At 64.1% G+C, this 57,528-nt stretch carries 49 protein-coding genes and 1 pseudogene (2 of these 50 running past the window's edge); 17 read left to right on the top strand and 33 right to left on the bottom strand.

Annotated features, from left to right (window positions below):
- The 5 genes from urtE to urtA all read right to left on the bottom strand — a co-directional run.
- Positions 1-315: the 5' end (the start) of an urea ABC transporter ATP-binding subunit UrtE gene (gene urtE / locus LB553_RS07455; protein ID WP_041000655.1), read on the bottom strand. 381 nt of this gene lie to the left of the window's left edge; the window shows 315 of its 696 coding nt (coding positions 1-315); the start codon lies at positions 313-315; its stop codon lies beyond the left edge, outside the window.
- Positions 316-385: 70 nt separating this feature from the next.
- On the bottom strand, positions 386-1,132 hold the full coding sequence (gene urtD, locus LB553_RS07460) for an urea ABC transporter ATP-binding protein UrtD (protein WP_224511988.1): 747 nt from the start codon (positions 1,130-1,132) through the stop codon (positions 386-388).
- A 6-nt stretch (positions 1,133-1,138) separates the two neighbouring features.
- Positions 1,139-2,365 (bottom strand): urea ABC transporter permease subunit UrtC, encoded by a 1,227-nt coding sequence (gene urtC / locus LB553_RS07465; protein ID WP_224511990.1) that lies wholly within the window; start codon positions 2,363-2,365, stop codon positions 1,139-1,141.
- The gene (gene urtB / locus LB553_RS07470; RefSeq protein ID WP_224511992.1) at positions 2,362-3,978 is read right to left on the bottom strand and encodes an urea ABC transporter permease subunit UrtB; all 1,617 of its coding nucleotides are present in this window, start codon (positions 3,976-3,978) and stop codon (positions 2,362-2,364) included. Before urtB ends, urtC begins: the two co-directional genes overlap by 4 nt.
- Before the next feature lie 142 nt (positions 3,979-4,120).
- Positions 4,121-5,431 carry an urea ABC transporter substrate-binding protein gene (urtA, locus tag LB553_RS07475; protein ID WP_224511994.1) on the bottom strand — a complete coding sequence of 437 codons (1,311 nt, stop codon included), beginning with the start codon at positions 5,429-5,431 and terminating at the stop codon, positions 4,121-4,123.
- A gap of 307 nt (positions 5,432-5,738) precedes the next feature.
- On the opposite strand from urtA, the gene LB553_RS07480 reads away from it, so the two are divergent.
- A complete protein-coding gene (locus LB553_RS07480) occupies positions 5,739-6,128 on the top strand; it encodes a hypothetical protein (protein WP_224511996.1) in 390 nt (129 codons plus the stop codon).
- Between the two features lie 60 nt (positions 6,129-6,188).
- On the opposite strand, the gene LB553_RS07485 is transcribed toward LB553_RS07480, so the two are convergent.
- The 3 genes from LB553_RS07485 to LB553_RS07495 all read right to left on the bottom strand — a co-directional run bounded on the left by LB553_RS07485 (position 6,189) and on the right by LB553_RS07495 (position 8,828).
- On the bottom strand, positions 6,189-7,760 hold the full coding sequence (locus tag LB553_RS07485) for a GMC family oxidoreductase (protein ID WP_224511998.1): 1,572 nt from the start codon (positions 7,758-7,760) through the stop codon (positions 6,189-6,191).
- Positions 7,761-7,808: 48 nt separating this feature from the next.
- Positions 7,809-8,357 carry a gluconate 2-dehydrogenase subunit 3 family protein gene (locus LB553_RS07490; protein WP_224512000.1) on the bottom strand — a complete coding sequence of 183 codons (549 nt, stop codon included), beginning with the start codon at positions 8,355-8,357 and terminating at the stop codon, positions 7,809-7,811.
- Positions 8,358-8,432: 75 nt separating this feature from the next.
- A complete protein-coding gene (locus LB553_RS07495) occupies positions 8,433-8,828 on the bottom strand; it encodes a VOC family protein (protein WP_224512001.1) in 396 nt (131 codons plus the stop codon).
- 239 nt (positions 8,829-9,067) lie between these two features.
- On the opposite strand from LB553_RS07495, the gene LB553_RS07500 reads away from it, so the two are divergent.
- Positions 9,068-9,373, top strand: coding sequence for a ribbon-helix-helix domain-containing protein (locus LB553_RS07500; protein ID WP_095765274.1), 306 nt, complete (start codon positions 9,068-9,070; stop codon positions 9,371-9,373).
- Here LB553_RS07500 and LB553_RS07505 read toward each other — a convergent pair.
- Together LB553_RS07505 and cckA are read right to left on the bottom strand one after the other, a co-directional pair.
- On the bottom strand, positions 9,370-10,080 hold the full coding sequence (locus tag LB553_RS07505) for a purine-nucleoside phosphorylase (protein ID WP_224512003.1): 711 nt from the start codon (positions 10,078-10,080) through the stop codon (positions 9,370-9,372). The two genes, LB553_RS07500 and LB553_RS07505, sit on opposite strands and share 4 nt — an antisense overlap.
- 105 nt (positions 10,081-10,185) lie before the next feature.
- Positions 10,186-12,771 carry a cell cycle histidine kinase CckA gene (gene cckA / locus LB553_RS07510; protein WP_224512005.1) on the bottom strand — a complete coding sequence of 862 codons (2,586 nt, stop codon included), beginning with the start codon at positions 12,769-12,771 and terminating at the stop codon, positions 10,186-10,188.
- Positions 12,772-12,979: 208 nt separating this feature from the next.
- Here cckA and LB553_RS07515 point away from each other — a divergent pair, with 208 nt between their 5' ends.
- Positions 12,980-13,705: a flagellar biosynthetic protein FliO gene (locus tag LB553_RS07515; RefSeq protein ID WP_224512007.1), complete on the top strand. Its 726-nt coding sequence runs from the start codon at positions 12,980-12,982 to the stop codon at positions 13,703-13,705.
- A 102-nt stretch (positions 13,706-13,807) separates the two neighbouring features.
- Here LB553_RS07515 and dksA read toward each other — a convergent pair whose 3' ends face one another.
- Entirely contained in the window at positions 13,808-14,224 is a 417-nt protein-coding gene (dksA, locus tag LB553_RS07520) for an RNA polymerase-binding protein DksA (protein WP_224512009.1), read from the bottom strand.
- A gap of 248 nt (positions 14,225-14,472) precedes the next feature.
- Here dksA and LB553_RS07525 point away from each other — a divergent pair, with 248 nt between their 5' ends.
- The 4 genes from LB553_RS07525 (at position 14,473) to LB553_RS07540 (ending at position 18,244) form a co-directional block, all read left to right on the top strand.
- Positions 14,473-14,976, top strand: coding sequence for a SixA phosphatase family protein (locus tag LB553_RS07525; protein WP_224512012.1), 504 nt, complete (start codon positions 14,473-14,475; stop codon positions 14,974-14,976).
- Between the two features lie 62 nt (positions 14,977-15,038).
- The gene (locus LB553_RS07530) at positions 15,039-16,511 is read left to right on the top strand and encodes a YcjX family protein (RefSeq protein ID WP_224512014.1); all 1,473 of its coding nucleotides are present in this window, start codon (positions 15,039-15,041) and stop codon (positions 16,509-16,511) included.
- Positions 16,508-17,590: a YcjF family protein gene (locus LB553_RS07535; RefSeq protein WP_224512015.1), complete on the top strand. Its 1,083-nt coding sequence runs from the start codon at positions 16,508-16,510 to the stop codon at positions 17,588-17,590. Before LB553_RS07530 ends, LB553_RS07535 begins: the two co-directional genes overlap by 4 nt.
- Before the next feature lie 99 nt (positions 17,591-17,689).
- Positions 17,690-18,244: a hypothetical protein gene (locus LB553_RS07540; protein WP_224512017.1), complete on the top strand. Its 555-nt coding sequence runs from the start codon at positions 17,690-17,692 to the stop codon at positions 18,242-18,244.
- 49 nt (positions 18,245-18,293) lie between these two features.
- On the opposite strand, the gene LB553_RS07545 is transcribed toward LB553_RS07540, so the two are convergent.
- From LB553_RS07545 to LB553_RS07575, 7 genes are all read right to left on the bottom strand, one after another.
- The gene (locus LB553_RS07545; protein WP_224512019.1) at positions 18,294-19,283 is read right to left on the bottom strand and encodes an ABC transporter ATP-binding protein; all 990 of its coding nucleotides are present in this window, start codon (positions 19,281-19,283) and stop codon (positions 18,294-18,296) included.
- Positions 19,284-19,291: 8 nt separating this feature from the next.
- Complete coding sequence (locus tag LB553_RS07550) at positions 19,292-20,251, bottom strand: ABC transporter ATP-binding protein (protein ID WP_224512021.1); 960 nt, start codon at positions 20,249-20,251, stop codon at positions 19,292-19,294.
- Entirely contained in the window at positions 20,248-21,219 is a 972-nt protein-coding gene (locus LB553_RS07555) for an ABC transporter permease (protein WP_224512023.1), read from the bottom strand. Before LB553_RS07555 ends, LB553_RS07550 begins: the two co-directional genes overlap by 4 nt.
- Positions 21,219-22,214 carry an ABC transporter permease gene (locus LB553_RS07560; RefSeq protein WP_263483963.1) on the bottom strand — a complete coding sequence of 332 codons (996 nt, stop codon included), beginning with the start codon at positions 22,212-22,214 and terminating at the stop codon, positions 21,219-21,221. The genes LB553_RS07555 and LB553_RS07560 overlap by 1 nt, the downstream gene beginning before the upstream one ends.
- Positions 22,215-22,275: 61 nt before the next feature.
- The gene (locus LB553_RS07565) at positions 22,276-23,937 is read right to left on the bottom strand and encodes an ABC transporter substrate-binding protein (RefSeq protein ID WP_224512027.1); all 1,662 of its coding nucleotides are present in this window, start codon (positions 23,935-23,937) and stop codon (positions 22,276-22,278) included.
- A 16-nt stretch (positions 23,938-23,953) separates the two neighbouring features.
- Entirely contained in the window at positions 23,954-24,859 is a 906-nt protein-coding gene (locus tag LB553_RS07570) for a proline iminopeptidase-family hydrolase (protein ID WP_224512279.1), read from the bottom strand.
- A gap of 38 nt (positions 24,860-24,897) precedes the next feature.
- On the bottom strand, positions 24,898-26,412 hold the full coding sequence (locus LB553_RS07575) for a leucyl aminopeptidase (RefSeq protein ID WP_224512029.1): 1,515 nt from the start codon (positions 26,410-26,412) through the stop codon (positions 24,898-24,900).
- Between the two features lie 259 nt (positions 26,413-26,671).
- On the opposite strand from LB553_RS07575, the gene LB553_RS07580 reads away from it, so the two are divergent.
- Positions 26,672-27,568 carry a LysR substrate-binding domain-containing protein gene (locus LB553_RS07580; protein ID WP_224512031.1) on the top strand — a complete coding sequence of 299 codons (897 nt, stop codon included), beginning with the start codon at positions 26,672-26,674 and terminating at the stop codon, positions 27,566-27,568.
- Positions 27,569-27,657: 89 nt separating this feature from the next.
- On the opposite strand, the gene LB553_RS07585 is transcribed toward LB553_RS07580, so the two are convergent.
- The 3 genes from LB553_RS07585 to LB553_RS07595 all read right to left on the bottom strand — a co-directional run bounded on the left by LB553_RS07585 (position 27,658) and on the right by LB553_RS07595 (position 30,552).
- On the bottom strand, positions 27,658-27,924 hold the full coding sequence (locus tag LB553_RS07585) for a hypothetical protein (protein ID WP_040982305.1): 267 nt from the start codon (positions 27,922-27,924) through the stop codon (positions 27,658-27,660).
- A 375-nt stretch (positions 27,925-28,299) separates the two neighbouring features.
- Positions 28,300-29,508, bottom strand: coding sequence for an MFS transporter (locus LB553_RS07590; protein ID WP_224512034.1), 1,209 nt, complete (start codon positions 29,506-29,508; stop codon positions 28,300-28,302).
- A gap of 60 nt (positions 29,509-29,568) precedes the next feature.
- Positions 29,569-30,552, bottom strand: coding sequence for an AraC family transcriptional regulator (locus tag LB553_RS07595; RefSeq protein ID WP_224512035.1), 984 nt, complete (start codon positions 30,550-30,552; stop codon positions 29,569-29,571).
- 139 nt (positions 30,553-30,691) lie between these two features.
- Between LB553_RS07595 and LB553_RS07600 the strand changes: the two genes are divergently transcribed.
- The gene (locus tag LB553_RS07600; protein WP_224512037.1) at positions 30,692-32,527 is read left to right on the top strand and encodes a monovalent cation:proton antiporter-2 (CPA2) family protein; all 1,836 of its coding nucleotides are present in this window, start codon (positions 30,692-30,694) and stop codon (positions 32,525-32,527) included.
- 9 nt (positions 32,528-32,536) lie between these two features.
- A pseudogene (locus LB553_RS07605) lies at positions 32,537-33,085 on the top strand (DUF924 family protein).
- Positions 33,086-33,155: 70 nt separating this feature from the next.
- Here the strand turns inward: LB553_RS07605 and folK are convergent.
- From folK to folP, 3 genes are read right to left on the bottom strand one after another with little or no spacing between them, the layout of a single operon-like run.
- Positions 33,156-33,668: a 2-amino-4-hydroxy-6-hydroxymethyldihydropteridine diphosphokinase gene (gene folK / locus LB553_RS07610; RefSeq protein ID WP_224512039.1), complete on the bottom strand. Its 513-nt coding sequence runs from the start codon at positions 33,666-33,668 to the stop codon at positions 33,156-33,158.
- On the bottom strand, positions 33,652-34,011 hold the full coding sequence (gene folB, locus LB553_RS07615; protein WP_224512041.1) for a dihydroneopterin aldolase: 360 nt from the start codon (positions 34,009-34,011) through the stop codon (positions 33,652-33,654). Before folB ends, folK begins: the two co-directional genes overlap by 17 nt.
- A 2-nt stretch (positions 34,012-34,013) precedes the next feature.
- On the bottom strand, positions 34,014-34,868 hold the full coding sequence (gene folP / locus LB553_RS07620; RefSeq protein ID WP_224512043.1) for a dihydropteroate synthase: 855 nt from the start codon (positions 34,866-34,868) through the stop codon (positions 34,014-34,016).
- A gap of 84 nt (positions 34,869-34,952) precedes the next feature.
- Here folP and LB553_RS07625 point away from each other — a divergent pair, with 84 nt between their 5' ends.
- Both LB553_RS07625 and LB553_RS07630 read left to right on the top strand, forming a co-directional pair.
- Positions 34,953-35,573 carry a DUF922 domain-containing Zn-dependent protease gene (locus LB553_RS07625; protein ID WP_224512045.1) on the top strand — a complete coding sequence of 207 codons (621 nt, stop codon included), beginning with the start codon at positions 34,953-34,955 and terminating at the stop codon, positions 35,571-35,573.
- A gap of 206 nt (positions 35,574-35,779) precedes the next feature.
- Positions 35,780-37,258 carry an MDR family MFS transporter gene (locus LB553_RS07630; protein ID WP_224512046.1) on the top strand — a complete coding sequence of 493 codons (1,479 nt, stop codon included), beginning with the start codon at positions 35,780-35,782 and terminating at the stop codon, positions 37,256-37,258.
- Positions 37,259-37,472: 214 nt separating this feature from the next.
- Here LB553_RS07630 and LB553_RS07635 read toward each other — a convergent pair whose 3' ends face one another.
- The 3 genes from LB553_RS07635 to LB553_RS07645 all read right to left on the bottom strand — a co-directional run bounded on the left by LB553_RS07635 (position 37,473) and on the right by LB553_RS07645 (position 39,583).
- Entirely contained in the window at positions 37,473-38,504 is a 1,032-nt protein-coding gene (locus LB553_RS07635; RefSeq protein ID WP_224512280.1) for an NAD(P)/FAD-dependent oxidoreductase, read from the bottom strand.
- A 292-nt stretch (positions 38,505-38,796) separates the two neighbouring features.
- Positions 38,797-39,117: a 2Fe-2S iron-sulfur cluster-binding protein gene (locus LB553_RS07640; RefSeq protein ID WP_041000712.1), complete on the bottom strand. Its 321-nt coding sequence runs from the start codon at positions 39,115-39,117 to the stop codon at positions 38,797-38,799.
- Positions 39,118-39,214: 97 nt separating this feature from the next.
- A complete protein-coding gene (locus LB553_RS07645) occupies positions 39,215-39,583 on the bottom strand; it encodes an Hpt domain-containing protein (RefSeq protein ID WP_224512047.1) in 369 nt (122 codons plus the stop codon).
- A gap of 300 nt (positions 39,584-39,883) precedes the next feature.
- On the opposite strand from LB553_RS07645, the gene LB553_RS07650 reads away from it, so the two are divergent.
- On the top strand, positions 39,884-46,090 hold the full coding sequence (locus tag LB553_RS07650; protein ID WP_224512048.1) for a kinesin: 6,207 nt from the start codon (positions 39,884-39,886) through the stop codon (positions 46,088-46,090).
- 87 nt (positions 46,091-46,177) lie between these two features.
- Here LB553_RS07650 and LB553_RS07655 read toward each other — a convergent pair whose 3' ends face one another.
- From LB553_RS07655 to LB553_RS07670, 4 genes are all read right to left on the bottom strand, one after another.
- Complete coding sequence (locus tag LB553_RS07655; RefSeq protein ID WP_224512049.1) at positions 46,178-46,789, bottom strand: ABC-type transport auxiliary lipoprotein family protein; 612 nt, start codon at positions 46,787-46,789, stop codon at positions 46,178-46,180.
- Between the two features lie 79 nt (positions 46,790-46,868).
- Positions 46,869-48,242 carry an MCE family protein gene (locus LB553_RS07660; RefSeq protein WP_224512050.1) on the bottom strand — a complete coding sequence of 458 codons (1,374 nt, stop codon included), beginning with the start codon at positions 48,240-48,242 and terminating at the stop codon, positions 46,869-46,871.
- 14 nt (positions 48,243-48,256) lie between these two features.
- Positions 48,257-49,069 carry an ABC transporter ATP-binding protein gene (locus tag LB553_RS07665; RefSeq protein WP_224512051.1) on the bottom strand — a complete coding sequence of 271 codons (813 nt, stop codon included), beginning with the start codon at positions 49,067-49,069 and terminating at the stop codon, positions 48,257-48,259.
- Between the two features lies 1 nt (position 49,070).
- Positions 49,071-50,258 (bottom strand): ABC transporter permease, encoded by a 1,188-nt coding sequence (locus tag LB553_RS07670; protein ID WP_224512052.1) that lies wholly within the window; start codon positions 50,256-50,258, stop codon positions 49,071-49,073.
- 77 nt (positions 50,259-50,335) lie between these two features.
- On the opposite strand from LB553_RS07670, the gene dgcA reads away from it, so the two are divergent.
- On the top strand, positions 50,336-51,319 hold the full coding sequence (gene dgcA, locus LB553_RS07675; protein ID WP_224512053.1) for an N-acetyl-D-Glu racemase DgcA: 984 nt from the start codon (positions 50,336-50,338) through the stop codon (positions 51,317-51,319).
- Here the strand turns inward: dgcA and LB553_RS07680 are convergent.
- Together LB553_RS07680 and LB553_RS07685 are read right to left on the bottom strand one after the other, a co-directional pair.
- Positions 51,290-52,504, bottom strand: a complete 1,215-nt coding sequence (locus tag LB553_RS07680) for an MFS transporter (RefSeq protein ID WP_224512055.1) — start codon at positions 52,502-52,504, stop codon at positions 51,290-51,292. The genes dgcA and LB553_RS07680 overlap by 30 nt on opposite strands.
- A 189-nt stretch (positions 52,505-52,693) precedes the next feature.
- Positions 52,694-53,524 (bottom strand): UDP-2,3-diacylglucosamine diphosphatase, encoded by an 831-nt coding sequence (locus LB553_RS07685; RefSeq protein WP_224512056.1) that lies wholly within the window; start codon positions 53,522-53,524, stop codon positions 52,694-52,696.
- Positions 53,525-53,646: 122 nt separating this feature from the next.
- Here LB553_RS07685 and LB553_RS07690 point away from each other — a divergent pair, with 122 nt between their 5' ends.
- From LB553_RS07690 to LB553_RS07700, 3 genes are all read left to right on the top strand, one after another.
- Complete coding sequence (locus tag LB553_RS07690) at positions 53,647-54,426, top strand: SDR family oxidoreductase (protein ID WP_224512058.1); 780 nt, start codon at positions 53,647-53,649, stop codon at positions 54,424-54,426.
- Positions 54,427-54,586: 160 nt separating this feature from the next.
- A complete protein-coding gene (locus tag LB553_RS07695) occupies positions 54,587-56,911 on the top strand; it encodes an NADP-dependent malic enzyme (protein WP_224512060.1) in 2,325 nt (774 codons plus the stop codon).
- Positions 56,912-57,011: 100 nt separating this feature from the next.
- A protein-coding gene (locus LB553_RS07700; RefSeq protein ID WP_412033308.1) for a DUF2865 domain-containing protein crosses the window boundary here: on the top strand, positions 57,012-57,528 show its start. It continues 704 nt past the right edge of the window; 517 of the gene's 1,221 nt are visible here — the first part of the coding sequence; the start codon lies at positions 57,012-57,014; the stop codon falls past the right edge of the window.

The raw sequence follows: 57,528 nt of genomic DNA on the forward strand, positions 1-57,528 counted from the left end.
CCTCAACGGCGCGAAGCCGGACTCCAGGTTTTCGCGCACCGTGAGCAGCGGAAAGACTTCCCTGCCCTGCGGCACGAATGCGATGCCCGACCGGGCGCGGTCATACGCCGCGCTCCGGTCGAGCGCCTTCCCCTCGAAGGCAACGCTTCCGCTCGTCAGCCGGTGATGGCCGACAATCGATCTCATCAAACTGGTTTTGCCGACGCCGTTTCGGCCGAGCACGCAAGTGATCTTGCCGGCACCCGCCTTCAGCGAAACGCCGCGCAGCGCCTGGGCGGCGCCGTAATGCAGCGTGGCATTGGAGACTTCGAGCATGGTCAGCCCCTTCTCCAGCGCTTCAGGAAAGCGAAATCGAAACGGCAAAATGGAACCCGCCAGACCATGCTCACCGCCCCAGATAGACTTCGACGACACGCTCGTCCGCCGAGACGAAATCGAGCGTGCCTTCCGACAGCACCGAGCCCTCGTGCAGGCAGGTGACCTTGACGCCGAGCTCGCGCACGAAATGCATGTCGTGCTCGACGACCACCACCGAATGGTCGCGGGCGATATCCTTGAGCAGACGCGCGGTCTCCTCGGTTTCCGCATCGGTCATGCCGGCGACCGGCTCGTCGACGAGCAAAAGCTTTGGGTCCTGCGCCAAGAGCATGCCGATCTCCAGCCATTGCTTCTGGCCGTGGCTGAGATTGGCGGCGAGCTCGCCGCGCTTGTCGCCGAGACGGATGATGCCGAGGATGTCGTCGATGCGCCGCATCTCGGCCGCCGAGCGGCGATGGAAAAGAGCCGGGAAGATCGAGCGCGGCCCTTTCAGCGCCAGCATGAGATTGTCCTCGACGCTGTGGCTCTCGAAGACGGTCGGCTTCTGGAATTTGCGGCCGATGCCCATCATGGCGATTTCGGCCTCGTCATGCCGGGTGAGATCGACCTCACCGTCGAAGAACACTTCGCCCTCGTCCGGTCGCGTCTTGCCGGTGACGATATCCATCATCGTCGTCTTGCCGGCGCCATTCGGCCCGATAATGGCGCGCATCTCGCCCTTGTCGAGCACCAGCGACAGGTTGTTGATGGCGCGAAAGCCATCGAAGGAGACCGAGACGCCGTCGAGATAAAGGATGGTGTTCGACTTGCTCATGATCGCTCATTCCGCCGGCTGCGGTTCGGCGCCGGAAGCCGACCAGGCGCCCGGCGTTCTCGCCGCCGACCGCACGATCTTCGGCTCCGGCGGCTCCTCGATATCGGCACCGGCTTCCGCCGCAAGCGAAGCTGAGCGCAGCGCCTTCGCCTTGCCGCGCCAACCGTCCCACACGCCGACGATGCCCTTGGGCAACAGCAGGGTGACGGCGACGAACAGGCCGCCCAGCGCGAACAGCCAGAATTCCGGCAGCACGCCGGTGAACCAGGATTTGCCGGCGTTGACGAGCAGCGCACCGAGGATCGGGCCGACAATGGTGCCGCGCCCGCCGACGGCGGTCCAGATCACCACCTCGATCGAGTTGGCCGGGTCGAATTCGCCGGGATTGATGATGCCGACCTGCGGCACGTAAAGCGCTCCGGCGATGCCGGCCATGATAGCCGAGACCGTGAAGGCGAACAGCTTGACGTTCTCGGCCCGCCAGCCGAGGAAGCGGGTACGGCTTTCAGCGTCGCGCACCGCCATCAGGAGCTTGCCGTATTTGGAGCGCACGATCGCCGCGGTGACGAAGACAGCGAGCGCCAGCATAACGGCGCTGGCCGCAAACAGCGCCGAGCGCGTCGTATCCGCCTGCACGTTGAAGCCCAGAATATCCTTGAAATCGGTCAGGCCGTTATTGCCTCCGAATCCCATGTCGTTGCGGAAGAAGGCGAGCAGCAGCGCATAGGTCATCGCCTGGGTGATGATCGACAGATAGACGCCGGTGACGCGGCTTCGGAAGGCGAACCAGCCGAAGACAAAGGCGAGCAGGCCGGGCACGGCCAGCACCATCAACGCCGCGAACCAGAAATGGTCGAAGCCGTGCCAGAACCAGGGCAGCTCCTTATAGTTCAGGAACACCATGAAGTCCGGCAGGATCGGATTGCCGTAGACGCCGCGCGAGCCGATCTGGCGCATCAGATACATGCCCATCGCATAGCCGCCGAGCGCGAAGAAGGCGCCGTGGCCGAGCGAGAGGATGCCGCAATAGCCCCAGACGAGGTCGAGCGCGAGCGCCAGCAGCGCGTAGCAGAGATATTTGCCGACCAGCGCTACGATATAGGCCGGAATGTAGAAGGCGCTTTGCGGCGAGACCGCCAGGTTGAGCAGCGGCACGGTGATGGCCGCCGCGAGCAGCGCGAGGATCATGACGGCGATCCGGCGATCGGCGCCGAAGAAGCGTTGCGTGATCATGCTTCCACCGCCCTGCCCTTCAGCGCGAACAGGCCGCGCGGGCGTTTCTGGATGAAGAGGATGATCAGCACCAGCACGACGATCTTGCCGAGCACCGCGCCGGCATAGGGCTCGAGGAACTTGTTGACGATGCCGAGCGAGAAGGCGCCGACCAGTGTGCCCCACAGATTGCCGACGCCGCCGAACACCACGACCATGAAACTGTCGATGATGTAGCCGCGGCCGAGATTGGGCGAGACATTGTCGATCTGGCTGAGCGCCACGCCGGCGATGCCGGCAATGCCGGAGCCCAGCGCGAAGGTCAGCGCGTCGACCCATTGCGTCCTGATCCCCATCGAGGCAGCCATGCGGCGGTTGGCGGTGACGGCGCGCATCTGCAGACCCCAGGCCGTGCGCTTCATGACGTAGAGCAGCACCGCAAAAACAAGTAGCGCGAACACCAGGATCCACAGCCGGTTCCAGGTGATGGCCAGCTGGCCGACATCGAACGAGCCCGACATCCAGGATGGATTGCCGACCTCCTGGTTGGTCGGCCCGAAGATGGTGCGCACCGCCTGCTGCAGGACCAGCGAGACGCCCCAGGTAGCCAGAAGCGTCTCCAGTGGGCGGCCATAGAGGAAGCGGATGATGCCGCGCTCGATCGCAAGGCCGACAAGTGCTGCGACAAGGAAGGCGAGCGGCAGCGCGATCGCCAGCGACCAGTCGAACAGGCCCGGAAACGAGGTGCGGATCACCTGCTGGACGACGAAGGTGGTGTAGGCGCCGAGCATCACCATCTCGCCATGCGCCATGTTGATGACGCCCATGACGCCGAAGGTGATGGCAAGCCCGATCGCCGCAAGCAGCAGCACCGATCCCAGCGAAACGCCGTACCAGATATTCTGGCCGGCATCCCACAAGGCCAGCTTGGAGTTGATGTTGCCGATCGCGGCCGCCGCCGCGTCCTTGACCGCGCCCTGGCCATTGGCATCGACCGAAGTCAGCAACGAAAGGGCGTCGCGGTCGCCACGCGCGGCGATGATCGAGACGGCCGCGAGCTTGTCGGCTTCGGGCTTGTCGGAAACCACGACTGACGCCGCGCGCGCCTGCTCGAACAGGGTTTTGACGCCGGGATCGGTCTCGGCGGCGATCGCGGCATCGAGCGGCTCGATGTTCGCCGCATCGGGCGTCTTGAACATGGTTGCCGCGGCGGCGAGGCGCACGCTGGCGTCCTTGGCGCGCAAGGTCAGCGTGCCCAGGGCATCGCGGATCGTGCGGCGGAGCCCATTGTTGACCTTGATCTTGGTGAGATCGGCCTTGGCGGCGTCGGCAGTCTCTTCGCCGCTCAATGGATCGAGCAACTCGATGCCGTCTCCCGCTTCCTTGCCGACAAAGACCTGGGAGTCGCTCTTGCGAATGTAGAGATTGCCGGCGGCCAGCGCCGAGAGAGGCCGTTCGACGGCCGGATCGCCGCTCGCGGCCAGCTCGCGCACGACGGCCTCGGTGGCCGAGAAGCCGGTTGCAGCCGCGAATTTGGCGATCGTCGCGCGAAGGTCGGCCTCAGCCGCCTTCGACGGCGTCAGTCCAGCCATCGTCAGCAGCAACATCAGACCAATTGCGCGCAGCAGCAGCATTATCGTCTTCAAGCAGCTTTCTTGGTTTCGGGGATCTTGCCCGGGCGGACCGAAAGGGCCCACCCGGGCTGCGGTCTCGGATCGTGGGGCCACTCCGCGATCCGCCAGACCTGAGGTCTGGGACCAAAGGTCCGGACCGGGATCAGTTGGTGCCCTTGCCGCCGCACTTTCCGGTAGCGACGTTGAAGTTGCCGCAGGACAGAGGCGCGCGCCAATCCGAGATCAGGTCCTTGGAATCCGGCAGGTAGTCGGACCATTCGTCGCCCATGACGAGGCCGGGCGTTTGCGAGACGGTCTCGAACTGGCCGTCGGCCTGGATCTCGCCGATCAGCACCGGCTTCGTGATGTGGTGGTTCGGCATCATCGTCGAATAGCCACCGGTCAGGTTCGGCACCGAAACGCCGACCATGGCGTCGATGACCTTGTCCGGATCGGTGGTGCCGGCTTTCTCGACCGCCTTCACCCACATATTGAAGCCGATATAATGGGCCTCCATCGGGTCGTTGGTGGTGCGCTTGTCGTTCTTGATGAACTTGTGCCAGTTGTCGATGAACTTCTTGTTCTCCGGCGTGTCGACGCTTTCAAAGTAGTTCCAGGCGGCGAGGTGGCCGACCAGAGGTCCGGTATCGAGGCCGGCCAACTCTTCCTCGCCGACCGAGAAGGCCATGACCGGGATGTCCTCGGCCTTGACGCCCTGGTTGCCGAGCTCCTTGTAGAACGGCACGTTGGCATCGCCGTTGACGGTCGAGACCACGGCCGTCTTCTTGCCGGCCGAGCCGAATTTCTTGATCGCCGAAACCTCGGTCTGCCAGTCCGAGAAGCCGAACGGCGTGTAATTGACCATGATGTCCTCGGCCGGCACGCCCTTCGACTTGAGATAGGCTTCGAGGATCTTGTTGGTGGTGCGCGGATAGACGTAGTCGGTGCCTTCAAGGACCCAGCGCTTCACGGAGCCGCCATCGGCGCTCATCAGATAGTCGACGGCCGGAATAGCCTGCTGGTTCGGCGCCGCACCGGTGTAGAAGACGTTGCGCTCGCTCTCCTCGCCCTCATACTGGACGGGATAGAACAGAATGTTGTCGAGTTCCGAGAACACCGGCAGCACCGATTTGCGCGACACTGAGGTCCAGCAGCCGAACACGGCCGCCACCTTGTCCTTGGAAATCAGCTCGCGCGCCTTTTCGGCGAAGAGCGGCCAGTTGGACGCCGGGTCGACCACCACGGCTTCCAGCTTCTTGCCGAGCAGGCCGCCTTTGGCGTTTTGCTCGTCGATCAACATCAGCATGACGTCTTTCAGCGTCGTCTCCGAAATCGCCATGGTCCCCGACAGCGAATGGAGGATACCGACCTTGATCGTGTCTTCAGCCGCCTTGGCGGATGCTGAAGCCAGCAGACCGGCCGCGACGACGCCGGCGGACAGGATTTTTGTTATTTTCGCGAAGTTACCCCTCATATGACACACTCCCAAGCTGGTTGTTTTGCATCGCAATATTAGCGGTGCAAGCGACGTGCCAGATAGGAATACGCTGAACTGATTCTCGCGATAACGCAGTGATTACAGCTGGTTATCTGATAGCCGCGCAACTGTCGCCTCTACTGCGACGCGGCAGGATTGAGAAAAGTTTACGCACCACTGCCTATATTTTGCACAAATGGTAAAAATGCCTATGATTTCACCACATAGGCAAGGGTAGCTTCATGGACCCTGTTGCGGGCTCATGGCGAAATGAGGCAAGGTCGCCGTCCAAACGAGCGACGTCATGGCCCTGCGAACAATCCTGACTTTCCTGCTTCTTGTGTCCGCCTCCGGTGGCGCCCGCGCCGATTTTGCCGACGGCAAGCTCCCGGACGGCGTCTATCACTGCGAGGTCTACCTGCTCGGCCTGTTCCTCAACCTCGGCGACATCACCATCAAGGGCAGCCTCTACAGCGGCCCGGTGACCTTCGGCGCCGCACCGCCGCCTTACAATTACCAGATGAACCCCAATGGCGAGATCACCTGGCTCGGTCCGCTCGGCGGCTACACCGCCGGCGGAAATTCGATCTCGATGACCCAGGCGACGCTGGATGACCCAAGCGCTCCCTCCTTCGACATCATCATGAAGCAGCAGGACGGAGCCTTCACAGCCTCGACCTGCACCAGAAGATAGTCCCGCATAAAAAAAGGCGCGGAACCCGTTTGGGTCCCGCGCCAGCAGGCAGTCGGGAGGTCAGATCGTTTTCGCCGACATCTGGGCGGCGATGTAGTCGGCCTGGCGGATCGCCAGCGTCACGATGGTCAGCGTCGGGTTCTCCGCGGCACCCGTGGTGAACTGGCTGCCGTCTGAGACGAACAGGTTCTTGATATCGTGCGACTGGCCGTGCTTGTTGACGACGCCGTCCTCCGGCTTTTCGCTCATCCGGTTGGTGCCGAGATTATGGGTCGAAGGATAAGGCGGCGTCGGGAAGGTCCTGGTCGCACCGACCGCGGCATAGAGCGCCTGACCCTGGCTGTAGGCATGGTTGCGCATGGCCTCGTCGTTCGGATGATCGTCGAAATGCACGTCGGCGATCGGCATGCCGTGCTCGTCCTTCTCGTCCTTGTGCAGCGTGATGCGGTTCTCTTCGCGCGGCATGTCCTCGCCGACGATCCACAGACCCGCCGTATGGTCGTAATGGTCGAGCGCCGTGGTGAAGGAGCGGCCCCAGCCGCCGGGATTGAGGAAGGCCGCCATGAATGGCAGGCCGAGCGACAGCGTCTCCATCTCATAGCCGCCGACGAAGCCGCGCGACGGGTCGTGGCGCGCCTCGTCGCGGATGATGCCGGCCATGGTGGTGCCGCGATACATATGCACCGGCTTGTCGAAGATGGCGTAGACCGAGCCGGTGGTGTGGCGCATGTAGTTCTTGCCCACCTGTCCCGACGAGTTGGCGAGCCCGTGCGGGAATTTCGATGATTCCGAGTTGAGCAGCAGGCGCGGGCTCTCGATCGAATTGCCGGCGACGGCGACGATGCGGGCTTTCTGCTCCTGCAGCTTGCCGTCCTTGTCGGCATAGACGACGCCGGTCACCTTGCCTGAAGCGTCATGATTGATCTTGATCGCCATCGAGTTCGGCCGCACCTCCAGATGCCCGGTCGCCTCGCCCTTCGGGATCTCGGTGTAGAGCGTCGACCATTTGGCGCCCCATTTGCAGCCCTGGAAGCAGAAGCCGGTCTGCTGGCAGGAATTGCGGTCGTCGCGCTCCACCGAATTGATGGCCATGTTGCCGGTGTGGCATTCCTTGTAGCCGAGCCTGTCGGCGCCGGCCTTGAGCACCTTGAAATTGTTGTTGCCCGGCAGCCGCGGCCAGTTGTTGGTGCCGGTGACACCCATCTTGGCTTCGGCCTTGGCATAATAGGGCTCCATCTCGGCTAGCGTCACCGGCCAGTCGAGGAGGTTGGCGCCCTTGACCTTGCCGTAGGTCGTGGCCGCCTTGAACTCGTGCTCCTGGAAGCGCAGCGAGGCGCCGGCCCAGTGCGTGGTCGAGCCGCCGACCGACTTGACGATCCAGGCCGGCAGGTTCGGAAAATCCTTGGCCACGCGCCAGTCGCCCGAAGTGGTGCGCTTGTCCTTCCAGGCGAGCTGGGCGAACGACTCCCACTCGTCGTTGATGAAGTCCTCATATTCGTGGCGTGCGCCCGCCTCGAGGATGACGACGTCGATGCCTTTCTGGGCGAGTTCGTTGCCGAGCGTGCCGCCGCCCGCGCCGGAGCCGATGATGACGACCACGCCGTCATTGTTGAGATCAAATTGTGCTGCCATGGTTTCCTCCCATGAAATCTGTCGAAAAGCGGTTCGTGGCAGAGCGGCTCAGAGCCACTCGATGTCGTTGAAGCCGCGCGCGATGTAGCCGCCCTTGGAGTAGGACTCGCCCTCGTAACCGAAGATCGGCCACACCTCCTTCTGGTTATAGAGGCTGCCCACAAGCCCGCCGCGCACCGCCTGGAAGAACGGCGTCTTCTCGATACCGGTGAGCAGCGCCACCCGCTGCTCTTCCCAGCCAAGCCCGAGATAGCCGCCCTTGCCGGCCTTCTTGTCGAGCTCGGCGATGCCTTTCTCGATCAGCTCCTTGTGGGCAGGGTCCTTGGCGGCCGTCTCGTCATGGCCCTTGACCGCAATGGCGTAATATTTGTCCGGCACCTGGTCGTGCGGGTAGATGTCGCGCGCCACCTGGATCAGCGTCGCCATCGTTTCGGGCTTCAGCGCCGCGGTTTCGAGACCCCAGGCGTGTTCGGGGCTGATGACGGCGCTGCCGGAGATGATGAGCAGCGCGCCCGCGCCGCCACGCTTCAGAAGCTCGCGCCTAGATAGTCCGGCTTTCCTCTCATAACCCGGTTTCTTCTCGTAGACTGTAACCATGATTTCCTCCCTGCTTGCTGTTCGCACCCCCCGAGAGTGCCGTTGCTGGCGCCGCGCCTCTCCGCGGCGTATCCCCTATTGGAAGCGCCCTCCCCGCTGCAGGACCTCGATCTTGTAGCCGTCGGGATCCTCGATGAAGAAGAAGCGGGCGATCAGCGCCCCGTCGTGATTGAACTCGACAATCTTCTTCGGGTTGAGACCGAGCGCGCCGATCCGGTCGTGTTCGCTGTCGAGATCGGCGACCGAGACGGCGAGATGGCCGTAGCCGTCGCCAAGCGCGTAGGGCTCGGCGCGTCCCTTGTTCACGGTCAGCTCCACCTCGAAAGGCGAACTCTCATTGCTGAGATAGATCAGCGTGAAGGTCTCGAAATCGAGCCGCTGGGCGACCTCGAGACCAAAGGCCTTGTTGTAGAAGTCGACGGAGCGTGCTTCGTCTAGAACCCTGATCATGGAATGGATCGTCTTCGCCAACTCGGACTCCGTGAGCTCTCATATTTTCGAAGCCGATTATGCGCGCCGGCGAAAAATGGTGGTGGCAGCCGATTACCACGCGAGGAGCTGGAAAACGGCTAGTGTTGCTCCAATTCTAAGGACGAAAGTCCGATTGCCGTCGGCGGCTATCGGATCGAAAATGACCAACGCAGGCAGTGTTCAAGAAGGCGCCAGCCAACCCAATCGGCGCCCAAGACAAACAACAACGGGAGGTACCGATGTGCAGAGTCTTCGCCGGGCAGGACCCGGAAGGCTACCGGCAGATCAACAGGTCGATCCGCATCGACGGCCATTCGACCAGCATCCAGCTCGAAGCGACATTCTGGGGTCTGCTTGACGAGATCGCCGACAGCCAGGGACTGACGACGCCGAAATTCATCTCGAAGCTCTATGACGAGGCGATCGAGATCAACGGCCAAATCCCAAACTTCGCTTCCATGCTGCGCACGACCTGCGCGCTCTATTTGCGCGGCCATCGGCCCAGCGCCGAAGACCAGGCCGCATTGAAGCAGGAAGCCGCCTAACTGCTCTCGGCTGCGACTTCGAGCGCCAGCCGGGTCATGTCGGTGAAGAGAGCCTGACGCTCCGAATAATCGGTCAGCTCGCCGGTGGCGACATGATCGACCACGGTGAGCAGCGACAGCGCCCGCGCGCCGAACTGCGCCGCAATCCGATAGAGCGCGCTGGTTTCCATATCGACGGCCAACGCCCCGAGCGCCCTTGGCTCGTCGAACCGCGCGCGGTCATCGGGATGGTGGAACACGTCGCTGCAGATCGTCAGTCCTGCGCTGCAGGCGATGCCGAGATCGGCGGCGCATTGCAGCGCCCGCGCATGCAGCGCCGGGTCCGGTCCCGCCGGCTGGTACAGCCCGAACACCTGCCCGCTGATTGCACTCTCGGCCCGCACCTCGCTCGAGACGACGACGCCGCGCAGGGGCACTTCTTCCGACAAGCCGCCGCATGTGCCAGTGCGTATCAGCGTTTTGACGCCGTAATACTCCATCAGCTCAAAGGCATAAATCAGGAAAGACGGCGCCCCTATCCCGGTCGCCTGGATGCTGACCGGCTTGCCGCGGAACCGGCCGGTGAAGCCCAGCGCACCCCTTCGGCGGTTCACGCAGCGCGGCGCCTCGAGAAACATCTCAGCCATCCATTGCGCGCGCTCGGGGTCGCCCGGCAACAGCACCGTTTCGGCATAGTCCCCCCGGCCCGCCTCGATATGCGGCGTCACGCGCTACCACCCCTGATAGACCCATCCGTCGACCATCATGGCAGGACTGCCGCAATGCGCAAGCGCTGGCTTATTTAGAGCAATTGCAGGGAATTGCTGAACGTCCTATGATTCCAGCACGTCCTTGACGATCGTCGCCAGTTGCTTGAGCGAGAACGGCTTCGGCAGGAAGCCGAAATGCGCGTCGGCCGGCAGGTTCTTGGCGAAGGCGTCCTCGGCATAGCCCGAGACGAACACGAACTTGATGTCCGGCTGACGCTTGCGCAACTCGCCGAGCAATGTCGGCCCGTCCATCTCCGGCATCACCACGTCGGACACGATGATATCGACCTTGCCGCCGAGCGCCTCGAATACCTCCAGCGCTTCGACGCCGGACGACGCCTCGTGGACGGTATAGCCGCGCGAGGTCAGCGCCCTGACGCCGCCCATGCGCACGGCATCTTCGTCCTCGACCAGAAGCACGGTGGCCGAGCCGGACAGGTCTTTCGCGGTGTCGGCCGGCTTCGCAGGGGCCGCCGCTGCGATCGCCGGCGCCTCGCCCGGCTCGGCCTGCTTCTTCACCTCGGCGATGTGGCGCGGCAAGAAGATGCGGAACACCGTGCCCTTGCCGACTTCGGAATCGCAGAAGATGAAGCCGCCGGTCTGCTTGATGATGCCATAAACCATGGACAGGCCGAGGCCGGTGCCCTTGCCCACTTCCTTGGTCGTGAAGAACGGCTCGAAGATCTTCTTCAGCACGTCGGGCGCGATGCCGCTGCCGGTGTCCTCCACGTCAACGAGCACATAGTCGGCCGGCGTCAGCTCGCGATAGGCGAAGGATTTGCACTCGTCGGCGGTGACGTTGCGGGTGCGCACGGTGAGATCGCCGCCGCTCGGCATGGCGTCGCGCGCATTGACGGCGAGGTTCACCACCACCTGCTCGAACTGGCCGATATCGACCTTGACCGGCCACAGGTCGCGGCCATGGTCGATCTTGAGCTTGATGTCGTTGCCGACCAGCCGGGCGAGCAGCATCCTGAGATCGGCCAGAACATCGGTCAGGTTGAGCACTTCCGGCCGCAGCGTCTGCTTGCGCGAGAAGGCCAGCAATTGCCGCACAAGCGAGGCCGCCCGGTTGGCGTTCTGCTTGATGTTCATGATGTCGGGGAAGGACGGGTCCGATGGCCGGTGATTGGTCAAGAGAAGGTCGGACGCCATGATGATGGCGGTCAGCACGTTGTTGAAATCGTGCGCGATACCGCCGGCGAGCTGGCCGACCGCCTGCATCTTCTGGCTCTGCGCCATCTGGCCCTCGAGCGCCTTCTGCTCGGTGGTCTCGACCGCATAGACGATCGCCGCCTCCTCGGCGCCTTCGGTGCCCGCGCTATCGGCCACGGCGTTGACGTAGAAGCGGATGTGCCGCTCTTCATTGCCGGGCAGCACGGAGTCGATCGGCTCGATATTGGCCTGCCGCTGCCTGGCCTTCTCGAAAGCGGCGGCGAAAGCCGGCCGGTCGCGCTCGTGGACGATGGTCTCGAATCGCACCCGCCGGTCGACGGCGTCGCGGTCGACCACGGACGAAAACAGCTGCAGGAACGGCGCGTTGGTGCGCAGGATGCGTCCGTTCGCATCGACGCCGGCAATGGCCATCGGCGTCGAGTTGAAGAAGCGGGTGAAGCGAACCTCGGAGGCCCGCAGCTCCGCGGACGCATCCTCGCCCTGGGTGCGATTGAGGACGATCGTGCGGGTCGGGCCGTTGACGCCTTCGCGGCTGGCCGAAACCCGGTGCATGAAGCGCACCGGCAGCGCCTGGCCGCTCATGGTGGTGAGGTCGAGGTCGATGACGGCGTTGCGGGTGGTACCCGGGTCGGCCTTGACGGAACGGACCAGCGCCATGCCGTCGCCGGCGATGATTTCCGGCAGCGTGATGGCGCCCGGCGTGAAGGAGGCAAGGTCGATGCCCAGCCACTCGGCAAGCGTGGCGTTGATATAGGTGACGCGGCCTTCCTGGTCGGCTGAGAAGAACCCGGCCGGCGCATGGTCGAGATGATCGATGGCTTTCTGCAGGTCGAGGAAGAAACGTTCCTGCTCCGCCCGTTCCTGCGAAATGTCGGCGAGCTGCCAGGCCAGCATCGGCAGCCTTTGCCCGGGCATGCTGAAGGCGCGGGCGCGGGCGCGGTACCAGCGCGCACCGGGCTCGGCGCCGGGCTTGATCGACTGCGCCAGCCGGAACTCGCCGTCGCCCGCCTGGCCGTCGCGCAGGCCGGATGCCAGCCGGTAGATCGTCACCGAAGCTTCGGGAACATCCGACAACAGCCCCTCGACGGTCTTGAGATCGGCGGCCGAGGCAGCACCCGTCATATCGGCATAGGCGCGGTTGGCGTAGACGACGCGGCCCTTGGTGTCGGTGACCAGCAGGCCCTGCGACATCGAGTCGACGAAGGCTTTCGACAATTCATCGCCGGTCGACCGCGGCGCGATCTGCACGAAACCGATCGCGGTCGCGAACAGGAAGCCGACGCCGATCATGGCGAGCACGCCGAGCATGCCGAGCAGGAAAGGGTCGCCGAGGCGCTCGCGGAAAAGTCCGAAGACGATCGCGGCACCGGTCAGCACGATGATGAAGACGATGAGCCTGGTGACGGCGCCCGGACGCGTGTTCTGGTCGACGATCGGTACCGGATAGAAATCGCCGCGCGCTTCCTTGGCCATGTTCCCCCTGCTCGTGATTCCGGTGTCCGATGGGCGCGGACGGTCGGTTGAATCACATTCTCCTGTAACGGAAAAGGCCTTGGCCGCAAATGTCCGATAAAATCAACGATTCATGTTTCAAACTGTTCACGATGGATGATGTGAACTTGCGGCGGGCCGCCGCGGCGGTCTAGTGTCGCCTTACTCGAAAAGGCGATTGGGTGCACCGATGCTGCAGTGGCTGGATAGCGTGGCGGGTCCGGGTTATGTCGCTGCAATCCTGTGGACGTTCGCAGCGCTCATTTTGCTTGTCGTCGTCCTGCTCGTCATCAAGGTGGTTCGCAACCTGACCTTCGGCACCTTCGTGGCCGGCGGCAGGAACCGCAAGACGCGCCTTGCCGTCATGGACGCGACCGCCGTCGACAGCCATCGCAGGCTGGTGCTGGTGCGCCGTGACGACATCGAGCATCTGATCTTGATCGGCGGGCCGACCGATGTCGTGGTCGAGCGCGATATCCGGCTGGCAGCACCTCGCCGGCCGGCGCTGACCGGCGACAGCGGCCAGCAGCAGGCAACCGCCGCCGCGCGCCCGCGCGCGCCGCAGCCGGCACCTCCGCCCCCACCCGCGCCCGTCAGGCAACCGCCGCCTGCCGCCCAGCCAGCCGCCGCCACACGCCCGCACGCCCCGGCACCTGGTCCCGCGCCCAAGCCGGCGGCGCCGAGCCAGCCGACGGCGAAGGTCATGCCGATGCCGGGCTACGGGACGGCCAACGGCGGCACCAGATACACGCCGCCGCCCTCAAACGATTCCATCGACGACACGCTGATGCACGAACTCGAGACCTCTCTCGACGAAACGCACGCCCAGCCGCCACCCAGCAAACCTGCGCCCAAACCTTCGCTCGATGACGAGATGACCAAGCTGCTTGGCGAACTGGGCAGCCACAAGCGCTGACCTTCCCGGCAGAAGCGAGCCTTTCCGCGCCCCTGAGCACCGGAAACGAAAATGGCCGGAAATCCGGCCATTTTCTACGTTTTCCTGCCTATTCGGTTCGCGTCAGTCGTCGCGATAGACCTTCTCGCGGCGTTCGTGACGCTCCTGCGCCTCGATCGACAACGTCGCGATCGGACGTGCGTCGAGCCGCTTCAACGCGATTGGCTCCCCGGTTTCTTCGCAATAGCCGTAGGTGCCTTCGTCAAGGCGCTGGAGCGCGGAGTCGATTTTCGAGATGAGCTTGCGCTGGCGGTCGCGGGCGCGCAATTCGATGGCGCGGTCGGTTTCGGAGGAGGCGCGATCGGCCAGGTCGGGGTGGTTGGCGTTTTCCTGCTGCAGGATTTCTAAGGTTTCGCGCGCTTCGCGCAGAATGTCGTTCTTCCAAGTGATAAGCTTTTGGCGGAAGTACGATTTTTGCCGTTCGTTCATGAACGGCTCGTCTTCGGAGGGTACGTAATCGGCGGTAACGATGTCGTTCATTCGACTCACCCAACAACCCCAAAATTTGGCGCCTATATATTCGGGGACAAGAGCCTGCACAAGCGCTATCGGCGAGAGTTTCACGCAATTGTTAGTCTCGCATCGGGGACTCCGGCGACGACGTTGTTTCAACGGCACAAAACGAATTCGCACATGATTCGTTGCAGTTGTCGGCCGACCATTGTGCATGACGTCGTTCTGGTGACTAATCGCGCGTTGCCAGGAAGGCAGCGTCATGGAGGTCTGGTTTGAGCAGGCTTTATCTCTTGCGGCATGCCAAAGCCGGCTGGGCGCTGCCCGGCGTGCGCGATTTCGACCGCCCGCTCGACGAATCGGGCATGGCCGATGCCGAAGCGATTGGAGAAGCCATGCTGGCCCGCAACTACGTGCCGGACGTCACCCTTTGCTCAAACGCCAAGCGGGCGAGGCAGACGCTGGAAGGCCTGGCGGGGCGCACCGACACCGGCCGGATCCTGTTCTTCGACACCCTCTACAGCGAGGATGCGGCCGGCTATCTCGACATCATCCGCAAGAATGGCGGCGCCAACTCGCTTCTGGTGATCGGCCACAACCCGATGACCGAAGATCTGGCCGTGGCCGTGTCGGGCGACGGCGATGAGGCGGCGCGCGGCATGATGAATCACGGTTTTCCGACCTCCGGCCTTGCCGTGGTGCGCTTTCCCGGCAAGCTTGCCGAAGCGGCGCAGGGCAACGGCTATCTCGAAGCCTTTCTCACGCCCGCCGACCTCTGAGACCATTTCAAACCCACGATCCAGGGCCTATATCGGGCGCGGACGCGCAACCAGAGGCTGATTTGGCATCATCGCTGACCAATTTCACCGACGAGGCAAGGATTGCGCTCGACACGCTATCTGGCCGCGCCGCCGGGCTCTTCTCTCCGTCATTGCGTCTTGGCGTCACCGGGCTCTCCCGCGCCGGCAAGACGGTGTTCATCTCCGCTCTCGTCCACAACCTCATCCATGGCGGACGCCTGCCCCTCTTCGAGGCCCAGAAATCCGGCCGTATCGCCCGCGCCTTCCTCGAGGAGCAGCCGGACGACGCCGTTCCGCGTTTCCAGTATGAGGACCATGTCGCGGCTCTGGTGAACGACCGCGTCTGGCCGGACTCGACCCGCGCCATCTCCGAGCTCCGGCTCACCATCGAATATGAGTCGGCTTCCGGCTGGAATCGCCTGTTTTCAGCCGGAAAACTTTCCGTCGATATCGTCGATTATCCCGGCGAGTGGCTGCTCGACCTGCCACTGCTCGGTAAGTCCTTCGCCGACTTTTCGCGCGAGGCGGTCGAACTGGCCGCCCTGCCCGTCCGCTCCGACCTGTCGCAGGCCTGGCGCGAGCTGGCTTCCACCGTCAGCCCCGATGCCGACGCAGACGAGATGACGGCGCGACGATTGGCAGAAAGCTTTGCCGCCTATCTCAAGGCCTGCAAGCTCGACGACCGCGCGCTGTCGACGCTGCCGCCCGGCCGTTTCCTAATGCCAGGCGACCTCGAAGGTTCTCCGGCGCTCACCTTCGCGCCGCTTATGACGCTGACGCAAGGCCGGCCGCGCTCCGGATCGCTGCAGGCGATGATGGAGCGCCGCTATGAGGCCTATAAGACGCATGTTGTCAAACCGTTCTTTCGCGAGCACATCACCCGCCTCGACCGGCAGATCGTGCTGATCGACGCCATGCAGGCGCTCAATGCCGGCCCGGCGGCCATGGCTGATCTGGAGCGCGCGGTGACCGAGATCCTGTCCTGCTTCCGGCCCGGACGCGGCAATTTCCTCACCGATTTCTTCTCGCGCCGCATCGACCGCATCCTGGTCGCGGCGACCAAGGCGGACCATCTGCACCACGAAAGCCACGACCGGCTGCAGGCGATCGTGCGCCGGCTGACCGACCGGGCCGTGGCGCGAGCGAATTTCAGCGGCGCCGCCGTCGATGTCGTCGCCATGGCAGCGGTTCGCTCGACCCGCGAGGGCACGGTGAAACAGGGGCGAGAGACGCTGCCCGTCATCATCGGCATCCCGCTCAAGGGCGAGAAGATCAACGGCGAGACATTCGACGGCAAGACCGAAACCGCCATATTCCCGGGCGATTTGCCGGAAAAGGTGGGCGCCGTGTTCGACATTTCTCGATCACCGCCCGACAGCAGCGAGCCGGCGATCCGTTTCGTGCGTTTCCGCCCGCCGAAGCTCGAACGCACCGCCGAAGGCGTCACGCTGTCCTTGCCGCATATCCGGCTCGACCGCGCGCTGCAGTTCCTGATCGGAGATCATCTGGCATGACCGCGCCCCGAAAACCGGCGGCCTTCCGCATCGAGCCTGAGACCGAGGCGCCGCCGCAACCACAGCGAAACCGCGCTGCCGAGGAACAGCCGGCGCGCAGGCCACGTGCCGCGAGGGCCGATGTAGCGGTCGTGATCCCCTCGGAAGTCGACGTCTTCGAGGAGCCGGATATCGAGGCCGCGGTTCCGCCGCCGGCGACGGCGCCGAGAAAGCGTTCGCTGTTTTCCCGGCTGTTCTTCAGCGCTCTGAGCGTGCTCGTCTCGCTGGCGGTCGGCCTGTGGGCCGATCAGTTGATTCGCGACCTGTTTGCGCGCGCCGAATGGCTCGGCTGGCTGGCGGCCGGCATGGCGGCGATCGCGCTGCTTTCCCTGCTCGTCATCCTGATCCGCGAATTCCTCGCCATCGCCCGCCTTGCCGAAGTCGAAAAGATGCAGAAACGGGCCCTGGATGCGGTGGCGCGCGACGATCCCAAGGCGGCGCGCGCCTTGGTCGACGAGCTCTCGGCCTTCGTCGCGGCGAAACCCGAGACCGCCGCAGGGCGTCGTTCGCTCGCCGAATTGCGCGGCGAGATCATCGACGGGGCCAATCTGGTTCGGCTGGCCGAGACCGAAATCCTGTCGCCCCTCGATACCCGTGCCAAAGTCATGATTCTGGAAGCGGCGAAGCGCGTGTCGCTCATCACAGCGGTCAGCCCGCGCGCGCTGGTCGACATCGCTTATGTCGTGTTCGAGGCCGGGCGGCTGATCCGGCGCCTCTCCGAGCTCTATGGCGGCCGCCCAGGCACGCTGGGCTTCTTCCGGCTGGCGCGCGGCGTGCTCGCGCATCTGGCGGTGACCGGATCGATCGCGGTGGGCGACAGTTTCGTGCAGCAGATCGTCGGCCACGGGCTTGCCGCAAAACTCTCGGCAAAACTCGGCGAAGGCGTGGTCAACGGCATGATGACGGCGCGCATCGGCATCGCCGCGATGGAAACCGCCCGCCCCTTACCGTTCATCTCAGTGAAGCGCCCGGGCCTCGGCGATTTCCTCTCGGCGCTGACGTCTTTCGCGGCACGAAAGAGCGGCCAGGACGACCGATAAGGTAAACGCGTGACCCATTGCGGGTGACGAAGCATTAACCAATCTTCTGCATGGTCAGTTCGGTCCCAAGAATAGACTCTTTCGTGCCGGGTGTCGTCGATGAGAAGCGTAATCCTGTCCTGCGTTCTGCCTGCCGCCATTGCGATTGCCGCGCCGCTCGGCCTCGTCGAAAAGGCCCTTGGCGCAGAGCCGGACAAGCAGTTTTTCCGCTCAGTCGAAGGCAGATGGGTCGGCCCTGGCGAGATCATCGCCGGCAAGTACAAAGGCACCAAATTCACCTGCGATTTCAATGGCTCGACGCCCGCCAGCAAGCTCGGCATGACGCTTGACGGCGGCTGCAGGGTCGGCGTGTTCACGCAAAAGATGTCCGCCAGTGTCGAACGCAAGGGCCGCGACGGTTACCGGGGCACCTTCATGGGCGGCTCGACCGAAAGCGGCATGGACATTGTCGGCGGCAATGTCGTCGACACCCAGAAGGTCGTTTTCACCATCAACCGCAAGCAGTTGAACGGCGTCATGCAGGCGCGCGTGCCGGACGGCAATTCGATGACCGTGACGGTGGCCGTGCGCGTCAACAACCAGCTTGTGCCGGTGATCGGCATGAGCCTGAAGCGGGTCGATTCGGTCGAAGTCGGCGCCATCGCCAAGAACTGATCCGGCTCGGTTCCGGCAGCCCGCACCCACACTCGCAAAAATAGACTGATCAAGTCAAAGTCGGAAAGTGGCAGGCCACTTTGCGGCCAGGGCGATATTCCATCAGTTCCGGCCGCTCAGAGCGGCAACGATCCACCGCGATCGGGCATCGCGGATGGAAGCGGCATCCGGATGGTGGTTTGAGCGGGCTCGGTACGTCGCCGGTGAGGATGATGCGCTTGCGCGCGCCCGCAGGCGTCGTCTCGACGATGGGAACCGCCGAGATCAGCGCCTGGCTGTAGGGATGGGCAGGTGTCGCAAAGACCTCTTCCGCCGGGCCTTCCTCGACGATCGAGCCGAGATACATGACCGTGATGCGCGTCGAAACCTGGCGCACCACAGAGAGATCGTGGGCGATGAAGATATAGGTGAGCTTCAGCTTCTCCTGCAGATCGGCGAGCAGGTTGACGATCTGGGCCTGCACCGACACGTCGAGCGCGGAGACCGGCTCGTCCAGCACGACAAGGTCGGGATTCAACGCGATGGCCCTCGCGATACCGACGCGCTGGCGCTGCCCGCCGGAGAATTCGTGCGGATAGCGCATCATATGGTCCGGCAACAGCCCGACCAGCTCGAACAGCTCCGCCACGCGCGCGGTGATCTCACGCGCCGAAACCTTGCCATGGATACGCAACGGCTCGGCGACGAGATCGCCGACGCGCCGGCGCGGATTGAGCGAGGCCGAGGGATCCTGGAAGACCATTTGCAAGCGCCGCCGCAGCGGCCTGAGCTCGGACAGCGATTTCGAGGTGATGTCGTCGCCTTCGAACAGAAGCTTGCCGTCGGTGATGTCGTAGAGCCGAACCAGGCAGCGCGCCAGCGTGGACTTGCCGCATCCGGATTCGCCGACAAGGCCGACAGTCTCGCCGCGCCGCACGGTCAACGAAACGTTGTCCACGGCATGGACGGTCCGCCTGCCTTCGGCGGAAAAGCGGGTGCCGATCGAAAAGCGTTTTGTCAGCGAACGCGTCTCGAGGATCGGGCGATTTGTGTTTGTCATCGGTTCGCTCATGCCTGTGCCACCCGAAAGCACGCGGCGGCATGCGCGCTCGCGCCGAGACCCGGCTTGCCAGTCTCGCATGGCTCGTAGCGGGCCGGGCAGCGCGGGCCGAAGGCGCAGCCTTGCGGCAGCCGCAGCAAGGAAGGCGGCGAACCGGGGATGGCCGGCAGGCGGCGCGGTTTCTGGCCGGTCAGCGGCGGGATCGAGCCGAGCAGCGCGCGCGTATAAGGGTGTCGCGGGTCGGAAAACAGCTCCGTGCGGGTGCCGCGCTCCACCACGCGGCCGGCATACATGACCATGACCCGGTCGGCGAGCTCGGAGACGACACCCATGTCATGCGTGATGAAGACCACCGCCGACTTGTGCTTCGCCCGCAATTTGCGCACGAGGTCGAGAATGCCGGCCTGCACGGTGACGTCGAGCGCGGTGGTCGGCTCGTCTGCCACCAGCAGCGCCGGATCGCAGGACAACGCCATTGCGATCACGGCGCGCTGTCGCATGCCGCCGGAAAGCTGGTGCGGATAGCGCGACATTGCCTCGTGCGGGTTGGGGAAATTCACCTCCGCCAGCAGCTGCTCGACGCGCTCCATCGCCTTGGACTTGCTTAACCCCCGATGCGCCCGGATCTGCTCGGCGATCTGCCAGCCGATCGTGTAGACCGGCGTGAGCGCCGTCATCGGGTCCTGGAAGATCATCGCGATCTCGTTGCCGCGCAAACGACGAAGCTCGCGCGGCGGCAGGCCCACCAATTCGCGGCCCTTGTAGCGGATCGAGCCTTCGATTGTGGCGTTCGGGTCGGTGATAAGCCCCATCACGGCGAGCAGCGATACCGTCTTGCCGGAGCCGGATTCGCCGACGACGCCGAGGATCTCGCTTTCCTTGAGATCGAACGAAACGCCGTCGATGGCCCGTACCGGCCCGTCATGCGTGCGGAAGGACACTTTGAGATCACGCACCGACAGTATCATGATGCACTCAGGCGCGGATCGAGAAGGATGTAGACGAAATCGACGACCGCGTTGGCGATGACCACGAACATGGACGCGTACATGACCGTCGCCATGATCATCGGCAGATCGAGATTCTGCAGCGCGTCATAGGTGAGCTTGCCGATGCCGTGCAGGCCGAACACGACCTCGGTCAGCAAGGCCGAGCCGCCCACCAACGCGCCAAAGTCGAGGCCGAACAGGGTGACGAAGGCGATGAGCGAGGTGCGCAGCGCATGGCGAAACAGAATGCGGGTCTCCGACAGGCCCTTAGCGCGGGCGGTGCGGATATAATCTTCCTGCATGGATTCGATGATGGCCGCGCGGAGCACGCGCCCGTAAATGCCGATATAGAGGATGGCCAGCGTGATCCATGGGATGACCAGCGTCAGGAACCAGCCCTTGGGATCGTCGGAAAAGTTCTTGTAGCCGAGCGGCGGCACCCAGGAGAACGCCCAACTGTCGTGATAACGGCTCTGGGTCATCAGGTTCATCACCTCGCCCAGCCAGTAGACCGGCATGGAAATGCCGAGCAGGCCCAAAGCCATCAGGAGCTTGTCCAGCCAGCTGTCGCGGGTGGCCGCGGCGACGATGCCGATGATGATGGAGACGACCACCCACAGGATCGCGGCGCCGAACACCAGCGATAGCGTGACCGGGATCGAATCCATGACGGCCGGCACAACCTTCCAGCCGCGGTTGACGAAGGAGGTCAGATCGCCGGTGACGAAGATCTTCTCCATCATGCGCGTGTATTGCACGTAGAGCGGCTGGTCGAAGCCGAAGCTGTGGCGCACCGCCGCCAGCACTTCCGGAGAAGCGTTGCGGCCGGCGATGCGCGCGGCGGGATCGGCGCCGGGCGTGGCGAAGAAGATCAGGAAGACGATGACCGAGATGCCGAACATCACGAAAAGCATCTGACCGAAACGGCGCAGGATGGCATAAAACATCAGTCGCGCCCCAGCCGGACCTTGGAACGCGGATCGAGCGCATCGCGCAGGCCGTCGCCGAAGACGTTGAGCGCCATGACGGAAATGGCGATCGCCAGCCCTGGCACCAGCGCAACCAGCGGCCTTGTGTAGAGCAGCGCCTGCCCATCCTGGATGATGGTGCCCCAGCTCGCGGCCGGCGGCTGCACGCCGATCGACAGGAACGAAAGCGCCGATTCCGTCAGCATGTTCAGCGCCATCATCAGCGGCACGAACACGATGAGGGTGGTGGTGATATTGGGCAGGATGTCGCGCCACAGAATGCGCCAGCCCGGCACGCCCAGATTGATCGCGGCGAACACGAATTCGCTGTGGCGCAGCGCCAGGACCTGCCCGCGGATCGGGCGCGCGACATAGGGTATATAGACAATTCCTATGATGATGATCGGCAACCATAGGCTGCCCGACTGGATCTCGATCGGTCCGATCGCGATGCCTTGCGCGATGGTGACGATGGAAAGCGAGATCGCCAGCAGATAGATCGGAAACGCCCAGAGCACGTCGAGCAAGCGCGACAGCACCGTATCGGTGATGCCGCCGAAATACCCCGCGATCAGGCCCGCCATCGTGCCGACGATCAGCGTGAAGATGGTGGCCGCCCCCGAGATCAAAAGCGAGTTCAAGCCGCCATAGAGCAACCTTGCCATGACGTCCCGCCCCTGGCTGTCGGCGCCGAGGAAATAATTGCCGAGCCGCCAGGTCGGGCCGATCGGCGTGTAGCCAAGCCCCAGTCCCTCGGTCGACTGTTCCATCACCGGAACGTCGGCGCCGTCGATCTGGATGACGGCGTCGAGCGTCGAGGCGAACGGATCCGTGCCCGCCCATTTTGCGTAAAGCGGCGCGCTGAAACAGGCGAGGACGATGATGAGGAACACGGCCAGGGACGCCATGGCGGCCCTGTCCGTTGCCAGCTTCGCAAACGCGACGGCCCAGGGCCCTCGCGTCTTGCGCGGCATGGCGGCGACTTGGCTGGACACGATATGTGCCTTCCGCGGTTCGTTATTGCACCCAGGCCCCTTACTGCACCCAGGATTGGGTGATAATCCAGTTGAACTGCGGGTTGAACTTGAAATTGCCAATGCGCTTGCTGACGAAATCAAGCCGCTTCGGCGTGAAGAGGCCGACCGCCGGCGCCTTGTCGGTGACCTGCTTGTCGATTGCCGCCCACAATTTGTCGGCCGCCTTCTGGTCGGTCACGCCGAGGTCCAGCGCCTTTTGCATCTGGGCGTCAATATCCTTGTCGCAGAAGCCGGAAATGTTGATCGAGGCATCCGAGCCTTCGCGATAGGAAGCGCAGCTGAACAGGATGTTCAGGAAGTCCGACGCTGCCGGGTAATCCTTGTACCATTGGGTCACCGACATCTGCACTTTGTTGTTGGTATTCTGGATATAGGTGAACTGCAGGTTGGACGAGATCGGCTTGACGTCGGCGACGTAGCCGATATTGGTCAGCACGCTCTGCAGATAGACGCCGATCGACCGCGAGATGGCGGTGTCCTCGACGATGATGGTCACCTTCTGGCCCTTGGTGCCCGATTCCTCGACGAGCTGCTTGGCCTTCCCGACATCCGGAGCCGACCATTTGGCGCCCGGGTTCTTGGTGAAGGGGCAATAGTCCTCATGTCCGGGGAAATCCGGCGGCAGGACCTGGCAGACCGGCGAGGCCAGCACCTTGCCGCCGAACAGCTTGACCAACGTGTTGCGGTCGACCGCGTAAGCGACGGCCTGGCGGGCCTTTTCATTGTCGAACGGAGCCATGCGCGTGTTCAGCGGCGCGTACCACCAGGCCGAAAGCGGCGAGATATGCAGCTGGTCCATTGACTTGCTGCCAAGTTCGCCGAGGCGGTCGCTGGGCAGCGCGTCGAACATCCAGTCCGCCTCGCCATTTTGGATCGCCGTCACGGCGGCCTCTTCCGACAGGCCGAAATCATACTGCACGACATCCGGATAGCCGTCCGGCTGGGCTTCCTCGCTCCACTGCTTGAAGTTGGGGTTGCGGGAAACCGTCATGCCCTTGTTGGGATCGAAGGCCGAGATCATGTAGGGGCCGGTGCTGGGGATCGGCTTGGAGCCCATATCTTCCGGAGGCGTGTCCGCCGGCAGGATCACGGCATGCGGCAAGGCGAGCTTGTAGAGGATCTCGGCGTCCGGCTTGGTGAGATTGAGGGTGATCGTGCCGGCCGCCTCGTCGGCGACGACGCCGCCTTCCAGCGTGCAGCTCTTGGTGTCGGCCAGGCATTTATCGGCGCCGACAATGCCGGCATAGAAGGTGCCCGACGTCGGGCCGGAAATCTTGAAGATGCGCTGGAAGGACGCGACCACGTCCTTCACGCCGAGGTCCTGGCCGTTGGAGAACTTGATGCCCTTGCGCAGCTTGAAGGTGAAGGTCTTGCCGTCATTGCTGACCGTGGGTAGCGCCTCGGCCAGATCGGGGACAATGGAAAAGCCGTCGACGCCCTCGGCTTTGCGGAAGGCGACCAAGCCGTCATAGATCGGCTGGTACATCTGCCAGCCCTGGTCCGTGTAGTTGATATGCGGATCGAGGGTTCCGGCCGCCGATCGGGCGAGAAGGCGAATGGTGCCGCCGCGGTGTTCCTTGAGATATTCGGCATGCGCCGGAGCGAGCCACGAGCCGGCCAGCAATGCGGCGGCCGACGCCGCCAAAAGCAGTTTCTTCATGTCGTCATTCCCCTTTTCAGTTTTCGTTGTCGTCCAGGAAGTTTCCCACCACCCGCATGCAGAGATCCTGCTCCTCGACATGCGGCATGTGGCTGGAATGCTCGAATATCTCCCAGCGCGATCCCTTGATGCCGTCCTTGAAGGGCTGCACGGTCGCGGGCGTGGCTTCGTCGTAACGGCCGGAGATGAGGAGCGTCGGAACCTCGATGGCCGGCAGGCGGTCGATAACGCTCCAGCTCTTCAGCGTGCCTATGACGTGGAATTCGTTCGGCCCGTTCATCACATTGTAGACGGTAGGATTGCGCACGATCTGGGCGAAGGTCTCCGTCACCTCGGGCGGGAACGGCACGACCCGGCAGACATGCCGTTCGTAGAACCGCATCGTCGCTTCTTGGTAGGCAGCATCGTTCGTCGTGCCGGCCTGTTCGTGACGGGTCAGCGTGTCCTGCACGTCCCGGGGCAGATCGGCGCGCAGCCGGTTGGCTTCCTCGACCCAGAGCTTCATGGAAGCCGGCGAATTGGCGATGGTCAGCGACTTCAGGCCCTTCGGCCGGGTCACGCCGTATTCGGCACCCAGCATGCCGCCCCAGCTTTGACCCAGCACATGGAAGCCGCCGCGGATGCCGAGATGGTCGATGAGGTTCTCCAGTTCGTCGATGAAGAGTTGGGGCGTCCAGAAATCGGCGCCCTTTTCCGGCAGCAAGGTGGAATTGCCGCAGCCCAACTGGTCGTAGTGGATGACCGTGCGGCCGCCCCGGGCAAGAAGCTTGTAGGCATCGACGTAATTATGCGCGGCGCCCGGCCCGCCATGCAGGATGATGACCGGAGCCTTGCCGGCATCGGACTCGCCGCTGATCCGATACCAGGTCTCATAGGCGCCGAAGCCGGCCCACCCTTCCTTGCTGACGATCTCGGACGACATCCCGGCTCCCTCAGTGGTTGAAGACATCTCGCTGTCGCCTAGTTCGCCGCCCGGCCGGAGTGCACCCATTCTTCCAGCATCTGCACGCCGAAAGCCGTGGCGCCTTCCCGGCCCCGCGGCCGGTCCTTGTCGGCCAGTTCCTTGCCGGCAATGTCGAGATGCACCCAGGGACGATCCTCGGTGAAATTGCGCAGGAAGGCCGCGGCATAGGGCGCGTCGCCGTCTTCCATGTCCTTGGCGTGATGACGGATATCGGCGAAAGGCGAGTGCAGCCCCTCGTCATAGGCACGGTCGAGCGGCAGCTGCCAGAACCGCTCGCCGACCTTTTCCCCAGCCGCGATCATGCGCGAGGCAATGGTGTCGTCGGTGCTGAAAAGGCCGGCGAAGACCGAGCCGAGACCCCGCATCACCGAATAGGTCAGCGTCGCCAAGTCGACGATCACCGAGGGGTTGAAACGCGAGGCGGCATAATAGAGGCAGTCGGCCAGGATCAGCCGGCCTTCCGCATCCGTGTCGAACACTTCCACGGTCTGGCCCGACGCCGTCGTGACGATATCGCGTGACTTGAGCGCGGTGCCGGACGGCATGTTCTCGGCAATGCCGAGCACGCCGACGGCATGCACCGGGCTGCCTTGCCGGGCGAGCGCAATCAACAGCCCGACCACGGCGGCCGCGCCGCCCATGTCGGCCTTCATGTCGAACATCTGCTCGCCGCGCTTGATGCACAGGCCACCGGAATCGAAGCAGACGCCCTTGCCGACGAAAGCCAATGGCTGCGCGGGAGCGCCCTTGCCGCGATAGCGAAGGACGGCGACGCGCGGCGGTCGCGCCGAGCCGGAGCCGACGGCCAGGATCGCGTTCATGCCGAGCTCCTTCAGCCGTGCCGCATCGAGGATCTCGACATCGATGCCGGCCTCGCGCAGCGGCTCCAGGTGGTCATGGAAATTGTCCGGGTGGAGATGGTTCGGCGGCAGGTTGACCAGCGTGCGCGCATATTCGACGCCGTCGGCAATGGCATTGACCCGCGCCAGCGCCGGCTTCAGCTCCGGACCGGCCGCGCCTATCAATTGCACCCGCAAGGTGCGGTCGGCGCCTGCTCCCTGACGCCGGTTGCGCAGGTCGAAACGATACCGCCGCAGCCGCAGGCCTAGCGCGACCCGCGCCAGCACTTCCGCTGCGGGCAGGCCGACACCGGCGAGCGGGTCCAGCACGAGGGTGGCCGTGCATTCGCCCTTGCCTTCCAGATGCGCTGCAAGCAACCCGCCGGCGCGCGCCAGGGAAAGCGGGGTTACGGCCTCGGCCCTGCCCAAGGCCAGCACCACCACGCGCCGGACCGGTATCGTCTTCGGCGCGATGACATCGACGCAGGCGCCGGACTCCTCAAGCGCGGCCGGCTCGGAACACGCGCGGGACAAGATCCCGTTCATTTCAGCATCGAGCGCCGCTGCCCGTGGCCCAAAACCTGTTTGAGCGGTTTGCAGGATCACGACGACCGAGGTTTCCGCGGAAATCTCGTCCGCCGCTTCGAAGACCGGCGCCGGCGACTGAGGCATAAAGCTCGTTCTCCCATTCCGGGGCGCCTCGCCGAGGCTTAGCTTGCGTCATAGGCAAAGCTTCGCCGGCCACCGCCGGAAACCGGTGATCCCAGTCTCCACCGATGGTGGAATGGCATCGGAGTGCCCAAACAATCGTTTTCGGATGGCGACTTGGTCGCTCTTGCCTTTTGGGTATCCCTGAACCGGCCAGGCGATCAAACGCCAATTTTGCCCAAGTCGATTGACAAAAACTCAACTGACATTTCATGATCGGCCAATGGCCCTGCCCTCACTCAATGGCATGCGCGCTTTCGAGGCCGCCGCGCGTCTCGGCAGCATCAAGGATGCAGCGGAAGAGCTGCATTTGACGCCTTCGGCCGTCAGCCGCCACATCCGCGCGCTTGAGAAGAACCTTGGCCAGGACCTGTTCGAGCGCGGCTTTCGCCAGATTACGCCTACCATCAGGGGCTCATATTATGCGCGCTCTCTCTCAGAGGCATTCGAGGCCATCTGGCGTGCCACCGACGATGTCAGCTTCGTCCATGGTCACGGCAGGACGCAGCGTGTCAGGGTTCTCTGCGTACCGGCGGTCCTGAACCTTTGGCTGGCGGACCGGCTGCCGAATTTCCGCAAGCAGCATCCAGCCGTGGACCTGGAGATCTCTACCTCGGGCAAGCGCGCCAACTTCGATTTGGCCATTGTTGACGAGTTCGTCTACAAGGCCGGCCCGGCCCTGACGCTGCTGATCCCGCTGGTCCTGACCCCGGTCTGCGCGCCCTCGCTGCTCGAAGGACCGGTGCCGCTCAGAACGCCCGCCGATCTCGTCAATCATCATCTGATCCACGAATGCGAGAGCATGCGCTGGCGGCGCTGGCTGGAGCAGGAGGGCGTTCTGGACACCACGCCGAAATCCAGCACGACGCTCGACGACTGCACCTTGATCATGCGCGAGGTGATAAACGGCGCGGGGATCGCTCTGGCCGATACCATGATGGCGCAGGACCTTCTGCAGCAAGGCAAGCTTGTCGCTCCTTTCAGCGCCCGCCACACCTACCCCGCCGGCATCTATCTGCATCAGCGCCGCAGCATCGGGAACAAGCCCGGAACCGGCCTGTTTCAGGACTGGCTGCTCGCCGAGATCACCGACCATAAGCGCGCAATGGGTATCGCGTAGCACATCGGGAAGGTCCGCCGTCCAAAACGGCGCGCAACAAAAAAGGCGGCAGCCGATGGCCAGCGCCCTTCCACGTCCTGAAGCGTTGCTCAACCCTTGATGGTGGCGGTCAGCTCGTCATAGGCCTTGCAGGCTTCGTCGAGCGTCGTGGCGCCCTGATACTTCGTCGTCACGGCCTGCACCTTGGCGGTCAGATCGGCCGCCTTGCTCGGATCCTTGGTGATGGCTTCCTGGAGCGCGGCAGCCATGTCCTGCGCCTTCTTGGCGGCGATTTCCTGCGTGCATTCCGGCCCCTTGGAGCAAGCCGAACCGGCCAACGCCGCAACACCCACGGCAACGAGCAAAAACTTCTTCATGTCAATCATCTCCTCAAAAAAAGGCAGCCGCCCATCGCCGCTGCCTCCACTAGCCGAAGCCGAACGTGCCATAACCGCTGATTGTGGCGTGACGCAACGACCGGGCCGCATAAACTTGTGTAATCAGGTTGCAACGTCGCGGCGTCCGTGTTGAGGCCGCCCGATGCATGTCGCCCAAAGCGCGCAGCGGTTTTGGGTCGACGACAGGCATAAAGCAACAAGCTAAAGCGCGTCGTACGAGGCCATTCAGACGCGACGGCTTTAGAGCAATCCCAGGAAATGTGCGAAACGGTTTTCAGCCCCGAAAACAAAGAGATAGTGCGTCTCACCGTTTTCGTGAAACGATGAGACGCTCCATGTCAGTTGGAGCAAAGTTCACCCGCGAGGCTGTAGCAGCGCCAGCACGACCGTCAATGCGGCAAGGACGACGGTAATGGTCAACGGTCCAGAGGCACCATAGGTGTCCACGACATATCCGCCGAGAACCGCACCAATGGTAATGGCAACCTGGAAAGAGACGACCATCAGGCTACCCGCTGCTTCCAGCGCATCAGGCGCCGCGCGGGACAGATTGGTCGGCAGCACGACCGGCGCCATGCCGAAGGCCAAGCCCCAAATGGTGACGAATGCGAAGGCGACGGCGATGTGCACGCCCCAAAGCACCAATGCCAGCGCCGCAAACGCCATCAATGCGGCGTTGCCCGCGAGCGCCATGCGGATATTGGCATCGGCCATGCGGCCGCCGGCAATATTGCCGATCACAGCGGCGATGCCAAATCCGAGCAGGGCCAAGGCAATTGGCGCGGTCGCCAGGAGCGTCACATGTTCGAGGAAGGGGCGTACATAGACCGAGCCGGCAAAATGCCCTGTCATCAGCAAAAGAATGGCCAGCATGCCGAGTTGAATGCCACGCCGCCGTGTCAGCCGAAATACATCCGCAAGACTATTGCTGGCCGTGGCCGGCAGGGTCGGCAGGCTAACCAACTGCAGCAGCATGGCAATCACTGCCAGCCCCGCTGTCAAGGCCATGGCGCTGCGCCATCCCAGCCAGTCGCTGATCAACGCACCGACCGATGGCGCGGCAATGGTGGCGAGCGAGACGCCGAGGGTGACGATAGCCATGCCCCGACCTGTCGCATTGGCGCCAACTAGCCTGGCCACGACGGCAACCGAGAGTGCCCAGAATGCGCTGAGAGCGATTCCGAGCCCGGCCCGGCCCAGCAGCAACAGCCAGAAATTGGGCGCCAGCGCGGCAAGGAGGTTGGAACCGACCGCCAAGGCGCTGAGGCCAACCAGCACCGTCTTGCGGTTCAATCGGCCGATGAGAACATTGCTCAACATGGCCGTCACCGCGCCGACTGAAGCCGTGGCGGTGACGACCTGTCCGGCGGTTCCTTCGCTGATGCCGAGGTCCCGCGCCATCGGCGTCAACAGGCCTGCCGGCAGAAATTCGGCTGATACCAGGGCAAAGCTGGTGGCCGCCAATGAAATGACCGCAAACCAGGTAGCTGCGTGCCACGTGGCTGGCGCGGCGTCATCGAGGTCTATCGCCGCGTCTTCAAGCTGTAACGTCATGTCTGTCACTGAAAAATCTCCAAGGTTTGGAGGTCTTCAATAGACGAGTCGTTTCGGATGATATGTACCTTAAAATCCGAAATTCATGTCCGTTCGTCCGGAAATTGTGCGGCGCACAACGCCCGGCGAGACATTGGTGATGCGTTTGAACGCGCGCGCGAAGGATGCTTCGCTATCATAGCCCAAACGGGTAGCGACCTCGGCAACCGACAGGCCGTTTTGCCCCAGCAACTCGCGGGCAAGCTGCATCCGCAGACGGGCAAGATAGTGGGCAGCGCCCTCCCCTAACACAGCGCTAAAGCGCTCGGCGAAAATCGAGCGCGATTGGCCTGCCAGGCCGGCAAGGCTTTCCAGGGTCCAGTTATGGCCGGGGTCTCGGTGCATGGCTGCCAGCGCGCGGCCGATATGAGGGTCGCGGATGGCGGCGAGCCAACCGGTGGTCGAGGCCCCAGTGCAATTGACCCAGCAGCGGATGAGCCGGGCGGTCAGCAAGTCCGCCATACGGGACAGAATCGTGGCGCTGCCCATCTGCGGTTGCGCGGCCTCGGCCGTCATAGCCGCCAGCAAAGGACCGACGACCGGATCGTTGCCGGCCACATCGCACCCTTTGATAATAGGTGGCATCAACGTGATCAGTGGATTGAGCGCACAGGCGCCCAGGGCCATGGAGCCGCAGAAAAGGGTGCTTGTCGCTCCCGTCCCTTCCCGCACCACCTCACAGACATTGCTTCCCAACTTGGTCACGTGGCAACTCTCGAGCGAGTCGCCTGCAACGTCCGGCGCGCTGGCCAACCGGTGGGCGAGGCCTTGCGGCAACAGCACCAGATCGCCATCGCGCAACTCCTGCCAGCCTTCCGCTTCGGTATAAATCCAGCATGGACCCTGGCCGACAAAGTGAAAGCGAAGCAGCTTCTGTTGCGGAAAGGCGATGCTCCATGGATGCCGGAGCTCGCAGCGGCCATAGTTGACCCCACTCAAGCGAAAGTCCTGCAGGACTTCACTGAGCGCATCCATCGGGATATGCAGAGGCGGGCGGGACGAATAGTCAGGCATTCGGCTACTGTATATGCCGAACGTCCGGCAGGCAAGCGGAGGCCGCTTCAACGGCACCCTACCCTTCAAGTCAGTCCGCCCGCCCTTGCCTCTCCCTCCCTGTGCATGCAAGGAGTGCTTGAGCAACTGGATGACAGGCATGGCAGCTGAGGCATCGAACAGCGATCTGGTGCAAGTGGTGGCGCTGCTTGCTGCCGGCGTGGTCGCCGTGCCGATCTTCAAGCGCATGGGGCTCGGCTCGATCCTCGGCTACCTCGCCGCCGGCGTCGTCATCGGTCCGTTCGGCCTGCGCATCTTTTCTGAATCGGAAGCGATCCTCCACGTCGCGGAGCTCGGCGTCGTCATGTTCCTGTTCATCATCGGCTTGGAGATGCAGCCGTCGCGGCTCTGGGGGCTGCGCCGCGAGATCTTTGGACTTGGCGCGCTGCAGGTCGGCGTCTGCGCAGTCCTGCTTACTCTCGTCGGATTGGCCGGCGGATTTCCGATCGCGCAGTCCTTTGTCGCCGGCGCCGGCTTCGTCCTGACCTCGACGGCCATCGTCATGCAATTGTTGGAGGAGCGCGGCGAGATCGCCACGCCGAAAGGCCAGCGCATCGTCTCCATCCTGCTGCTCGAAGACCTGATGATCGTGCCGCTGCTCGCGCTTATTGCGTTCCTTGCGCCCGGCGGCGCCGAGACCAGTTTTTCTGAGCGGCTGACCGAAGTCGGCATCGGCATCGCGGCGATCGTCGGGCTGGTCGTGGCCGGTCGTTACCTGCTCAATCCGCTCTTCCGCATCCTGGCCGATGCCCGCGCCCGCGAAGTCATGACCGCCGCGGCGCTGCTGGTGGTGCTGGGATCGGCCCTGGCCATGCAGCTTTCCGGCCTGTCGATGGCCATGGGCGCCTTCCTCGCCGGCGTGCTGTTGTCGGAATCGACCTTCCGCCACCAGCTCGAAGCCGATATCGAGCCGTTCCGCGGTATTCTGCTCGGCCTGTTCTTCCTCGCCGTCGGAATGTCGCTCGACCTTGGCGTCGTCGCCCAGAACTGGCGGCTCATCGCCATCTATGTCGTCGCCTACATGGTCATGAAGGCATTCGGCATCTACGTCGTCGCGCGCATTCTGAAAAGCGGCCATCGCGAGGCGCTCGAACGCGCCGTCTTCATGGCGCAGGGCGGCGAGTTCGCCTTCGTGCTCTATTCGTCCGCTGCCGCGGTCGGCATCATCGACGGCCAGGCCAACGCCACGCTGACTGCCATCGTCATCATCTCAATGGTGCTGACGCCGCTCGCGATCTTGGCGCTCCGTTACCTCACCCCGCGTGACGAGCAGTCCCTCGACGGCGTCGACATCGCCGACGGCCTCACCGGCAGCGTGCTGATCATCGGCTTCGGCCGCTTCGGCCAGATCGCCAGCCAGCCGCTTTTGCTGCGCGGGATGGACGTCTCGATCATCGACAACGAGGTGGAGATGATCCAGGCGGCGGCCGATTTCGGTTTCAAGGTCTATTACGGCGACGGCACGAGGCTGGACATCCTGCATGCGGCCGGCGCCGGGCGCGCCCGCGCGGTGCTGATCTGCGTCGATAAGCCCGACGCCGCCGTGCGCATCGCCCAATTGATCAAGGCCGAATTCCCGCTGGTCACCATTCTGGCGCGCGCCTTCGACCGCGGCACTGCGCTGCAGCTCGTACGCGCCGGCGTCGACTATCAGCTGCGCGAGACCTTCGAATCGGCGCTGGTCTTCGGCGGCTCCGCGCTGGAAGCGCTGGGCGTCGATCCCGAGGAGGTCGCCGAAGTCATGGAGGATGTGCGACGCCGCGACGAAGCGCGCTTCGAGACGCAATTGGCCGAGGGCGTGCGCGCCGGCCAGCGTTTCCTCAAGGGCAATATAGGCACTCCGATCCCGACGCCGCTTACCCAGCCGCGCCGCGCCGGCCGCGCGCTGAACCAGGAAACCGCCGTCGTGCTGAACCAGGCAGAGACCAAGAACTGAGGGGCAAATATGGCAGGGCTTGATCCACGAGCGCTTTCGGTCATCAAATTCTGGCGCGACGCCGGCGAGGACGCCTGGTTCGAAAAGAGCGACGCCTTCGACGCCGATTTCCGCAGCCGCTTTCTCGAGTTGCATTACGCGGCGGCGCGGCGTGAATGCGATGACTGGAGCGCGCATGCCGAAGGATCGCTGGCGTTGATGATCCTGCTCGACCAGTTTCCACGCAACTGCTTCCGCGGCACCGGCCACGTGTACGCGACCGATCCGCTGGCCAGATACTTCGCCGACAGGGCAATCGCCGCCGGTCAGGACCTTGAGCTGGAAGAACTGTTTCGCGTCTTCCTCTACCTGCCCTTCGAGCATTCCGAAGTGCTTGCGGACCAGCAACGGTCGGTCGAGCTAACGCTCGCCAGGGCGCCCGACTATCTGAAATACGCCTAGGAGCATCTGGAGATCATCCGGCGCTTCGGACGTTTTCCGCACCGCAACCGCATGCTCGGCCGCGAGACGACGGCCGAGGAGCAGGCATTCTTGGACGGCGGCGGTTTTTCCGGCTGACCGGTCGGCTTTGGAGCAATTCCAGGAAAAGTGTGAGCGGTTTTCCGTCCGGAATTGCGACAATTCAAAATCAGACCAGCCACCATTCCCGGCCCGACGGCAGCCGCTCGATACCGGACGTGTCGACGGCTTTGAGCCGTTCCGACACGCTCCTGCCGCCGACCGAAAGCCCTGGCGCGATTTCGGCCAGAGGCGCCAGCACGAAGGCGCGCTCCAGCATGCGCGGATGCGGCACTTCGAGCCCGGTCTCATGGATCACCCGGTCGCCGAACACCAGGATGTCGATGTCGATAAGGCGCGGCCCCCAGCGCTCCTCGCGCACGCGCTTCAACCGCCTCTCGACGTCGAGGCAAAGCTCGAGCAGCGCGCGTGGCGAAAGCGCCGTCTCGATCGCGGCGGCGGCATTGAGGAAATCGGGCTGGTCAAGCTTGCCCCAGGGCGGCGTGCGGTAAAGCGAGGAGACGGCGGTAATACGCGTTTGATCGTCGCCGTCCAGCATGCGCAAGGCCGCGCCCATGGACTTCGCCGGATCGCCGAGATTGCCGCCGAGACTGAGGTAGACGGCGCTATTCTGGCCAGACAACGGTCACCTCGACATAATCGAGCACGCCCGGCACCGGGGCGTTCGGTTTGCGCACGGTGATCGCGGCTTTCCTGATCTGAGAGAACCGGGTCGTCAGCGCCTTCGCCACCTCCAGCGCCAGCGCCTCGATCAGGAAGCGGCGATGTCCGGTCACGATCTTCTCGATGACCGAGAAGGCGAGGCCGTAATTGACGGTGTCCTCGATGGAATCTTCGGTCAGCGGCCGGCTGGGCTCGACCGTCAGCTCGGCATCGACATAGAAACGCTGGCCAAGCGTCTCCTCCTCGTCCAGCACGCCGTGGCGGGCGAAGAAGGCACAGTTCTTCATGCGGATGACGTACATGATCAGTGTCCGGGAGCAAGCTCGGTTTCGCGTTGAAGCATAGCATCGGTCAGTGCCAGCGCATCCACGTTGATTGCGACATCGTGGACGCGAAAGAGGTCGGCTCCTTTCAAGCGCAGGATGACGCTGGTGGCCGCCGTGCCGGCTGCCCGCTCGCCCGGCTCACGCCCGGTCGCGGTACCGATGAAGCGCTTGCGCGAGGTCCCCGCCATCAGTGGATAGCCGAGCGCCTGAAGCTCGGAAAACCGCGCCATCAGGTCGAGGTTTTCCTCCGCCGTTTCCTTGGCGAAGCCGAAGCCGGCATCAAGCACGATCTGGCTGTCGGCAACCTTGCCGGTGCGCGCGATCTCCAGCGATTTGCGCAGGAAAAGAAACTGGTCCTCGATCACGTCGGGCAGCTTCTGTCGTTCGCGTCCAGTATGCATGATGACGAGCCCGGCGCCGGTCTCGGCGGCGACGCGCGCAATGCCAGGCTCACGCTGCAGCCCCCAGACGTCGTTGACGATATGGGCGCCGGCGGCGACCGCCCGCCGCGCCGTATCCTCGCGATAGGTGTCGGCCGAAATCAGCGCGTCGCCGGAAGCGGCGAGCGCCGCGATGACCGGCAGCACGCGCGCCTGCTCCTCTTCGGCGGCAATCGGTGCAAAACCCGGCCGGGTCGATTCCCCGCCGACATCGATGATGGCCGCGCCCTCCTTGACCATGCGGCGCGCCTGCTCCAGCGCCTTCTCGGGCGCGATGAACAAGCCGCCGTCCGAAAAGCTGTCGGGCGTCACGTTGAGGATGCCGGCGACGACCGCCTTCGGACCGAGGTCGAGATAGCGTCCATGCGCCAACTGCCATCGCCTTATCGTCATTGTCCATCAACCATGCGTGATCCGCGCGAAATCAATTCCGTTGCGCTGGCGACGGCCCTAAAGCAAGGTGCGTGAAGAGGCAATATGATGAACCGTTCCCTGCTCTGCGCCCTGATGCTCTCGATCACCGCCCTGCCGGCGGGCGCGGCCAATCTGGTGAAGACCTACAGCTATTTCAGCGTCGGCGGCCGCACGCTCGACGATATCCAGAACCAGCTCTCGAAAAACGGGCCCGAAGTGAAGAGCACCGGCTCGCGGCACCCGGGCGCCACGCAGATGGCCTTCACGACCCGCATCAGCTACGCGCAGAGCGCCGGGTCCTGCCGCATCGCCGACGCGGCCGTCACCGTGAAGGTCAAGGTGATCCTCCCCGAATGGCGGCGCCCGCGCAAATCCGATCCCGGCGTCAGGCTGGTCTGGGACACGCTCTCGGCCGACATCAAGCGGCATGAGGAGCGCCATGTCGAGATCGCCAAGAACCATGCGCGCCTGCTCGAGGATGCGCTGAAGGCACTCCCGCCGCAAAAGACCTGCGAGCAGGCGAAGCTCGAGGCCGCTGCGGTCCAGGCAGCCGAGCTCGCCAGGCACGATCAGGACCAGGTCCGCTTCGACCGCGTCGAGAGCGTCAATTTCGAAAGCCGTATCCTCCGACTGATGCGCTACCGGATGCAGCGCGTCGAAGCCGGGCAACTGCCGCCGCCTTGACCTGAGGCAAGCCTTATCCGAGGCCAATTTCGCCCAAGCATGGTGCCAGACCGGGAAAACTTTCAAAGGACGGTCGAAATCGGTCTATATCGCACGACATATAGCGGGTTCCAAACGCTCGAGCCGCTATCCACGATGAGAAATGACAGGCGCGACCGGCAAGAGCCGTTTGGCGCGCCAAGCATCAGCCTTTGAAAGAACGACGTATGGATCAGACCGTCGAGACGTTGGCACCGAAAGCCGCGCCGCTGATGAGCGAGAGCGAGAAGAATACCATCATCGGCGGCGTGCTGTTGTCGATGTTGCTGGCGGCTCTTGACCAGACCATCGTGGCCCCCGCCCTGCCGACGATCGCGGGCGCGCTCGGCCATGCCGAGTACCTGCCATGGATCGTCACCGGCTATCTTTTGACCGCAACGGCCGTGGCGCCGCTCTACGGCAAGATCTCCGATGTCTATGGACGCCGGCCGGTCATCCACGCCGGCATCCTCATTTTTCTGCTCGGGTCTCTGGTCAGCGCGCTCGCGCCCAACATGCTGGTGCTGATCATCGGCCGCGCCATCCAGGGCGCCGGTGGCGGCGGTCTCTTCGCGCTGGCCCAGACGGTCATCGGCGATCTCGTGCCGCCGCGCGAGCGCGCCCGCTACGCGGCCTGGATCTCCGGCACCTGGGCGGTGGCCAGTGTCGCCGGCCCGCTGCTCGGCGGTGTCTTTGCCGAACACCTGCACTGGTCGTTGATCTTCTGGATCAACCTGCCGATCGGCTTCCTGGCCATGGCCATCGTCAACAACCCGCTGAAGAAGCTGCCGATCGCAGCCAAACATCACAGCATCGACGGTTTGGGGGCGGTGCTCCTGGTCATCGCGACCACGCTGCTGCTCCTGGCGCTCAGCTGGGGTGGCAGCACCTATCCCTGGTTCTCACCGGAGATTCTCGGGCTCGTGGCCTGCTCTGCCGTGTTCTGGTTCTTCTTCGCGCTGAGGCTGCTGAGGGCGGCCGAGCCTTTGGTTTCGCTCGAAGTGTTGGGCAACCCGATCGTGCTCGCCGGCACGCTGTCGATGTTCCTGCTGCAGGCCGCCAACATCGGCGCGTCGGTCTACCTGCCGGTCTATTTGCAATCGGTCGTCGGGCTTTCCGTGAGCGAATCCGGCACGGCGATGCTTGGCCTGCTGCTCGGCACCGTTGCCGGCGCCACTTTCAGTGGCCGCATGATACCACGCTTCGTCCACTACAAGCGCATCGCCATGATCGGGATCTGCCTGGCAATCCTGTGCATAGGCTTGCTCAGTGCCATTGCGGGACACGCCTCGCTGCTCGAAGTCGAAATCCTTACCACGCTGATCGGCCTGGGCAGCGGCACGACCTTTCCCGTCAGCACCGTTTCGGTCCAGAACGCGGTCGACCGCGCGCATCTCGGTGTCGCGACGGGCGTCCTGACCTTCCTGCGCACGCTGGGCGGCGCGCTAGGCGTCGCCATGCTGGGCGCCGTTGCGCTGGGTTTTGGCCTGCCCTTGGCCGCCGAAGGCCCGCAGACGCACATCCAGCTGACATCGGCGACGCCGTTCGTGATGATCTTCCTTACCGCCGGCATCATCCTTGTGCTGGCGCTGATCACGCTGGCCTTGATGCCGGAAAAGGAACTGCGCGGCCACGACGAGAACGCCGCGCCCGTGCTCGCGGAGTAGATCGCTTGAAGGTGTGTTGAGATTCAGGTCAGGCCGAGTCGAGAAGGGCAGTTTCCGAGAACCGGCCTACGCCGGCTGTAGGCTTCGTAGAGCGAAGACTCTGATGAGGGCTTCGGCCGGCGAAGGCCGGAGCGGAGCGTACCTGAAGTACGTGAGCACCGGAAGAGCAGGAAGCTGCCGTTCGCAGGCCGGCATCACCTGAATTCAATACGCCTTAGTCGTGGACGCCGAGCTTCTTCTGCAGGCTGGTCGATGACGTCGTGTACTGGAAGACGATACGCTCGCCCGGGCTGACGATGCGCTTGGCCGCCTGCGCCATCAGCGCCACCTCGTGGAAGCCTGACAGGATCAGCTTGAGTTTGCCGGGATACCAGTTGATGTCGCCCACCGCAAAGATGCCCGAGACCGACGTCTGGAACTTCTCGGCATCCACCGGGATCAGGTTCTCGTGCAGGTTAAGGCCCCATTCGGCGATCGGCCCGAGCTTCATGGTGAGGCCGAAGAACGGCAGCATACGGGTGCACGGCACCTCGACGTCGCCATCCGGGCCGCCCTTGATGGTCGCCGACGATAGTTGGCCGTCCGCGCCGGCAAGGGCGCTGACCTGACCGACCAGGAATTCGAGCTGCTTCATCTCCTGCATGGCATACATCTTGTTGACGCTGTCGGGCGCGGCCCGGAATTCCGGGCGGCGATGGACCAGCGTCACGCTTTTGGCGATCGGCTGCAGGTTGAGCGTCCAGTCGAGCGCCGAATCGCCGCCGCCGACGATGACGAGATCGTGGCCGCGAAATTCCTCCATGCGCCGGACGGAATAGAAGACGCTCTTGCCTTCATACTCCTCGATGCCGGGAATAGGCGGGCGCTTGGGCTGGAACGAGCCGCCGCCGGCCGCGATCACCACCACCTTGACCTCGAACAGCTCGCCTTCGTCGGTGGCGACGCGGAAACTGCCGTCCTCCAGCTTTTCAAGGCTCGAGACCATGCGGTTGAAGGTGAACTCCGGCTTGAATGGATGGATCTGCTCCATCAGCTTGTCGACGAGACCCTGGGCCGAGATCTTGGGCCAGCCCGGAATGTCGTAGATCGGCTTTTCCGGATAGAGCTCCGCGCATTGCCCGCCGGGGCGATCGAGAATGTCGATGAGGTGGCATTTCATGTCGAGCAGCCCGAGCTCGAACACGGCGAACAGGCCGACCGGCCCTGCCCCGACAATGAGAACGTCCGTCTTGATGGTCTCGGTCATGCGCTGCGCCCCGTTGGCAAAAACGGTGCGAGACTGCATGAGCTATCGCCTGCTGCCAAGCAGCCAGCGCGAAAGAATATTGGGAAGCAGCCAAGGTGTGTCGAGATTCAGGTCAGGCCGAGTCGAAAATGGTGGCTTCCGAGAACCGGCCTATGCCGGCCGTAGCCTTCACAATTCGGAGGCCCTTATGAGGCCTTCGGCCGGCGAAGGCCGGAGCCCTCAAAGTACGTGAGCACCGGAAGCGCGGGAAGTCGCCATTTGCAGGCCGGCCTCACCTGAATATCGACACGCCTTAGCCCTGCCGCTCGGGGACCCGAACAACCAGCCCGTCAAGCGCGTCGCGCACCTTGATCTGGCAGGAGAGGCGCGAATTCGGCCGGACATCGTAAGCGAAGTCCAGCATATCCTCTTCCATCGCCTCCGGCTCGCCGACCTCGGCCGTCCAGGCCTCGTCGACATAGACATGGCAGGTCGCGCAGGCGCAGGCGCCGCCGCATTCGGCTTCGATGCCGGGCACCGCATTGCGGATCGCGTTTTCCATCACCGTCGAGCCGTTTTCGGCGTCCACGTCAAATCGGGTCCCGTCATGGGCGATGTAGGTCAGCTTGGTCATTAAGTCACCTGAGGAGTCGCAGCCGAGATAATCACTCCACCGGACAAGTCAACTGCGGCGCGAAAGCGCCACGAAATGACGTTTTCAAAAGATAACGCTAGCGGCTGATGCCGGCGATGAAATCGCGCACTTCCTCGATCAGGGTGCCGAGCCGCTTGAGCGCCCGCACGTCCTCGGGCTGCTTTTCGATGATCGCCGCGCAGTCGGCAACCGCAAAGGCGCCGATGCCGCGCGCCGAGCCCTTCAAGCCATGCGCCAGAAGCACCCGCTGCCTGATGTCGGCATCGGCGATCTGGTCGCGGACGGTGAGCGATTGGTGCACGAACAGCGCCAACACCTCCCGTTCGAGGTCGCGGTCGCCCATTGTCTGACGTGCCAGATGACCGAGGTCCACAGGTCGGGCTCCGGCCGTTCCGGAGACATCTCCCCCCGGCATGGAAAACGCAATACCAGTTTCGCCACGCATACGCACTGCAACTCCCTCAAGCGGGCAGACGGGCCCAGGAAATAGGCGATTCCGGTCGCCAACGGGTTAACGATTGCAGGGGAAAAATGTTGTCACGGGGGCGGCCGGATCACGCTTCCGTTAACCTTATATTTAAAGTTTTACGTATCGCCCTGAATGCATGTTTTCTTTACCCCTGTGTGTCATTACGATACGAAGGTCCATTTTTCAGCCTCCTGCTCGGGATAGACAAGCCAGAATCGGGCCAGAATCAGGCCAAAATGATAAGTCCCGCGGCAGCTAGTACAGGGTAGCGAAGGCATGGCTAAGAAACCAACGACGACCAAGTCTCTCGAGAATGACGTAGCCGCGGAATTGGAAAAGGCGCTCGACCTTGACCTTGCCGGCGACGAAGGCGGGCTCGATATGGCGGCGTCGATGGAGGACCTCGAAGCGCAGATCTCGGCGGCAGCCGACGAGCTGGCGCGCGAGGGCCGCAGCCATAGAGCGGAGCCGGCAAACAATCCCCAGCCCCCCAAGGCGCCCGCGGCCAAGCCGGCCGACCTGCGCCCCATCGAGCCGCGCAACGGGCAGCCGTCCGGCTTTACGCCTCCCGCCGGCTTCACGCCCGCCAATGATGACCGCCAGAAGGACTACAAGACGCTGCTGCACAGCCTCAACCGGCGTGCTTCGAGCACCGTCTACTGGGTGATCGCCTTTATCTCGCTGGCCTGGATCGCCGGCGCCGGCGGCCTGGCCAATCTCCTGTTCGGCCCCGGCATCTGGAAGATCCGCACCTTCGACCAGTTCTTCGCCCGCCCTGAGCTGATCGGCCTGGTGGTTGCCGCGATTGTTCCGGTCATTCTGTTCTGGGCGTTCGCCGCCATGATTCGGCGCGCGCAGGAAATGCGCCTCGCCGCGCAATCCATGACCGAGGTCGCCTTCCGCCTGGCAGAGCCGGAAAACCTCGCCCAGGACCGTGTCATGATGATCGGCCAGGCCGTTCGCCGCGAGGTGGCGGCCATGGGCGAAGGCATCGAGCGCACCCTGGCCCGCGCGGTCGAGCTCGAAACGCTTGTCCATGGCGAAGTCAGCCAGCTCGAACGCTCCTATTCCGAGAACGAGGCCCGCATTCGTTCGCTGGTTGACGGTCTCGGCAGCGAGCGCGAGGCGGTCATCACCCATGCCGAGCGCGTGCGCGCCTCGATTGCCAGCGCTCACGAGACGCTGCGCGACGAGATCGGCTCGGCCAGCGACATCATCCGCGACTCGATCCTCAACGCCTCGACCAAGCTGTCGATGACGATCAACAATTCGGGCGACACGCTGATCGATCGCATCAATGAAAGCTCGACGTCGATCTTTGATTCGGTCGAATCGCGCCTGGACAGCATCACCGACCGCCTCTCGACCTCCGGCGAGGCTTTCGCGAGCCTGCTCGATACCCGTATCGCCAAGCTGACCGACACCACGGACGGCCTGACCCGCTCGCTGACCGACCTGCTCGACGACCGCACCAATGGCATGGTCTCGTTGCTCGGCGGCGCGGCGCGCACACTGAACTCGGAATTCGAGGCGAGCCTCAGCGGCATCGAGCGGACGCTGGCCGAACGCGGCCAGGCGCTGATCAGCGAGTTCCAGACCCGCGCCGAGGCGCTCGACACCGGCACGCAGAAGCTCAACGCTGCCCTCGAAGCGCGCGCGCGTCAGATCAACGAGACGATGGTGGAGCGTGCGAAGGAAATCGCCCACGCCTTCGCCGAGAGCAAGGACACGCTGTCGGCGATGATCGATCAGGGCAAGACCCAGATCGGCGCCGATATGGCCGACATCATCTCGTCGACCTCCTCGATGCTCGAAGCCCGCGCCACCGACTTCGCCGGCCGCATGGAAGCGGCCCGGCATGTGGTGTCGCGCTCCTTCGATTCCGACATCCAGCGGCTGGCCGATGCCCGTGTCGGCATCGAGGAAGCCGTCGAGAACCACAGCCGCGCCCTTTCCGAGAGCCGCGAGCGCATGGCCGCCGCCATGCAGGAGGACCTGGCGAAATTCGCCGAAGGCCGCGCCGCGATCGATGCCGCCGTCACCAACCAGGTGCAGAAGCTTGCCGAAGGCCGCGGCCTGATCTCGCGCGCGCTGGAAGAAGACCTGCGCAAGGTCAACGAATCGCGCGCCGCCATCGACGCCTCGCTGGGCAGCCATCTGGAGCAGCTCGAACAAGGCCGTAATCGCCTGTCTCAAGCCTTGAACGAAGACTCCGGCAGGCTTGTCGAAGCCCGTACAATGATTGACGAAATGGTCGCCGGCCATGTCGGGAAGCTGGCCGAGGGCCGCAACATCCTGGCGCGCGCCCTGGAGGCCGATCTCGGCAAGCTGCAGGACAGCCGCGCCTCGATCGACGGCCTTGTCGCCGGTCAGGTCGAGAAGATCGCCGAGGGCCGCGCGGTGCTCGCCAAGGCGCTCGAAACCGACATCGTCGGCATCAGGAGCCTCATCGAGACCCATTCGACCAAGCTCGCCGAGGACCGCGGCGAGCTCAGCCGCGCCCTTGAAAGCGATCTGAGCGGCATCCGCGGCCTGATCGACAGCCACGCCGGCAAGCTCGCCGAGGACCGCAGCCTGCTGTCGCAGACGCTGGAAGCCGACCTCGCCAAGCTGGCCGAAAGCCGCGCCTCGATCGACGGCCTTGTCGCCGGCCAGGTCGAGAAGCTCGCCGAAGGCCGCGACATCCTCAAGCGCGCCCTGGAGGCCGACCTCAGCACCATCAAGGGTGCCATCGCGGGACACTCGGACAAGGTGCTGGAAGATCGCTCGCAGCTTTCGAAAGCGCTCGAAGCCGACCTGCAGGCCGTCAGCGGCGCCATCGCCGACCACCAGAACCGGCTCGTTCAGGACCGTTCCGTGCTGTCGAAGTCGCTGGAGGACGATCTCGCCAAGCTGGCGGAGAGCCGCTCCAGCATCGACGGGCTGGTCGCCGGCCAGGTCGAAAAGCTTGCCGAGGGCCGCGACATTCTCAAGCGCGCGTTGGAAGCCGACCTCAACACGATCCAGGGCGCGATTGTCGATCATTCGCAGAAGATCACCGACCACCGCGCCGAGCTTTCGCGCGCGCTGGAGGCCGATATGGCCAATGCCAGCGGCCTCATGCAGACCCATGCCGACCAGCTGTCGCAGAACCGCGCGACGCTATCCAAGGCGCTCGAGGACGATCTCGCCAAGCTCGCCGAGAGCCGCGCCGGCATTGACGGCCTGGTGTCGGGCCAGGTCGAGAAGCTCGCCGAAGGCCGCGACATCCTCAAGCGTGCGCTTGAAGCCGACCTTGCCAAGCTCGCTGAGAGCCGCGCCTCGATCGATGGTCTCGTCGCCGGCCAGGTCGAAAAGCTTGCCGAAGGCCGGGACATCCTCACGCGCGCTCTTGAAGCCGATCTCGCCAAGCTGGCCGAAAGCCGCTCCGGCATCGACGGACTGGTCGCCGGCCAGGTCGAAAAGCTCGCCGAAGGCCGCGATATCCTCAAGCGCGCCCTCGAAGCCGACCTTCAGAAGCTGACCGAAAGCCGATCCGAGATCGACAACGTCATCGCCGGCCATGTCGGCAAGCTGGCCGAGGGCCGCGACATGCTGGCCCGCGCCCTGGAGGACGATCTCGCCAAGCTCGCCGATGCGCGCAAGGACGTCGATCGTTCGGTTTCCGGGCATATCGACCAGATCGCCGCCAGGAGCGGCGACATCTCGGCGGCGATTGCCGCCGACGTGGAGAAGATCGAGCAGGCCTTCAGCCGGCAGACCGGTGTCATCGAGGAGCGCGCCGGCACCATGGAGCGTGCGCTGTCGACCGGTGTCGACAACGTCCGCGGCGTACTTGAAAAGACCGCTGTGTTCGTGGCGGGCGCGCTGCGCGACAAAGTCATGGAGATCACCAGCACCCTGCATGAACAGGCCGGAGCCGCTTTCAGCGACGCCGATCGCAAGATCGCCGAGCGCGCCGAGCAGACCTCCGCCGCGCTGCTTGCCAGGGCCGAGGACATCGCCCAGGCCTTCGAGGCGGCCGATCGCCGTCTGCACGAACGCGCTCAGGACACGTCTAACATGCTGATGGCGCGCGCCGACGACGCATCGAACGCGCTCATGGCCCGCGCCGAGGAAACCGCCGACAAGCTGGCCACGCGCGCCGGCGAGATCGCCAACACCTTCGACGCGGCCGACCAGAAGCTGGTTGCCCGTGCCGTCGAGACGGCGCAATCGCTGGCCGCCCGCGCCGGCGACATCCTGCGCAACTTCGAGGGCGCCGACGAGCGACTCTCGATGCGCATCAGCGAATCGGCCGAAGCGCTGGCTGCTCGCGCCACCGATCTCGGCCGCATCTTCGACAGCGCCGATCAGCAGTTGATGGCGCGTATTGCCGAAGGTTCGGAAGCGCTTTCCGCTCGCGCAGGCGAAATCGGCCGCATCTTCGACGACGCCGACAACCGCCTGGTGTCGCGCATTGCTTCGACCAGCTCGACCATCGGTGAGCATGCCGACACGATCGTCGGCGCCTTCGCCGCCACCGAGCAGCGCGTTGCCGACCGCGCCCGCCAGACCGGCCAGGAACTTGCCGTGCATGCCCGCGAGATCGAGCAGGCGCTGGCCGGCGCCGACGAGAGGCTTGCCGCAAGTGCCGCTGCCGCCGCTTCCCGCGTCGAGGATCAGGTCGCGAGCGTGGAAAACCGCCTCGCCTATTCCGCCGAGACCATGGGCCAGAAGCTCAACGAGCAGGTCTCCAGCGCCGAGGCCCAGCTCATCTCGCGCGCCAATGTCATCGCGGAGACCTTCACGGCGGTCGGCCAGCATATCGGCCAGAGCACCAACGAGGCCGCGCGCACGATCGGCGCCAACACCCGCGAGCTCAACACCATGCTCGCGGCGCGTTCGGCCGAGATGGCGAGGATCCTCGACGAGACGGCCAAGCCGTTGGTCGAGCGCTTCGCCCAGGGCGGCTCCGAACTGCAGCGCAGCATGGAAGAGGTCGCCGAACGCGCGGCCGAGAAGCTGCGCAGCGAGAACACGAACCTCGTCAATGCTCTCGCCAGCCGCACGGCCGAGACGCTGTCGGCCGTCGAAGGCGCTCGTTCGTCGCTTGCCGACAGCGTGGCCGATCTCATCGGCCGCATGACGACCTCCAGCGCGCAGCTCGGCCAGCTCATCGAACAGGCGGCCGTCAACCTCGGCCAGGTCGAGGAGCGACTCTCGGGCAGCACGCAGAGCTTCGCCGCAACCACGGAGAAGGCCGCCCAGACCTTCGCCAGCTCGGCGCGCCTCGTCGATTCCAACACGACGCGGCTCACCGACCTGTCCTCGGCGACGCTGCGCGAGGTGGCCTCGATCGCGACCAAGTTCGACGAACACAGCCGGCTGCTCTCCAGTGCCTCCAACCTGCTCAGCTCCGCGCAGAGCAATCTCGAGCACACGCTGGAGCGCCAGTCCTCGCTGGAAGATCTTGCCGTCGGCCTGGTCAAGAAGTCGGAAGACCTCGAGAAGGTGATGCGTTCCTTCGAAAGCCTCGTCGGCCAGACGATGCAGACCGCGGAAGGCCGCACGATGGAATCGGCCGAAAAGATCCGCACCACCATCGCCGAAGTCGTCGATTCGGCGACGCGCCGCTTTGCCGACGCGACCGAGGAGATGCGTCGCACCGCGAGTTCGATCAAGAGCGAGCTCGACCTGACCCGTGCCGAGCTGAAGAAGGGCGTCATCGAGATGCCGGAAGAGGCCAAGGAATCCACCTCGGCCATTCGCCGCGCGGTTGCCGAGCAGATCAATGCGCTCAAGGAACTGTCGGATATCGTTGCGAAATCCGGCCGCAGCGGCAGCAGCGAGCAGGGCGAACCGCGCGGTCTGCGCCCTGCTTCGCAAGCGCCGGCCCGCGCCGCCGAGCCGCCGCTGCGCCGCACGCCGGCTCCGCAATCTCAGCCGCAGCCGCAACCGGTGTCTCGCGCTCCGGAGGCGCCGCTTGCTGAGACCACCCTGCGCGGCACGCTCGACCTGGAACGTCCCGCCGAGGCGCCGCGCCGCGAGAACGGCAAGACGTCGCCGCAGGGCGGCTGGGTGCGCGACCTGCTGACCAACGCCTCGCGCGAGGAAGAGCTGCGGCCGGCAGCGCCCGCGGAAGCGCCGCGCCCAACGCCTGCCCAGCGCTCGCCGCTGCACGTCATGGAGTCGCTCAACTCGCTCTCCGTCGACATCGCTCGCGCCATCGACCATGACGCCTCGATCGAGCTCTGGAACCGTTACCGCCGCGGTGAGCGCGACGTCTTCACGCGCCGCCTCTACACGCTCAAGGGCCAGCAGACCTTCGACGAGATCCGTCGCAAGTATCAGGCCGAGGCGGAATTCCGTGCCGCGGTCGACCGCTACTGCGAGGATTTCGAAAAGCTGCTCAAGGATGTCTCGCGCAACGACCGCGACAACATCATGGCCCAGACTTATCTGACCTCCGACACCGGCAAGGTCTACACCATGCTGGCCCATGCCAGCGGCCGGCTGCACTGACGCCGCCAAGCGGAATCAGAACTAAAAAGGCGGGTCTCGACCCGCCTTTTTCATGTCGATGATTTCGATTGTCGGCTTGGCCCGAGCTCAGATCGTCGAATCCGTCCAGCGGACGATGTCCTTCGCCGCCTGTCCAAAGGCGCTGTCCAAGGCGTCGACATAAGCCGCATTGCCGCCGCCGGAGACCGGCGCGCTCGCGGTGAAGCTCTTCGAAGCGCGCACCTCTCCATTGCGGTCGTTCAGGATGCGCACGAACAGATCGACATCGGCATGCTCGCCACCATCGACGCGCACCTCGAAGGAGCGCACCTCGACGATGATCTGGTAGTCGATCGCCAGCCCCTCACCCGGCTTGCCGACGCCGGCAAAGCTGCCGGAGCGCTGGAAGGTTTCGGCCAGCCTTGCCTGGACGATCAGCGGCAGCCGGTCCGCCCATTGCGCGCCCTTCAGGAACTGGATCGACCGGTCGGAAGGCCTGATGACAATGTTCTGGCTATCCAGCGCCTTGAGCGCCGACGGCTGGGCGATCAGGATCTGGCGACGGCTGTGGGCACGCACGTCGACCGACGGCGCCGACAATTCGAACGTGTCGAGCGGCGCCGGCTTGGCGCCCAATGCCGCGCAGCCGGCAAGCGCAAGCACCAGCAATGCTGCCGCGGATGATCTGAAAGTCCCCGCCACCACCCTCACCGACTTCACGCCTGATCCCCGTCATCCCCGGATCTTACGATCAACCCGCATTTGCAGTTTATTTTCTTGGCTGTCGCGGCAGCCGAAGTCAACGCCGCGCCCTACCATCGAACTGCCGGACCTCGCCGGCGCCGCCGGACAGAATGCGCTGCGGATTGCGGCTGAGATCGGTTACCGCTTCCTCGATGCGATTAATCGAGCGCCGGCTGTCCTGCACCAGCCCCTGCACGTTCTGCAGGCCCTGGCCGGAGAAGCGCGACAGGTTGTCCACGATGGTGCCGAGGCGGGAGTTCAGCGTGTCGGCCACCTGCTTGAAGGATTTCAATGTGGCCCTGGCATCGGCCATCACGCCGTTGGCCTCGCCGGAGCCGAGGAGATTGTCGACCTTTTCGAGGATGCCATCGACGCGCACCGAAGCGTCGTTGAGGCGCTGCGCAAGCTGGCGGGCATTCCTGATCGTATCGTTGATGTCATCGGAGCGGCTGGCGATCTTGTCGGTGACCTTGGCTATGTCGGCAGCCGCCTTGTTGGCGCTGTCGCTCGCCTTCTGGATATTGGCGAGCGCGGTGCGGACGTCATTCGGATCAATGCCGTCGAGCACGCCGTTGACCCTGGCCAACGTGCCCTGTGTCTGCTTGGCGAAATCGTTGATCGAGCCGACCGCCGTGTTGACGTTGCCGATGACGGTATCGAACTGCTTCGAGGTCTCCTTCAGGTTCGCCGTCACCGTATCGACATTGGCCACGATGCTCTTGATCTGGTCCTTGTCGACGGAATTGAGCAAGCCTTCGGCCGCCTTCAGCGTGCTGTCGAGCCGGCCCGAGACATTCTTCAGCTGATCCGAAAGTGAGCTCACCGCCGACAGGAACTTGTCGATGCCGTCGGAGTTCTTGGCCAGCGCGTCCGAGAAGGTCTCGACGTTCTTGACCGTCTGCGTCAGCGGGCCGCGAACGTCCTTGGTGAAGCCTTCGAGCTCGCTCAGCACCTTGTCGGCGCGTGTGAAGATGTTCTGCGCCGTCTGCAGAAGGTTAGTGACCGCCGACGGATTGGCGGTAATCTCGGGGATCCTGCCCTCTTTCTCCGCCTCGTCGAGCAGCTTCGCTTCCTTGGGGTCGGCGCCCCGGAGTTCGATATTGGCTTGGCCGGTCAAGCCGGCCAGCCCGATATCGGCCTGTGTCGACTTGGTGATCGGCGTCATGCGGTCAATCTCGGTATCGGCGATGGCCACCGTCGGATTGTCGACGTCGATGTAAACCCGTTTGACGTCACCGACCTTGACGCCGTTGAACAGCACGAAGCTGCCGCGGCCGAGACCTGAGGCCGAACCCGGAATGCGCACGCGCAGCATTGCCGTTTCGCCCCTTTCGCCGATCGCCGCTGTCCAATAGACGAAGGCGAAGGCCGCCAGGATCGCACCCAGCGTGAAGATGCCGACAATAATGTAGTTGGCTCTTGTTTCCATCGCCCCACTTATGGCTATGCGCGCGCCGCAAGATCAAGTTGCCGCGCGCGTTTTCCGCGGAAATAGGATTTCACCCACGGCTCCTCGCTCTTCAGCATGTCGTCGATCGTACCCTCGACCAGCACCCTCTTCTTGCCGAGCACCGCCACGTGGTCGCAGGCGGTGAACAGCGTGTCGAGATCGTGCGTGACCATGTAGACCGTCAGATCCATGGTGTCGCGGAGCTTGACGACCAACTCGTCGAATTCGGCCGCGCTGATCGGATCGAGCCCCGATGTCGGCTCGTCGAGAAAGACGATGTCCGGATCGAGCGCCAGCGCACGCGCCAGCGCCGCGCGCTTGATCATGCCGCCGGACAGCTCGGAGGGAAATTTCTGTGCCGCGTCGGCCGGCAACCCGACCAGCTCGATCTTGAGCATGGCGAGTTCGTCCATCAGCGCCCTGGGCAGGTCGAGATATTCACGCATCGGCACCTGCACGTTTTCCAGCACCGTCAGCGCCGAAAACAGCGCGCCATGTTGGAAAAGGACGCCGAGCCGCATGTCGATGCGCAGGCGGTCCGCGTCGCTTGCCTTGTCGACGTCGACGCCGAACAGGCTGATCGTCCCCGATTGCTTCGGCATCAGTCCCAATATCGTGCGCAACAGCACCGATTTGCCGGCGCCCGAAGCGCCGACGAAGCCGAGGATTTCCCCGCGCTTGATGTCGAGCGAAAGCTTGTCGAGGATCAGCTTGTCGTCGATGGCGACGGTGACGTCGCGCACCGAAAGCACGATTTCGTCGTCGTTCGCGTCCCCCGCTGCCGTTGCGCCGTTGCCATTCGCCATCTCAGAACCCGATCGCTGCGTAGAACATGGCGAAAAGCCCGTCGAGGATGATAACGACGAAGATCGACTTCACCACCGACGCGGTGACGTGCAGGCCGAGCGATTCGGCGCTGCCGCCGACCTTCATGCCTTCGACCGATGCGATGATGCCGATGATCAGGGCCATGAACGGCGCCTTGATCAGGCCGGCAAAGATGGTGCTGAGATCGATGGCGACGCGCAGCCTGTCGATGAACGCGGCCGGCGGGATATCGGAATAAAGCCAGGCGGCGACGATACCGCCGCCAAGAGCTGCGAAATTGGCGATGATGGTGAGGCAAGGCAGCCCGATCACCAGCGCGACGAGCCGCGGAAAGACCAGCACGCCGATCGGATTGAGGCCGATCACCTTCAGCGCGTCGACCTCCTCGCGCATCTTCATCGAGCCGATCTCGGCGGTGATGGCGCTGCCTGAACGTCCGGCGAGCATGATCGCCGTCATCAGCACGCCGAGTTCGCGCAAGATCAGCACGCCGACGAGGTCGACGACGAAGATGTTGGCGCCGAAATAGCTGAGCTGATAGGCGCCCTGCTGGGCGACGATAGCGCCGACGATGGCCGACATCAGCACCACCACCGGTATGGCGCCGACGCCCATGCGATCGATCTGGTTGAAGATAGCGGCGGGATTGACCGCGTGACCGCGCCCGAGTTTCATCTGCGCGCCGCGGATCGTGGCGCCGAGGATGTTCATCGAGGCCAGGAAATCGTCGCGCATCTCATAGACGCGGCGGCCGACCAATTCCAGCGCGCGCAGGATGATGTTGGGCGGGCCGGCCGGTCCCGATTCGGGCTCGCGGCGGACCGCGTCGCCGACCGCACCGAGCAGGATCGAGGCGATCTCGCTCTGACCCTGCAAATGGACCTCGGTGCCCTTCTTCTCGAAGGCGCTGGCCAGCCGATCGATCAGCCAGGCGCCGGCCGTGTCCATCTTTTCGATGTGGGAAAGGTCGAGCACCAGCTGTTTCGCGCCGCTTCTCTGCTCGATCTTGCGCATGTCGGCATCGACCGCCGCAACGGTGCGCGTCGTCCACACGCCTGAGAAGGCGCAACCCAGGACCCCGCCTTCCTCGCCGACGGCAACACGCGGCCGGTGCTCGGCCTCCTTGGCGGCCTCGCCGCTTGCGTCGCGTTTGCGGATGGTCAACATGGCGTCCTGTTTAGCCTGACGGGACTGGCGTGTCGATTTGCCGGCAGACCGGTGTCGCACAGCCGGAGAAGAAAATTATGGCGCGTGTCATTTCGGTCGAAATGGAGCGATTCCCGATCGCCGGCACCTTCACCATCTCACGCGGATCCAAAACCGAGGCCGAAGTCATCACCGTAACGATCACCGACAGGGGACGTTCCGGGCGCGGCGAGTGCGTGCCTTACAAGCGTTACGGCGAGACCATGGAGGGGGTGCGCGCGGCCATCGAGGCCATGCGCGATCCGATCATCGCCGGCATCGACCGGACCGCTCTGCTCGCTGCGATGCCCGCGGGCGCTGCGCGAAACGCCATCGACTGCGCCCTTTGGGACCTGGAAGCCAAGCTGACTGGCACGCCCGTGGCGGCGGCGATCGGGGTTCTTCCGACGAGGCCGCTGGAAACCGCCTACACGCTGTCGCTCGCCGAGCCGGAGGCCATGGCGGCGCAAGCGCGCGCCAATGCCACGCGGCCTCTGCTCAAGGTCAAGATCGGCGGCGACAACGACATGGCGAGGATTCGCGCCGTAACGGAGGCCGCTCCCGAAAGCCGCATCATCCTCGACGCCAATGAGGGCTGGACCGACGAAACTGTCGAGGCGAACCTTGCCTTCGCCGCCCAACACGGTATCGCGCTGGTCGAACAGCCGCTGCCGGCGGGCCACGACGAGATCCTGCGCCGGATCGCGCATCCGGTGCCGGTCTGCGCCGACGAAAGCGTGCATGCGGCGAAGGACCTCGATGCGCTGGTCGGCCTCTATGATGCCGTCAACATCAAGCTCGACAAATCCGGCGGCCTGACAGAGGCATTGAAATTGCGCGACCGCGCGCGCGATCTCGGCTTCGGCATCATGGTAGGCTGCATGGTCGGCACCTCGCTCGCCATGGCGCCGGCCGTGCTGCTCGCGCAGGATGCCGACTTCGTCGACCTCGATGGCCCGCTGCTGCTGGCGCGGGATCGCGAGCCCGGCCTCGTCTACCGGGGATCGCTCGTTTCACCTCCTGACAGCGTGCTTTGGGGCTGAGCGGGAAGCGAGGCCTATCAGCGCCACGCCGATGATCGCAATCGGGATCATCGCCCAGAAACCGTCGAGGCCCAGGCGATCATAGAGCGGGCCGGAGGTGAGCGTCACCGCCGCCATGAAGAAGCCGTTGAAGAAATAGGCAATGCCTTGCGCCGCACCCGTGCGCTCCTCGGAGACCGTTTCGCCGATCATCTTCTGCAGGCCGATCAATACCATTGCCACCGACACCGAATGCAGCGTCTGGACGCCGAAGAAGCCGGCAATGCCAAGCCCAAGCGGCCAAACCAGCGGAAAGGCGATCCAGCGCACGATCGAGCCGATACCGGCGATCACCATCACCCGGACCACCGAGATGGAAGCAAAAATACGATTGAAAAACAGAAACATGCAGACCTCGGAGACCACGCCCCAGGCCCACAGCAGGCCAACGACGGAATCGCCGATGCCGATCGACTTCCAATAAATCGATACGAAGCCGTAGAGAAAGGCGTGGCTGGCGGTGATGATGCCGACGCCGAGCGTGAAATAGAGGAAATAGGCGTTGAACAGGCTCGGCGCCTTATTCTGGATCTCGGTGGCCGACAGCGGCGAGGCCTTGCGAGGTCGCCCCATGCGCGGCGCCCATAACCCCGCGACCAGAGCCGCGCCGAGCGCGATGAAAATGATGACCGGAACTGCCTGCGGGCCCGTGGCCGCCAGGATGAAGCCGCCCACGACATTGGCGCCGAGATAGGAGATCGAGCCCCATTTGCGCATCGCCGTGTAGTTCGAGCCGAAGCGGCGCACGCCCGACAGCGCCAGCGAATCGGCCATCGGCGAATGTGGCGTCCAGACGATCGTAAACAGCAGCGAGACGGCAAGCACGGTGGCGTAAGTGGCCGGCAGGAAGTAGCCGGCAGAGACGGCCATCGAGGCCGCAACCAGCACGATGTAGACATTGGCGCGGTCCTTCGCCCGATCGGCAAGCGCGGTCAGCATCGGCGTCGTCACCACGCGCAGGAACATCGGCGCCGCCAGGATGACGGCGATCTGCTCGGCATGAAATCCTTTCGCCTGCAGCCAGAGCGGAAAGTAAGGCAGATGCGTGCCCTGCGACACGAACAAGGTCGCGAAGATCAGGCTCATGCGCAGTTCGAAATGGCTGGGCTTGACGAGTTGCTCGGGCGATAGCGGGGGCAGCGACATGAATCGATCCAATTTCGTTGCACCAAGCGTTCGTGCAACGCGTCTCGATCCCTAACATGCGGCAAAGCGCGGCGGAACTGGCTGGGCCAATCGATCAAGAGCAAAGCTGTTGACGAAAGCGGCCTGGAGCGAGAGCGCGCCCGAGGTCAGCGCGACGAGGAAACTGGCTGAATCGGGAAAAAGACAGCTTCAAGCCGCCTGAGCCGCCCTGCCCGTCAAGCCGATGATGTCGATCGGCACCAGCGCTTCATTGCCGGCCGACGCCTCGGGCAGCACATGCGCCCAGGTCAGGATCTCCATGCGGCCGTCAAAATGCTCGACCACCGCGGTGCAGCTTTCGACCCAGTCGCCGGTGTTGATGTACTGCACGTCGCCATAGCTTTCGATCGCGGCGTGATGGATGTGGCCGCAGATCACGCCATCGACATGCGAGCGCCGCGCTTCTTCGGAAAGCACCGTCTGGAACGAGCTGATGAAGTTCACCGCCTTCTTGACCTTGACCTTGGCCCATGACGAAAACGACCAGTAAGGCAGGCCGAGCAGGTGACGCAGCCTGGTCACGACACGGTTGATCAGCATCGCCGTGTCATAGGCATAGTCGCCGAGATAAGCGAGCCAGCGCTGGTTGTGCACCACCGTGTCGAACTGGTCGCCATGGATGACCAGCAGGCGCCGGCCGCCGGCGGTCTCGTGGATGGCGCGGTCGGCGACGACGATGCCGCCGAAATGCACGCCCTGGAACTGGCGGGCGAATTCGTCGTGATTGCCGGCGATATAGGTGATCGAAGCGCCCTTGCGCGCCTTTCGCAGCAGCTTCTGCACCACGTCGTTGTGGCTCTGCGGCCAATGCCAGTTGCGCCGCAGCCGCCAGCCGTCGACGATATCGCCGACCAGATAGATGATTTCGGCATCGTGATGGCGCAGGAAATCGATCAGGAAATCGGCCTTGGCCGCTTTCGAGCCGAGATGCACGTCGGAAATGAACAGTGCGCGGAAAGTGCGGGGCTCTGGGTCCGACATCACGATTTTACCCCTTTGCTTTGGCGTGCCTATGCCCCGATTCATGCAACAACCGTATGACGGTTGCGGTTGGTCCAGCCCAGGCGCTAGCTTGCGCCGCCAACACATCAGGAGAAATCACCATGGATCTCGGCATTCGCGGCAAAAAGGCCATTGTCTGCGCTTCGAGCAAAGGGCTTGGAAAAGGCTGCGCAATGGCGCTGGCCGAGGCCGGCGCCGACCTCGTCGTCAACGGCCGCAACGCCGAGCTTCTTGCCAAGACTGCCGCCGAGATTCGCGAAAAATTCGGCGTCAAGGTGATCGAAGTCGCCGGCGACGTGTCGAAGCCCGACGTGCAAAAGGCGCTGCTTGCCGCCTGTCCGGATCCCGACATCCTGGTCAACAACAATGGCGGCCCGCCGCTGCGCGATTTCCGCGAACTGGACCGCGCCAAGATCCTCGAGGGCGTGACCCAGAACATGGTCACGCCGATCGAGCTGATCCAGGCGGTGATCGACGGCATGGCCAAGCGCGGCTTCGGTCGCATCGTCAATATCACCTCGCTGTCGGTCTATGTGCCGATCCCCGGCCTCGACCTGTCGTCCGGCGCCCGCGCCGGCCTGACGTCCTTCCTCGCCGGGGTGGCGCGCACGGTTGCCGACCGCAACGTCACCATCAACAGCCTTCTGCCCGGCAAGCTCGACACCGACCGGCTGCGCGGCCCGAATGAGGCCGGCACTCCGGAAGACCCGGCCGCGGCCGCCGCGCGCAAGGCCCGCATCAGCGCCGACGTACCGGCAAAACGTCTCGGCACGCCGGAGGAATTCGGCCAGATCTGCGCCTTCCTGTGCTCGGTCCATGCCGGCTATCTCACCGGCCAGAACATCCCGGTTGACGGCGGCCTCTACGTCAGCGCGTTCTGACCGCCGCCAATCCAAAGGCTTGAGGCTCACAGCCCAACCATCTGGAATTACTTGATTATTTTCGCTCCGGCATTGTGAAGGGCGGAGCCCGCTATTTGCCGTCGCGAAAACTCTCCGGCACATGCTAAAAGGCTCCAAATCAGAACAGAGGGAGGGCCGGATGGACGGCGAGAACAAGAAAACGGCCCGATCGGACCTCGACGAGGCTGCCCTCTTCTTCCACAAGCACCCGACGCCTGGAAAGCTCGAGATCCAGGCGACGAAGCCGCTCGGCAACCAGCGCGACCTGGCCCTTGCCTATTCGCCGGGCGTGGCCGCGCCGTGCCTCGAGATCCGCGACGATCCCGCCACCGCCGCCGACTACACTGCCCGTGCCAATCTCGTCGGCGTCGTCTCCAATGGCTCCGCCGTGCTGGGGCTCGGCAATATCGGCCCGCTCGCCTCCAAGCCGGTGATGGAAGGCAAGGCGGTGCTGTTCAAGAAGTTTGCCGGCATCGACGTCTTCGACATCGAGATCGACGCGCCGGAGATCGAGCGCATGGTCGAGACCGTGGCCGCGCTCGAGCCGACCTTCGGCGGCATCAATCTGGAGGACATCAAGGCGCCGGAATGTTTCGAGGTCGAGGAGCGGCTGAAGGCCCGCATGGGCATTCCGGTTTTCCACGACGACCAGCACGGCACCGCGATCATCGTCGCCGCCGCAGTGCTCAACGGGCTGGAACTGGCCGGCAAGACGATTTCAGACATAAAGATCGTCACCTCCGGCGCGGGTGCTGCGGCCCTCGCCTGCCTCAACCTTCTGGTCTCGCTCGGCGCCAAGGTGGAAAACATCTGGGTCACCGACCGCTTCGGCGTCGCCCATAAGGGCCGCGTCGAGGAGATGGATCGCTGGAAAGACCCTTATGTGAAGGACACCGAGGCGCGCACGCTGGCTGACGTCATTGCCGGCGCCGACGTGTTTCTCGGCCTCTCCGCCGCCGGCGTGCTGAAGCCGGAGCTCTTGCAGCACATGGCGCCGAAACCGCTGATCCTGGCCTTGGCCAACCCCAATCCCGAGATCATGCCGGAAGTGGCGCGCGCCGCCCGGCCGGACGCCATGATCTGCACCGGCCGCTCGGATTTTCCCAACCAAGTCAACAACGTGCTGTGCTTTCCTTACATCTTCCGGGGCGCGCTGGATTGCGGCGCCGGCGCCATCAACGAGGAGATGAAGATGGCCGCCGTGCGGGCGATCGCCGCCCTTGCCCGCGAGGAGCCTTCCGATGTCGCGGCGCGCGCCTATTCCGGCGAGACGCCGATGTTCGGCCCCGATTTCCTGATCCCCTCGCCCTTCGATCCGCGCCTGATCCTGCGCATCGCGCCGGCGGTGGCGAAGGCTGCCTGCGACACCGGCGTCGCGACGCGGCCGATCGCCGACTTTGCAGCCTATATCGACAAGCTCAACCGCTTCGTCTTCCGCTCCGGCCTGGTGATGAAGCCGGTGTTCTCCTCCGCCAAGGCTTCCAGCGCCAAGCGCGTCATCTATGCGGATGGCGAGGACGAGCGTGTGCTGCGCGCCGCGCAGGTGGTGCTGGAGGAAGGCATTGCCGAGCCGATCCTGATCGGCCGTCCGCATGTCGTGGAGGTCCGCCTGAAGCGCTACGGCCTGCGCATCCGGCCCGGCGTCGATTTCGGCCTGATCAACCCGGAAGACGACCCGCGCTATCGCCACTATGTCGACCTCCTGATCGAGCTTGCCGGCCGCCGCGGTATTACGACGGAAGCTGCCCGCACCATGGTGCGCACCAACAACACGGTGATCGCCGCCCTTGCGCTGAAGCGCGGCGACGCGGATGCCATGATTTGCGGGCTCGAGGGTCGCTTCGAGCGGCATCTGCGCAATGTCACGCTGATCATCGGGCCGCGCGCCGGCATCAAGGACCGCGACCTGTCGACATTGTCGATGCTGATCTCCCAGCGCGGCATTATTTTCCTCACCGACACGCATGTCTCGGTCGATCCCACGGCGGAAGAAATCGCCGAAATGACGGTGCTCGCGGCCGAGGAAATCCAGCGCTTCGGCATCGAGCCCAAGGCAGCGCTTCTGTCGCATTCGGATTTCGGCTCACGCGATTCACCCGGCGCGCTGAAGATGCGCCAGGCCGCGGCGATCCTGGCTCGCATCGCCCCGGACCTGCAGTGCGATGGCGAGATGCATGCCGACTCCGCTCTTTCGGAGCATCTGCGCCAACGCGTCTATCCGCATTCGCGGCTGAAGGGCGAAGCCAATCTGCTGGTTTTCCCGAATCTCGATTCAGCCAACATCACGCTGACGGCGCTGCGCGCCATGATGGACGCGCTGCATGTCGGACCGATCCTGCTCGGCACCGACAAGCCCGCGCACATACTGACGCCGTCGGTCACCTCGCGCGGCGTCGTCAACATGACGGCACTTGCCGTTGTCGAGGCCGCGCACAAGGCGCAGGCGCTTGTCGACCTGAATTGAGGCGGCGCGCCAAAGCACAATATGTCGGGTTGCAAACTAGGGAACAGTTAACCACGAACGCGGTAGTTTTCCGGCCACGGGCAATCGGGATTCCAGGCGGATGAAGGGGTGGACGCTGATGCATCTTGCGACGCCGCTTGCAGCGCTTGCATGTTCAGCTGTCACTCTCACCGAATCCCAGGCGGCTTCTCGCACATGCCGGCAACTCGAAGCCGAACTCGCCGCGACGCGCGGCGGCGGAGGACCAGGTCTCGTCCGCAAATATGACGACGCGATCGCCAGGCAGCGCGAGCAGCTTGCCAAAGTACGGGGCCGGGCAAGCGATGCCGGTTGCGGCTTCACGCTGTTTTCGCGCAATGCCAGCCAATGCGCCGCGATCAACGCCTCGATAGATCGCATGAACGCCAATCTCGACGCATTGCAGGCCAAGCGCGAGCGGCTGGCCGCGGGCGGCACGCGGCGCGACCGCGGCCGCATCCTCGCGGCGCTCGATGCCAATGGCTGCCGCGGCGACGAAATCGCGCCGCGCCGCGCGCCGCTTCAGGAGGCTTCCCGCGACAATGGCGCCGGCAATCTGTTCGAGCAGCTTTTCGGCCGCCAGGATGAGCAACTCGAAA

Source organism: Mesorhizobium sp. CA8, from assembly GCF_020164955.1.
Lineage (GTDB): Bacteria > Pseudomonadota > Alphaproteobacteria > Rhizobiales > Rhizobiaceae > Mesorhizobium.

Excerpts from the sequence above, each read along its gene's own strand:
- urtD (WP_224511988.1), bottom strand. The coding sequence starts at position 1,132 with ATGAGCAAGTCGAACACCATCCTTTATCTCGACGGCGTCTCGGTCTCC.
- urtC (WP_224511990.1), bottom strand. The coding sequence starts at position 2,365 with ATGATCACGCAACGCTTCTTCGGCGCCGATCGCCGGATCGCCGTCATG.
- urtB (WP_224511992.1), bottom strand. The coding sequence starts at position 3,978 with ATGCTGCTGCTGCGCGCAATTGGTCTGATGTTGCTGCTGACGATGGCT.
- urtA (WP_224511994.1), bottom strand. The coding sequence starts at position 5,431 with ATGAGGGGTAACTTCGCGAAAATAACAAAAATCCTGTCCGCCGGCGTC.
- LB553_RS07480 (WP_224511996.1), top strand. The coding sequence starts at position 5,739 with ATGGCCCTGCGAACAATCCTGACTTTCCTGCTTCTTGTGTCCGCCTCC.
- LB553_RS07485 (WP_224511998.1), bottom strand. The coding sequence starts at position 7,760 with ATGGCAGCACAATTTGATCTCAACAATGACGGCGTGGTCGTCATCATC.
- LB553_RS07490 (WP_224512000.1), bottom strand. The coding sequence starts at position 8,357 with ATGGTTACAGTCTACGAGAAGAAACCGGGTTATGAGAGGAAAGCCGGA.
- LB553_RS07500 (WP_095765274.1), top strand. The coding sequence starts at position 9,068 with ATGTGCAGAGTCTTCGCCGGGCAGGACCCGGAAGGCTACCGGCAGATC.
- cckA (WP_224512005.1), bottom strand. The coding sequence starts at position 12,771 with ATGGCCAAGGAAGCGCGCGGCGATTTCTATCCGGTACCGATCGTCGAC.
- LB553_RS07515 (WP_224512007.1), top strand. The coding sequence starts at position 12,980 with ATGCTGCAGTGGCTGGATAGCGTGGCGGGTCCGGGTTATGTCGCTGCA.
- dksA (WP_224512009.1), bottom strand. The coding sequence starts at position 14,224 with ATGAACGACATCGTTACCGCCGATTACGTACCCTCCGAAGACGAGCCG.
- LB553_RS07535 (WP_224512015.1), top strand. The coding sequence starts at position 16,508 with ATGACCGCGCCCCGAAAACCGGCGGCCTTCCGCATCGAGCCTGAGACC.
- LB553_RS07540 (WP_224512017.1), top strand. The coding sequence starts at position 17,690 with ATGAGAAGCGTAATCCTGTCCTGCGTTCTGCCTGCCGCCATTGCGATT.
- LB553_RS07545 (WP_224512019.1), bottom strand. The coding sequence starts at position 19,283 with ATGACAAACACAAATCGCCCGATCCTCGAGACGCGTTCGCTGACAAAA.
- LB553_RS07550 (WP_224512021.1), bottom strand. The coding sequence starts at position 20,251 with ATGATACTGTCGGTGCGTGATCTCAAAGTGTCCTTCCGCACGCATGAC.
- LB553_RS07555 (WP_224512023.1), bottom strand. The coding sequence starts at position 21,219 with ATGTTTTATGCCATCCTGCGCCGTTTCGGTCAGATGCTTTTCGTGATG.
- LB553_RS07560 (WP_263483963.1), bottom strand. The coding sequence starts at position 22,214 with ATGCCGCGCAAGACGCGAGGGCCCTGGGCCGTCGCGTTTGCGAAGCTG.
- LB553_RS07565 (WP_224512027.1), bottom strand. The coding sequence starts at position 23,937 with ATGAAGAAACTGCTTTTGGCGGCGTCGGCCGCCGCATTGCTGGCCGGC.
- LB553_RS07570 (WP_224512279.1), bottom strand. The coding sequence starts at position 24,859 with ATGTCGTCCGAGATCGTCAGCAAGGAAGGGTGGGCCGGCTTCGGCGCC.
- LB553_RS07575 (WP_224512029.1), bottom strand. The coding sequence starts at position 26,412 with ATGCCTCAGTCGCCGGCGCCGGTCTTCGAAGCGGCGGACGAGATTTCC.
- LB553_RS07580 (WP_224512031.1), top strand. The coding sequence starts at position 26,672 with ATGGCCCTGCCCTCACTCAATGGCATGCGCGCTTTCGAGGCCGCCGCG.
- LB553_RS07585 (WP_040982305.1), bottom strand. The coding sequence starts at position 27,924 with ATGAAGAAGTTTTTGCTCGTTGCCGTGGGTGTTGCGGCGTTGGCCGGT.
- LB553_RS07595 (WP_224512035.1), bottom strand. The coding sequence starts at position 30,552 with ATGCCTGACTATTCGTCCCGCCCGCCTCTGCATATCCCGATGGATGCG.
- LB553_RS07600 (WP_224512037.1), top strand. The coding sequence starts at position 30,692 with ATGGCAGCTGAGGCATCGAACAGCGATCTGGTGCAAGTGGTGGCGCTG.
- folB (WP_224512041.1), bottom strand. The coding sequence starts at position 34,011 with ATGTACGTCATCCGCATGAAGAACTGTGCCTTCTTCGCCCGCCACGGC.
- folP (WP_224512043.1), bottom strand. The coding sequence starts at position 34,868 with ATGACGATAAGGCGATGGCAGTTGGCGCATGGACGCTATCTCGACCTC.
- LB553_RS07625 (WP_224512045.1), top strand. The coding sequence starts at position 34,953 with ATGATGAACCGTTCCCTGCTCTGCGCCCTGATGCTCTCGATCACCGCC.
- LB553_RS07630 (WP_224512046.1), top strand. The coding sequence starts at position 35,780 with ATGGATCAGACCGTCGAGACGTTGGCACCGAAAGCCGCGCCGCTGATG.
- LB553_RS07635 (WP_224512280.1), bottom strand. The coding sequence starts at position 38,504 with ATGACCGAGACCATCAAGACGGACGTTCTCATTGTCGGGGCAGGGCCG.
- LB553_RS07640 (WP_041000712.1), bottom strand. The coding sequence starts at position 39,117 with ATGACCAAGCTGACCTACATCGCCCATGACGGGACCCGATTTGACGTG.
- LB553_RS07645 (WP_224512047.1), bottom strand. The coding sequence starts at position 39,583 with ATGCGTGGCGAAACTGGTATTGCGTTTTCCATGCCGGGGGGAGATGTC.
- LB553_RS07650 (WP_224512048.1), top strand. The coding sequence starts at position 39,884 with ATGGCTAAGAAACCAACGACGACCAAGTCTCTCGAGAATGACGTAGCC.
- LB553_RS07660 (WP_224512050.1), bottom strand. The coding sequence starts at position 48,242 with ATGGAAACAAGAGCCAACTACATTATTGTCGGCATCTTCACGCTGGGT.
- LB553_RS07665 (WP_224512051.1), bottom strand. The coding sequence starts at position 49,069 with ATGGCGAATGGCAACGGCGCAACGGCAGCGGGGGACGCGAACGACGAC.
- LB553_RS07670 (WP_224512052.1), bottom strand. The coding sequence starts at position 50,258 with ATGTTGACCATCCGCAAACGCGACGCAAGCGGCGAGGCCGCCAAGGAG.
- dgcA (WP_224512053.1), top strand. The coding sequence starts at position 50,336 with ATGGCGCGTGTCATTTCGGTCGAAATGGAGCGATTCCCGATCGCCGGC.
- LB553_RS07680 (WP_224512055.1), bottom strand. The coding sequence starts at position 52,504 with ATGTCGCTGCCCCCGCTATCGCCCGAGCAACTCGTCAAGCCCAGCCAT.
- LB553_RS07685 (WP_224512056.1), bottom strand. The coding sequence starts at position 53,524 with ATGTCGGACCCAGAGCCCCGCACTTTCCGCGCACTGTTCATTTCCGAC.
- LB553_RS07690 (WP_224512058.1), top strand. The coding sequence starts at position 53,647 with ATGGATCTCGGCATTCGCGGCAAAAAGGCCATTGTCTGCGCTTCGAGC.
- LB553_RS07695 (WP_224512060.1), top strand. The coding sequence starts at position 54,587 with ATGGACGGCGAGAACAAGAAAACGGCCCGATCGGACCTCGACGAGGCT.